Annotated in this window: 55 protein-coding genes; 12 read left to right on the forward strand and 43 right to left on the reverse strand. The window is 64.8% G+C overall.

Annotated features, from left to right (window positions below):
- Positions 1–124: 124 nt before the first annotated feature.
- The 9 genes from MLGJGCBP_RS31110 to MLGJGCBP_RS31150 form a co-directional block, all read right to left on the reverse strand.
- Positions 125–922 carry a hypothetical protein gene (locus MLGJGCBP_RS31110; RefSeq protein WP_007299925.1) on the reverse strand — a complete coding sequence of 266 codons (798 nt, stop codon included), beginning with the start codon at positions 920–922 and terminating at the stop codon, positions 125–127.
- A complete protein-coding gene (locus tag MLGJGCBP_RS31115) occupies positions 922–2,760 on the reverse strand; it encodes a hypothetical protein (protein ID WP_160100505.1) in 1,839 nt (612 codons plus the stop codon). The genes MLGJGCBP_RS31110 and MLGJGCBP_RS31115 overlap by 1 nt, the downstream gene beginning before the upstream one ends.
- A gap of 2 nt (positions 2,761–2,762) precedes the next feature.
- Positions 2,763–3,179: a hypothetical protein gene (locus MLGJGCBP_RS54395; RefSeq protein ID WP_373418959.1), complete on the reverse strand. Its 417-nt coding sequence runs from the start codon at positions 3,177–3,179 to the stop codon at positions 2,763–2,765.
- A gap of 243 nt (positions 3,180–3,422) precedes the next feature.
- Complete coding sequence (locus tag MLGJGCBP_RS31125; protein WP_007299928.1) at positions 3,423–3,767, reverse strand: hypothetical protein; 345 nt, start codon at positions 3,765–3,767, stop codon at positions 3,423–3,425.
- A 27-nt stretch (positions 3,768–3,794) separates the two neighbouring features.
- Positions 3,795–5,093 (reverse strand): AAA family ATPase, encoded by a 1,299-nt coding sequence (locus MLGJGCBP_RS31130; RefSeq protein ID WP_007299929.1) that lies wholly within the window; start codon positions 5,091–5,093, stop codon positions 3,795–3,797.
- Between the two features lie 69 nt (positions 5,094–5,162).
- A complete protein-coding gene (locus MLGJGCBP_RS31135; RefSeq protein ID WP_236581470.1) occupies positions 5,163–6,317 on the reverse strand; it encodes a hypothetical protein in 1,155 nt (384 codons plus the stop codon).
- A 33-nt stretch (positions 6,318–6,350) separates the two neighbouring features.
- A complete protein-coding gene (locus MLGJGCBP_RS31140) occupies positions 6,351–6,545 on the reverse strand; it encodes a hypothetical protein (RefSeq protein ID WP_007299931.1) in 195 nt (64 codons plus the stop codon).
- Complete coding sequence (locus MLGJGCBP_RS31145; RefSeq protein ID WP_012686792.1) at positions 6,542–7,801, reverse strand: vWA domain-containing protein; 1,260 nt, start codon at positions 7,799–7,801, stop codon at positions 6,542–6,544. Before MLGJGCBP_RS31145 ends, MLGJGCBP_RS31140 begins: the two co-directional genes overlap by 4 nt.
- The gene (locus MLGJGCBP_RS31150; RefSeq protein WP_012686791.1) at positions 7,798–8,898 is read right to left on the reverse strand and encodes an ATP-binding protein; all 1,101 of its coding nucleotides are present in this window, start codon (positions 8,896–8,898) and stop codon (positions 7,798–7,800) included. The genes MLGJGCBP_RS31145 and MLGJGCBP_RS31150 overlap by 4 nt, the downstream gene beginning before the upstream one ends.
- A 310-nt stretch (positions 8,899–9,208) precedes the next feature.
- On the opposite strand from MLGJGCBP_RS31150, the gene MLGJGCBP_RS31155 reads away from it, so the two are divergent.
- Both MLGJGCBP_RS31155 and MLGJGCBP_RS31160 read left to right on the forward strand, forming a co-directional pair.
- On the forward strand, positions 9,209–9,427 hold the full coding sequence (locus tag MLGJGCBP_RS31155; RefSeq protein ID WP_007299934.1) for a hypothetical protein: 219 nt from the start codon (positions 9,209–9,211) through the stop codon (positions 9,425–9,427).
- 32 nt (positions 9,428–9,459) lie between these two features.
- Positions 9,460–9,756, forward strand: a complete 297-nt coding sequence (locus MLGJGCBP_RS31160) for a hypothetical protein (RefSeq protein WP_007299935.1) — start codon at positions 9,460–9,462, stop codon at positions 9,754–9,756.
- Between the two features lie 546 nt (positions 9,757–10,302).
- On the opposite strand, the gene MLGJGCBP_RS50725 is transcribed toward MLGJGCBP_RS31160, so the two are convergent.
- Together MLGJGCBP_RS50725 and MLGJGCBP_RS31165 are read right to left on the reverse strand one after the other, a co-directional pair.
- Positions 10,303–10,452 carry a hypothetical protein gene (locus tag MLGJGCBP_RS50725; RefSeq protein ID WP_007299937.1) on the reverse strand — a complete coding sequence of 50 codons (150 nt, stop codon included), beginning with the start codon at positions 10,450–10,452 and terminating at the stop codon, positions 10,303–10,305.
- A 142-nt stretch (positions 10,453–10,594) separates the two neighbouring features.
- Positions 10,595–11,455 (reverse strand): DUF3800 domain-containing protein, encoded by an 861-nt coding sequence (locus MLGJGCBP_RS31165; protein ID WP_148222645.1) that lies wholly within the window; start codon positions 11,453–11,455, stop codon positions 10,595–10,597.
- Positions 11,456–11,912: 457 nt separating this feature from the next.
- Here MLGJGCBP_RS31165 and MLGJGCBP_RS52125 point away from each other — a divergent pair, with 457 nt between their 5' ends.
- The 3 genes from MLGJGCBP_RS52125 (at position 11,913) to MLGJGCBP_RS31180 (ending at position 13,234) form a co-directional block, all read left to right on the forward strand.
- Positions 11,913–12,104: a hypothetical protein gene (locus MLGJGCBP_RS52125; protein WP_231869096.1), complete on the forward strand. Its 192-nt coding sequence runs from the start codon at positions 11,913–11,915 to the stop codon at positions 12,102–12,104.
- Complete coding sequence (locus MLGJGCBP_RS31175) at positions 12,094–12,591, forward strand: hypothetical protein (protein WP_007299939.1); 498 nt, start codon at positions 12,094–12,096, stop codon at positions 12,589–12,591. The genes MLGJGCBP_RS52125 and MLGJGCBP_RS31175 overlap by 11 nt, the downstream gene beginning before the upstream one ends.
- Positions 12,592–12,709: 118 nt before the next feature.
- Positions 12,710–13,234, forward strand: coding sequence for a DUF2441 domain-containing protein (locus MLGJGCBP_RS31180; RefSeq protein WP_007299940.1), 525 nt, complete (start codon positions 12,710–12,712; stop codon positions 13,232–13,234).
- Between the two features lie 36 nt (positions 13,235–13,270).
- On the opposite strand, the gene MLGJGCBP_RS31185 is transcribed toward MLGJGCBP_RS31180, so the two are convergent.
- Both MLGJGCBP_RS31185 and MLGJGCBP_RS31190 read right to left on the reverse strand, forming a co-directional pair.
- Positions 13,271–13,531 carry a hypothetical protein gene (locus MLGJGCBP_RS31185; RefSeq protein WP_007299941.1) on the reverse strand — a complete coding sequence of 87 codons (261 nt, stop codon included), beginning with the start codon at positions 13,529–13,531 and terminating at the stop codon, positions 13,271–13,273.
- Positions 13,532–14,344: 813 nt separating this feature from the next.
- On the reverse strand, positions 14,345–14,605 hold the full coding sequence (locus tag MLGJGCBP_RS31190) for a WhiB family transcriptional regulator (protein WP_269454487.1): 261 nt from the start codon (positions 14,603–14,605) through the stop codon (positions 14,345–14,347).
- Positions 14,606–15,081: 476 nt separating this feature from the next.
- Here MLGJGCBP_RS31190 and MLGJGCBP_RS31195 point away from each other — a divergent pair, with 476 nt between their 5' ends.
- A complete protein-coding gene (locus MLGJGCBP_RS31195) occupies positions 15,082–15,705 on the forward strand; it encodes a hypothetical protein (RefSeq protein ID WP_043827263.1) in 624 nt (207 codons plus the stop codon).
- A 25-nt stretch (positions 15,706–15,730) separates the two neighbouring features.
- On the opposite strand, the gene MLGJGCBP_RS31200 is transcribed toward MLGJGCBP_RS31195, so the two are convergent.
- Genes MLGJGCBP_RS31200 through MLGJGCBP_RS31215 form a run of 4 tightly spaced genes read right to left on the reverse strand, consistent with a single transcriptional unit; the run spans position 15,731 to position 18,409 of the window.
- Positions 15,731–16,456 carry a hypothetical protein gene (locus MLGJGCBP_RS31200; RefSeq protein WP_007299944.1) on the reverse strand — a complete coding sequence of 242 codons (726 nt, stop codon included), beginning with the start codon at positions 16,454–16,456 and terminating at the stop codon, positions 15,731–15,733.
- Positions 16,453–17,322: an RAMP superfamily CRISPR-associated protein gene (locus MLGJGCBP_RS31205; protein ID WP_012686783.1), complete on the reverse strand. Its 870-nt coding sequence runs from the start codon at positions 17,320–17,322 to the stop codon at positions 16,453–16,455. Before MLGJGCBP_RS31205 ends, MLGJGCBP_RS31200 begins: the two co-directional genes overlap by 4 nt.
- Positions 17,319–17,735, reverse strand: a complete 417-nt coding sequence (locus MLGJGCBP_RS31210; protein WP_007299946.1) for a hypothetical protein — start codon at positions 17,733–17,735, stop codon at positions 17,319–17,321. Before MLGJGCBP_RS31210 ends, MLGJGCBP_RS31205 begins: the two co-directional genes overlap by 4 nt.
- Complete coding sequence (locus MLGJGCBP_RS31215) at positions 17,732–18,409, reverse strand: hypothetical protein (protein ID WP_007299947.1); 678 nt, start codon at positions 18,407–18,409, stop codon at positions 17,732–17,734. The genes MLGJGCBP_RS31210 and MLGJGCBP_RS31215 overlap by 4 nt, the downstream gene beginning before the upstream one ends.
- A gap of 127 nt (positions 18,410–18,536) precedes the next feature.
- On the opposite strand from MLGJGCBP_RS31215, the gene MLGJGCBP_RS31220 reads away from it, so the two are divergent.
- A complete protein-coding gene (locus tag MLGJGCBP_RS31220) occupies positions 18,537–19,391 on the forward strand; it encodes a phosphoadenosine phosphosulfate reductase domain-containing protein (RefSeq protein ID WP_007299948.1) in 855 nt (284 codons plus the stop codon).
- A 160-nt stretch (positions 19,392–19,551) separates the two neighbouring features.
- Here the strand turns inward: MLGJGCBP_RS31220 and MLGJGCBP_RS31225 are convergent, their stop codons facing one another.
- The 11 genes from MLGJGCBP_RS31225 to MLGJGCBP_RS31275 form a co-directional block, all read right to left on the reverse strand.
- Positions 19,552–20,304, reverse strand: a complete 753-nt coding sequence (locus MLGJGCBP_RS31225; RefSeq protein ID WP_007299949.1) for an RES domain-containing protein — start codon at positions 20,302–20,304, stop codon at positions 19,552–19,554.
- Positions 20,301–20,693 carry a hypothetical protein gene (locus MLGJGCBP_RS31230; protein ID WP_007299950.1) on the reverse strand — a complete coding sequence of 131 codons (393 nt, stop codon included), beginning with the start codon at positions 20,691–20,693 and terminating at the stop codon, positions 20,301–20,303. The genes MLGJGCBP_RS31225 and MLGJGCBP_RS31230 overlap by 4 nt, the downstream gene beginning before the upstream one ends.
- Before the next feature lie 96 nt (positions 20,694–20,789).
- Positions 20,790–21,362 carry a 3'-5' exonuclease gene (locus tag MLGJGCBP_RS31235; protein WP_007299951.1) on the reverse strand — a complete coding sequence of 191 codons (573 nt, stop codon included), beginning with the start codon at positions 21,360–21,362 and terminating at the stop codon, positions 20,790–20,792.
- A 167-nt stretch (positions 21,363–21,529) separates the two neighbouring features.
- A complete protein-coding gene (locus MLGJGCBP_RS31240; protein WP_007299952.1) occupies positions 21,530–21,946 on the reverse strand; it encodes a hypothetical protein in 417 nt (138 codons plus the stop codon).
- 128 nt (positions 21,947–22,074) lie between these two features.
- Positions 22,075–23,022 (reverse strand): C40 family peptidase, encoded by a 948-nt coding sequence (locus MLGJGCBP_RS53830; RefSeq protein WP_007299953.1) that lies wholly within the window; start codon positions 23,020–23,022, stop codon positions 22,075–22,077.
- Between the two features lie 271 nt (positions 23,023–23,293).
- On the reverse strand, positions 23,294–23,488 hold the full coding sequence (locus tag MLGJGCBP_RS31250) for a hypothetical protein (protein WP_148222644.1): 195 nt from the start codon (positions 23,486–23,488) through the stop codon (positions 23,294–23,296).
- Positions 23,489–23,544: 56 nt separating this feature from the next.
- Positions 23,545–24,432 (reverse strand): hypothetical protein, encoded by an 888-nt coding sequence (locus MLGJGCBP_RS31255; protein ID WP_007299954.1) that lies wholly within the window; start codon positions 24,430–24,432, stop codon positions 23,545–23,547.
- Complete coding sequence (locus MLGJGCBP_RS31260) at positions 24,432–25,469, reverse strand: hypothetical protein (RefSeq protein ID WP_007299955.1); 1,038 nt, start codon at positions 25,467–25,469, stop codon at positions 24,432–24,434. Before MLGJGCBP_RS31260 ends, MLGJGCBP_RS31255 begins: the two co-directional genes overlap by 1 nt.
- Positions 25,470–25,908: 439 nt before the next feature.
- Positions 25,909–26,862: an alpha/beta fold hydrolase gene (locus tag MLGJGCBP_RS31265; protein WP_007299957.1), complete on the reverse strand. Its 954-nt coding sequence runs from the start codon at positions 26,860–26,862 to the stop codon at positions 25,909–25,911.
- 971 nt (positions 26,863–27,833) lie between these two features.
- Positions 27,834–28,232 carry a hypothetical protein gene (locus tag MLGJGCBP_RS31270; RefSeq protein ID WP_148222643.1) on the reverse strand — a complete coding sequence of 133 codons (399 nt, stop codon included), beginning with the start codon at positions 28,230–28,232 and terminating at the stop codon, positions 27,834–27,836.
- 463 nt (positions 28,233–28,695) lie between these two features.
- Positions 28,696–29,559 carry a hypothetical protein gene (locus tag MLGJGCBP_RS31275; RefSeq protein ID WP_012686779.1) on the reverse strand — a complete coding sequence of 288 codons (864 nt, stop codon included), beginning with the start codon at positions 29,557–29,559 and terminating at the stop codon, positions 28,696–28,698.
- Positions 29,560–29,981: 422 nt separating this feature from the next.
- Between MLGJGCBP_RS31275 and MLGJGCBP_RS31280 the strand changes: the two genes are divergently transcribed.
- The 4 genes from MLGJGCBP_RS31280 (at position 29,982) to MLGJGCBP_RS31295 (ending at position 34,169) form a co-directional block, all read left to right on the forward strand.
- The gene (locus tag MLGJGCBP_RS31280) at positions 29,982–30,323 is read left to right on the forward strand and encodes a hypothetical protein (RefSeq protein ID WP_007299961.1); all 342 of its coding nucleotides are present in this window, start codon (positions 29,982–29,984) and stop codon (positions 30,321–30,323) included.
- Positions 30,324–30,422: 99 nt separating this feature from the next.
- Positions 30,423–31,013, forward strand: coding sequence for a hypothetical protein (locus MLGJGCBP_RS31285; protein ID WP_007299962.1), 591 nt, complete (start codon positions 30,423–30,425; stop codon positions 31,011–31,013).
- A gap of 354 nt (positions 31,014–31,367) precedes the next feature.
- The gene (locus MLGJGCBP_RS31290; RefSeq protein ID WP_007299963.1) at positions 31,368–33,461 is read left to right on the forward strand and encodes an ISAzo13-like element ISRop2 family transposase; all 2,094 of its coding nucleotides are present in this window, start codon (positions 31,368–31,370) and stop codon (positions 33,459–33,461) included.
- Between the two features lie 231 nt (positions 33,462–33,692).
- Complete coding sequence (locus tag MLGJGCBP_RS31295) at positions 33,693–34,169, forward strand: CPBP family intramembrane glutamic endopeptidase (RefSeq protein WP_007299964.1); 477 nt, start codon at positions 33,693–33,695, stop codon at positions 34,167–34,169.
- Between the two features lie 119 nt (positions 34,170–34,288).
- Here the strand turns inward: MLGJGCBP_RS31295 and MLGJGCBP_RS31300 are convergent, their stop codons facing one another.
- The 14 genes from MLGJGCBP_RS31300 to MLGJGCBP_RS31365 form a co-directional block, all read right to left on the reverse strand.
- On the reverse strand, positions 34,289–35,155 hold the full coding sequence (locus MLGJGCBP_RS31300; RefSeq protein WP_012686776.1) for a CopG family transcriptional regulator: 867 nt from the start codon (positions 35,153–35,155) through the stop codon (positions 34,289–34,291).
- Between the two features lie 217 nt (positions 35,156–35,372).
- Positions 35,373–35,762: a hypothetical protein gene (locus MLGJGCBP_RS31305; RefSeq protein WP_007299966.1), complete on the reverse strand. Its 390-nt coding sequence runs from the start codon at positions 35,760–35,762 to the stop codon at positions 35,373–35,375.
- Positions 35,763–37,016: 1,254 nt separating this feature from the next.
- Positions 37,017–37,655 carry a hypothetical protein gene (locus tag MLGJGCBP_RS31310; protein WP_007299967.1) on the reverse strand — a complete coding sequence of 213 codons (639 nt, stop codon included), beginning with the start codon at positions 37,653–37,655 and terminating at the stop codon, positions 37,017–37,019.
- A gap of 11 nt (positions 37,656–37,666) precedes the next feature.
- Positions 37,667–38,227 (reverse strand): hypothetical protein, encoded by a 561-nt coding sequence (locus MLGJGCBP_RS31315; protein WP_007299968.1) that lies wholly within the window; start codon positions 38,225–38,227, stop codon positions 37,667–37,669.
- Positions 38,224–41,415, reverse strand: coding sequence for a LysM peptidoglycan-binding domain-containing protein (locus tag MLGJGCBP_RS31320; RefSeq protein ID WP_007299969.1), 3,192 nt, complete (start codon positions 41,413–41,415; stop codon positions 38,224–38,226). Before MLGJGCBP_RS31320 ends, MLGJGCBP_RS31315 begins: the two co-directional genes overlap by 4 nt.
- The gene (locus MLGJGCBP_RS31325; RefSeq protein ID WP_007299970.1) at positions 41,412–41,873 is read right to left on the reverse strand and encodes a TadE/TadG family type IV pilus assembly protein; all 462 of its coding nucleotides are present in this window, start codon (positions 41,871–41,873) and stop codon (positions 41,412–41,414) included. The genes MLGJGCBP_RS31320 and MLGJGCBP_RS31325 overlap by 4 nt, the downstream gene beginning before the upstream one ends.
- Positions 41,870–42,322 (reverse strand): TadE/TadG family type IV pilus assembly protein, encoded by a 453-nt coding sequence (locus MLGJGCBP_RS31330; protein ID WP_007299971.1) that lies wholly within the window; start codon positions 42,320–42,322, stop codon positions 41,870–41,872. The genes MLGJGCBP_RS31325 and MLGJGCBP_RS31330 overlap by 4 nt, the downstream gene beginning before the upstream one ends.
- Positions 42,319–42,735, reverse strand: a complete 417-nt coding sequence (locus MLGJGCBP_RS31335; RefSeq protein ID WP_007299972.1) for a hypothetical protein — start codon at positions 42,733–42,735, stop codon at positions 42,319–42,321. Before MLGJGCBP_RS31335 ends, MLGJGCBP_RS31330 begins: the two co-directional genes overlap by 4 nt.
- 190 nt (positions 42,736–42,925) lie before the next feature.
- On the reverse strand, positions 42,926–43,183 hold the full coding sequence (locus tag MLGJGCBP_RS31340) for a hypothetical protein (protein WP_005560295.1): 258 nt from the start codon (positions 43,181–43,183) through the stop codon (positions 42,926–42,928).
- A gap of 126 nt (positions 43,184–43,309) precedes the next feature.
- On the reverse strand, positions 43,310–44,209 hold the full coding sequence (locus tag MLGJGCBP_RS31345) for a type II secretion system F family protein (protein WP_007299973.1): 900 nt from the start codon (positions 44,207–44,209) through the stop codon (positions 43,310–43,312).
- Entirely contained in the window at positions 44,206–45,081 is an 876-nt protein-coding gene (locus tag MLGJGCBP_RS31350) for a type II secretion system F family protein (RefSeq protein ID WP_005560293.1), read from the reverse strand. The genes MLGJGCBP_RS31345 and MLGJGCBP_RS31350 overlap by 4 nt, the downstream gene beginning before the upstream one ends.
- Complete coding sequence (locus MLGJGCBP_RS31355; protein ID WP_007299974.1) at positions 45,081–46,727, reverse strand: CpaF family protein; 1,647 nt, start codon at positions 46,725–46,727, stop codon at positions 45,081–45,083. The genes MLGJGCBP_RS31350 and MLGJGCBP_RS31355 overlap by 1 nt, the downstream gene beginning before the upstream one ends.
- Complete coding sequence (locus tag MLGJGCBP_RS31360; protein WP_236581471.1) at positions 46,724–47,503, reverse strand: hypothetical protein; 780 nt, start codon at positions 47,501–47,503, stop codon at positions 46,724–46,726. The genes MLGJGCBP_RS31355 and MLGJGCBP_RS31360 overlap by 4 nt, the downstream gene beginning before the upstream one ends.
- Positions 47,504–47,548: 45 nt before the next feature.
- Positions 47,549–48,256 carry an SAF domain-containing protein gene (locus MLGJGCBP_RS31365; protein ID WP_007299976.1) on the reverse strand — a complete coding sequence of 236 codons (708 nt, stop codon included), beginning with the start codon at positions 48,254–48,256 and terminating at the stop codon, positions 47,549–47,551.
- A gap of 805 nt (positions 48,257–49,061) precedes the next feature.
- On the opposite strand from MLGJGCBP_RS31365, the gene MLGJGCBP_RS31370 reads away from it, so the two are divergent.
- Positions 49,062–49,844, forward strand: a complete 783-nt coding sequence (locus tag MLGJGCBP_RS31370) for a helix-turn-helix transcriptional regulator (RefSeq protein ID WP_012686772.1) — start codon at positions 49,062–49,064, stop codon at positions 49,842–49,844.
- A 1-nt stretch (position 49,845) separates the two neighbouring features.
- Here MLGJGCBP_RS31370 and MLGJGCBP_RS31375 read toward each other — a convergent pair whose 3' ends face one another.
- Complete coding sequence (locus tag MLGJGCBP_RS31375) at positions 49,846–50,634, reverse strand: alpha/beta fold hydrolase (RefSeq protein ID WP_012686771.1); 789 nt, start codon at positions 50,632–50,634, stop codon at positions 49,846–49,848.
- Positions 50,635–51,226: the final 592 nt, after the last annotated feature.

A 51,226-nucleotide genomic window follows, 5' to 3' on the forward strand; every position in this document is an offset into this window, starting at 1 on the left:
TCGCCCTCACCTACCGCGCCGGATTCCTGCTCGCCGGCATCGTCGAGTGGCTCAAGTTATTGGGAGACATGCCCTAGCAGCCCGGTGGACCTTCGGCGCGGCCAGCCGAGGTAGTGGAGGACTGTTAGATCCAGTCGATGTGGACGGAGTCGATGTGGTCGAAGTGGAATCCGAACTGGTCGCTGTACTTGTCGAAACCCTTGTTCTCGGGGTAGTCGAGGGTGGCGTGCCGCTCGAGCAGTGCCACGACGCGGGCGTGATCGTCGTTGGCCAGTGCGGCGGCCAGTTCGCGGGACTCTTCACTGGTGAACGGTGTGTCGGAGTTCGCGAAATCCAGGGTGCGGACCCGGTAGTCGTATCCCTCGTCGGCGCCGTTGCGCACCATGACACCGCCCTTGACCCGGATGACGGCCTTCTTCGGTGTTCCGTCCGGTCGCAACACGCCGGCGCGTTTCATGATGTCCTGCGCCTTCACGTTGCGGAGTTTCTTGCTCGCGTCGGCACGCAACTCGTTCGTTTCACCGGACCGGTACCGGGACACGGCGGAGCGGGACCGGCCGATCTTGGCGGCCACGGCATCGACACCGCCGAGGCGTTCGATCGCGGCACGGCGCTGGGCTCGCTCGAGGACGTCCGGGTGGGGGATCCGGCCTTGCTGCGCCCACCGGCGCAACGTGCGAGCCGATGGGGGTGTGCGGCCGGCATCGATCGCCGCCTGCCGCAGGCCCTCGTTGCCGAGTTCCTTGCGCAACTGCTTGACCGAGACCTTGCTGGTCAACCCGGCGAGTCCCCCACTCTTGACCTGCTTCGACTTCTCGACACCGCTGGTGGCGGCGTTGGCAACGGTAACCTTGAGTCCGTCGAGGCCGACCGCCTCCTGCGCGGGCTTCTTGGTGCGCGGCTTCGGGAGATGCAGGGCCATCAGTCCTCCCCTTCCTCTTCGTCGCCGGCGGCGTCCTCGTTGTCGGCGAAGGCGGCCTTGATCGCGAGGTTCACCTCGTGAACGTCCTGCGCCGAAGTGAAGGCGGACAGGAGGGTGTCGGTGAGGACCACGTCCTTCTCGACCGACATCTTCCCCAGCGCCTCGCTTGCGTCGGCGATGTCCTCACCGCCGGCGAGGAGGTACACCCAGGAGTCGGTGACGGTGCGGACCGGCCAGCGGCCGTGCTCGCGGGCAATCCGCATCGCGACACGGCGGCCGCGCCACCGGCAGTGCGCGATGATCGACGCCCGCCAGAGCGGTTGGTGGTGATGTTGCATCTGCTTCGCAGTCCACATGTCCGGGTTGACCATTCGCCCGATGTAGCCCTTGTAACAGGTGCCGAGGAACCGCTTCGTCGCGTCGTCTTCGGTATCGACCGCGGCCTTGCGGGCCTCGCGCAGGATTTTGGCCCACTTGTCCAGCGCCCGGCCCTGCTGTGGGTAGACCCAGGCCTCGGTGATGTCGAGGTCGCCCCGGTCGGCGCCGATTCCTCCGTCTGCCACTGGTGAGCACAGCCCGTCGAGGCTGACCGTGGTCACCCAGGTCTGTACCGGTTGGTCCGCGAGCATGTGGGGGTGCGGCAGAGGTAGCTTCTCGGGCAGCGAAAGTGTTTGCCCGGGCGGCAGGGTGATCCGCCACAGCCCGAACGGTGCACCCTTCTCCCCCACCGCCGCAGTGGCCGCCGCGTCCCCGGTCAGGTGTGTGGGCTGCCCGTAGCCGAATTCGAGCATGCCCGCGGAGGCGAGGTAGGCGGCGCGTTGGTCAATCGAGACCAACCGGTGGGCGTTGTCGAGGTCGTCAGACTCCGGGACGCGGGTCCAGCCGACAGCAGGTTCGAGATCTCCCCGCGGCGGGCCGTCCAGGGGTGGAACCGAGCCGGGTGCGGTGACGACGATGCCTTTGCCGCTGCGGGTGCGTTCACGCTTGATCTTGTCGACGAGGGCGGCGCCGGTCCGGGCGGGCGTCGGTCCCGGGAGCACCCCGAGGTGCTTGGCGCACCAGGCCAACCGGCGACCGAGTTCACGTGCCGCCGACAGGTCGTCGTCCGGGAGATACGTTCCGGCGGTGGGTGAGCCGAGGATGCCCATGTCGCCGACGCGGTTGTGCCAACCGAAGTCCTTGTTCCAGTAGGTCCACACGTACGGTTCGATCACCACATCGACCATGGAGGTGAAGTTCCCGATCGAGCGGGACAGGTGCACCACGTGCCCCGGTTCGCCACGGAGTTCCCACCCTGCATTCAGCAGTGGGGTGAGGGTGGCGTGGAGGACGGCGGTCAGTTCTTGGGCGGCGCGGTTGCGAAGGGCTTCCATGTCGTCGACGTCGTCTTCGCTGCCGGGGTCGATGATCCACCCGAGCAGTTCGCACGCGGCCTGTCCGACGACCCAGATCTGTGCGGGGGCGCCCAACGGTGTCAGCGCGGCCCAGCGGATCAGCTTGTCCAGCTTCTCGACCGAATCGACCGAACCGGTCAGTTCCCGCCCGGACGGCGTGTAGGTCCCGTCGGCGGTCACGATCAACGCATGGCCATCGGCTTCCTCTCCTGCGGGCAATGCCTCCCATACCGGTGCGGGTGGTGTTGCCGCCGGCTCGGTCGCCGATGCATTCAGCAGATTTGCGGCAGCGGCGGTTGTCGTCGGTTCCGCCGAAGCTGGTTCCGCTGGAGCTGTTTCCTCCGGTGCAATCTCGGTGGCATCGTCGCCAGGCTCCGGGGCGGGTGCGGGAGGTGCTGGTTCGTGCAGGTCGAACAGTGCAATCTGCTCCCACGGACGGGTCACGTTTACTGCTCCACGATCCGGCCCTCGATGTCCGCCGGCGGTACGTGGTGGCGGTCGAACAACTCCTGCAGGGCCACGTCAACCACGCTGGTAACCGAGAAGTTGCGGTTCTTCACCAGCCAGTTCAGCCGCGCCTCCGTCGAGGCCAGAACCCGAGTATTGAGTTGCACTTTGGTCGGACCCCTCCGCGGTTCCAGCTTCGCTAGCGCCCCCACGGTCGGTGCCATCACGTCGGAATCTCCTCCTGCGCTGAGAACTTCATCCTGCGATCGCACTGCACGTCCGTTCCCCACCCCCGTCGGACGCTGGCGAGCGCCCTTCCGCTTTCCGGCCTGCACCATGCCTCGCTCCTCTGCTGCACTCCGGGACGGCCACTGACCAACCCGCCTACGGCCGCGTATTTCCGGGACCTTCGGCATTCATGCTAGAGAAGGACTCGCCGAATCACACGCATCTTTACTCGCGTGTCTGCACGCATTTTGACACGCAGGTCGACACGCGGAATGAAACGCAGGTGGGCCCGCAGAGTGACACGCATCAATCAGCGCGGTCGATGCGGGTGATGGCCACAGGCGAATCGGGAAGTACCGGTCCCCGGCGCACCCGGTGCCGGGGACTGCCGGCCGAACGGGTCCTTGGGACCGTCCAGCCGTCAGTTCCCTTTAATCCGCGCCGTACAACTCGGCGGTGTAGTGGACCGCTCCCCTTCGCTGTGCTTCGTCCCAGTCGACGCCCATCGCATCGGCCAGATGGTGCAGATCGCCGAGGAAGTCCCCGAAGACCGTCATGGCCTCCTCCTGATCGGTATTGCAGATTCGGGCGTAGGTGATCAGCCCGTCCCCTGCCCGCAACGCGCGGACGCCGTTGTCGTGGACCTGAGAATCGTCGTCGTACTCGTAGGTGAAGTTCGGTCGGATCCTCCCCGCGAATGCGGCTGCCAGCTGGGCTGGTGAGTCGACGTCCGCCAGTCGTTCTGCGTGGTATGCGGTCATGATTTCATCGGACATTGCGTAAATCCCTTTCCTTTTGAGTTGCTACACAGCGGGAGTGCGGTGCAGCGCGGCCAACAGGGCGGTATTGGTGGCGTGCGCGGTCGAGGGTTCGGTGTTGGCGAGTACCTCGGCGCTCGCGTCATCGATGACGACGCTCATGTGGGCGCGGTGGCGGGAGAGCATCACGCAGGCGCGGCCCGGATCGAGGCTGAACGGTTCGGCGGTGCGGTATCCGGCCAGCGGATGCAGCACCACCACAGCGGCACGCTCGAGCCCTTGCAGTGAGTTCGCGGTGCCGACCAGCACGTCCGGGTGATCGGACAGGAGGGCGCGGATCGCCGCCGCCTGCGTCACGTGGGGAACCACCACCGCGATATCGGCGGCGCTCATCGGTCGCTGGTCCTCGGCGGTGACCAGGACGGCGTCGAGCAGCTCCCGCGCCCGCTGTGCGCACGCGGTCACCAGCGCCGGATCGGACGGGCCACCGCAGACCGTGACCGGGCGGTGCGCCAACTCGGGCACGACTCCGCCAGCGTCGGTCAGGTGCTCCGGTGGTCGTCGGGAGGTAAACGGCAGGTCGGGGTAGAACAACGGCCCGATCAGGGCGGTGGTGTCCGCTCCGAAGCGCCAGGTGTGGCGCAGCCGGACCACGCCCACAGCGTCGCCGTGTGCGGCTTGCAGCGCGATCGGTCCCGGCAGGTTCGGGGCGGTATCGCTGCCGTCCCATCGCGACACGTCGCCGGTCACCACCGGATCGATCTGACCGGGATCGCCCACACAGACCACCTGCCTTGCCATGGCGCCGAGTGCGCCCAGATCGGCGTAGGTGCATTGCCACGATTCGTCGACGATCAGCACGTCGGCGCCGACCCGGTCGGGGTCCGAGAACAGCCATCGGGCGGTCGTGCCGATCAGGATCGCGCCCACGTCGCCGGGCCACCGCACCTTCTGCCCCGACACCGCTGGCGTCTCGCCGCTGTCGGGTTTCGGCGGTTTCGTTTTCCACATCAGTGCAGCGCGATCGGTGAGGGTGCCGAGGCGCCGCGCAATCTCCACTGCCTGTTCGCGGGTCTGGGCCGCGATGCCGACACGCAGATCGCCGCGGTGCGCCAATGCCGCCGCGAGCAGGGCAACCAGTCGGGTCTTGCCCGCACCGGGTGGCGACGGGACGACGACGGCGGGATCACCGGACCACACCGAGAACAGCACACGTGCGGTGATCGGATCGGACATGATCTGCGATCCCGGCCACTGCGTGAGCGACGGCGCGCTCGGCCTGGGTGCCGGTGCGCTCGAGGGTGCCGGTTTGGGGATATCGGGTCGGGGGGCGAGGATGCGCATGACGGTGCAACCTTTCACGAAAGGTGATGTGAAGCAGGAGTTTTTGGGTTGTGGTGCAGGCTGCCGGGGCTAGTCCTCTGCGCCCGCGATCAGCACGTCGAGGGGAACCTCACGCCGCGCAGCGACCGGTGTTTGGCCGGTGGAGAGCCAGGAACGGCGGGCACGGTAGAGCCGCCAGTATCGGCCCCGACCCGCGCGCATCGTCTGCGGGGACGGCGGCCCAGGCATCAAGCACACCCTTGCTCCCGGTGCGGGGGCGTGTGCGCCGACCGAGCCGAGACCGAGGACTAATTTTCCCTCTACGACCTGTGCCGAGGTGACCTCGACAAAGAACCGCTCGAAGGGCTTGTCCGCTGGGGTGCCCATCCAGCCGGTGACCTCGGATCCGACGCGTAACCGTGAATCGAGCCGATCACAGGTCACCGACAGCGATGCGTTGCGCCGACGCGACCCTTTCGGCGGCGGGGTCACCGATGCCACCCCGACCGCCACGTGCCCGGTATGGACTGCGCGTTGCCGCCAGAGCGGATCATCGAGCAGGGCGGCAGATTTCAACTCGGCGGCATCGCATCGGGTGCGCAGTCCCATGGCGGCGCTGGCAGTGTTGTCCGGACGCGACCAGTCATGCCCGGCCGTCGCTGCCGACAGCGCGCGGTCCCACGAATAGCGGTCGTCCTCGTGAATCGGCTCCAGTAGTGGTAGCAGCGGCCCGCCGCTGATCTTCGCGGCCCACTCATGCAAGCCGCTGACGCCGTCATCGCAGATGCGCAGCCACTGCCGCCACGTGGTCGCCGATCGTTCGGCCTCCGGGGTGGTGCCGAGGACGTACCGCGCCGACGACGCGGCCACCAGATTCACCACCGCCGACGTGCCGGGATGGTCTGCCCGATCCGCCCACCACGCCACCATGGCCGCCGCTCCGGCCACCTGCGGGTCCGGGTGGTGTGCGTGCGCCCGCGCCAGGGTCACCAGCGCGGGCAGGGTGCCGGTGTCGTCGGTGAGCAACGGTGCCGGGTCGCATCGCCCCACGATGGTGCCGCCGTGTGCGGCCAGCAGTCCCAGGGCATCCACGTCGCGGGCGCGTTCCTCGCGGCCCTCGAACCCGGCCACTGACACGGTGACGCTGCCGCCACGTGCCACCGCGCGCACCGCCAGCGCCGCCGTGGACGCCGCGAACGTGGTGTGCGTGAGCCGAGGCGACCGGCGACCGGGTTTCGGCGGCATAGAGTCGCTGAGCGAGGTCGAACCATTCCACGCTCATGCAGCTCCCCGCTCCTCGTCGCTTCCCTGCACCGGATTCGCGGCACAGCGCCAACCGGCGCGCAGTGCCGTCGCCGCCGCATCGGTCGCCGCACCTGCCACTACCGCCGCGACCTGGTTCGCGGTGATCCCGGTACCGGCCAACACTCGGTCGGCGTAGCGGACCAGGTCGCCGTTTCCTGCCGCGCTCATGCACGCGCTCCCGCGCCGACCGGCACGTACACCGTCGATGCCCACGACGGTGTACGTGCCGCAGCCGTGTCGCTGCCGATCACCGCGCACACCAGATGCGACCGCGACGGGCGATCCGGCCACGGCGTATCCCCGTCCGTCAGGACGATCACCACATGCGGCTGCGGACGCGCAGCATTGGCGGCGTCGATACCCACCCGCATGTCGGTGCCGCCGCCGCCGATCAGTTTCACGTCCGCGATGGACCGAACCGGCTGCGCCGTTGTGCTCGACGCGTCACAGGCCAGAATCCGCACCCGATCCCGTGACACACCGCCAGCCCGCAGCACCCCGGCAACCTCACTCATCGCCGCATCCAGATCGTCTGCCGACATCGATCCCGAGGTGTCGACCACAATCGAGACCGTGATCGACGGGCCGCGCATCGCCGGAGCGACTATGCCCGGGATCCCGCGCCGCGACGGCCGCGAATACGTGTAGTTCGTCCGCCCCGCCTGATCCGCCAAGACGCGCCGGATCGCCGCACGCAGCAACCGATCCCACGCCACGGTCGGCGGTGCCAGTACCTCACCGGCCCACCGCACCAGCCCGGCCGGGGCGCTCCCCCTGCCCTTTCCCGAAGACTCACGAACGGCCTGCGCGACGTACCGCCGCACCAGGTCTGCCTCCGCGCCGTCGAGACCTTCGGTGACCTCATTCCCTGCCGCACCCAACTCGCCGGGCACGGCAGGGCACCCCGCACCGGACCCGCACCCCGGATCACCGTCGCCGTCTGCGGGTGCGTTCGGAGATGGAGAGGCAGACGGATCGACCAGGTTCGTGTAGTAGTCCTCCGCAATGCCTCCCGATGCGCAGCCGAACGACTCCGGGGTGATCACCCCTTCGGGCAGTCCGACACCGGCCGCGAGAAGGTCATCGTTGATTTCCGCATCGGCGGCGTAGTTCCACGCCAGGTGCTGGACCGGTTTCGGCAAGGACGCGGCGCGCGCGGCATGTGCCCGCAGCAGGTGCCCTACTTCGTGCAACAGGACCGCACCCGCCACCGGGACCGGCCAGGCGTTCGCACCGACCAGCAATGCCGGATCAAGATACAACCGCCACTGCGCATCCACCGCGAACGTGCCCAGCCCCGGCGCAGCCACAGGTTGCGCCGCGAACAACGCCCGCATGAAGTACGGCATCTGTTCGGCAGAGACCAACCGGGCCAACCGAAACGGGCGCAACTCGTCCGGGTCGAGTACCCGCACCGCGCTCACGCCGCCTCACCGACCAGACCCGCAGCCACCAACATCGGGGAGAACCGTTTCGCCGCAGCCGGAACCACAGCCTTGGCGGGCCGCGCCTTCGCCAACGTCCGCGCCGCAGCGCCCGCCACATCAGGTGCACCCGCTTCCGCAGCCGCGATCAGCGGCCCCCACGCGCTGCGCCACGCCTCGACAGTGCCCCGCCCCGCAGCCCACGCCGTCACACCCGACAGAACTGCCCACACCAGGTCCGGACGAGACTGCCAGTCGAACGCCGTTTCCGGATTCTCGATCACCGCCACCGGGTCGGGCAGATCGGCATTCCTGCGCCATTCCAGGAACTCGACACCGGTCCCCTCACCGATCAGCCCGAACACCACCGCATTGATCGCCGCGTTGTCGTCGTCACGCAGATGCGGCAACACCGCCGCCAACATCGCCCATGTGCGGCGCGACGGCCACGCTCCCCCGGTCTGCGCCGCCGACGACGGGAACGCGTCCAACGCTTCCGGGTTGCGCTGGACATATCCGGTGATCGAACTACGCACCAGCGCCACGCGCTGTTCGTCCGTCGCCACCGCACGCGAGGCGGGCGGCGTAGCCCACCCCGTCGCCATACCATCCAACCACTCGTCAACAGACGGAGTGAACTCCACATGGCAGAACCGATTCGCCAATGGCGCTTCCAGTTCGTACCCACCGGCAGCGCAATCGGGAGGATTCGCACCCGCAATCACCCGCGTTCCCTTCGGCAATTGCAGATCACCGACCTTCAGGTCCAACGCGACCGCGAGCATCGCCGCCTGCACCGCAGGCGGACTCGTCGTCAACTCGTCCAGAAACAGATAGCCGCCACCCTCGGCGTGAATGCGCTTCGCCCAGTCCGGAGCCTCCAACGTCACCCCGTGCTCACGCACCACCGGCAGGCCAGCGAAGTCGGCCGGTTCACGCAACGACCCGAGGACCGTCTCGCACAGCACCCCGTCCGACGCCGCCAACCCACGAACCAGACTCGACTTACCCATACCCGGACCCGAGATCAACAACGACGGAACACCAGCCCGCCCATTCGCATCCAACACCGTCACAGCAGTCGCCAAATCAGCCACAGAAAATCCTTCAGAGTCGAGCGAGTTGGTCAGTCTCGCTACCGAATTAGACTCCTCGATTATACGGTCTGACCTGCAGAAATAGGGGTTTTGCGCTCGTCCCGCGTCCCCGGCGCACCCTGTGCCGGGGACGCGGGACGAGCGCCCACCCTGCACCGCGCGGAAAGATCGTCTGCGGGCCCCGCGGAGGGATCAAACATCGCCGGCCGCGGCACAATCCTGTTTTCCGCCACGCCCCCGGACGAGCCGTTCGATCGAGACCTGATCTAAAGAGGAGAGGTTGTCGGAGGTGAGGTCTACGCTGCCGCTCATGAATCTGATTCAGCGCACCAGTCCTGAACCGCAGGCGTTCAGTAGTCATGGTTTCAAGATCCCGCGCCCCAGCGGTGAGCACAGCGCCCGCATCTGGCAGGCTGCCGAGACGTTCGGCAAGGACAGCAATGCTGTGTCCGAGGCGACGTTCCACGCGGTCGTCGCCCTCGAAGCCGAGGTGGTTGCCCTCCGCCGCGCCACAGGTACGTCTGAGTAACTTCACCGACCTGAACCGAAAGGCACTCACCCATGCTCCCCCGGATCCAGGAGTCTCCGACTCGCATTCTGTCCGCGACGCTCACCGTGTCCGATCTGCTCGACTTCCAGAGCACCGACGAAGCACCACTGCTAGTGGAGGTCGACACCACGGACGACGACGGCCGAACGTACCGTCAGAGTCATATCGTCGCCAAACTCTCGGAGAAGCACGACACCGTGAAGGGTCACCACGAGTTCACCATCTGCTTCGCAGACCCCACGCTTGCGGCGCACACGTACGGTCCCGAAGACACGGTGACCATCCACCGCATGTTCTTCGCGCCGTGACCGGGGGAGCAACCAAACCTTTGCTGCCGATCGCTCCTGGTCCTTGTGGGCAGGATCCGAGACTCATTGTCAATAAGCCTGGCTCGTCTCCCCACGCTGCATCTTTCTGGGGATTTCGCACGCTCGACGCGCGGACCTCATGAATATAGGGGTCGGTGTCATGAAATCTGACCCCACCCCACGGGCAGGCCGCCGGATCCTCGAATATCGCGCGGAGGCGTGCGCGATATGTACTCACACACAGGAGGCCGGCGCTGACAAAAGAGGAGGGAGACCACACAAGGTGGCGACCGCCACCAGTGCCGCGATTCCACGGACCTTGGTCCAGAAGGCCGACTGGCGGGCGATGTCGACCTCTTCGGCGCGCTCAGAGCGGCGCAGCTCCCCCGCGACCACGAGGTCTGCCTCAGCCATCTCCCGCGGCTATCGCGTCGTCCCTCTCGGCGTTGCCGCTCGAGGAGTGCCAACAGCCTGGGGTCGACTGGGGCGGTTCCGAGTTGACGGATCAGTTCGCGGAGCAGGCAACGGGGGGCAGGGTTGACATCATCATTTGTCCCCTGATTGCGGATCAATTTCGTCGAACTTGAGATTCCCCTCGCGTGCCGCCTTCGCGAACCGCAGAACGATCTTCGCGAACACGTCGTCGGGCGCCGGTCCGACGGTCTTGACCCACTGGTTGATCTCTTCGTCTGTCAATCGTCGCCCCCACCTCGATCAGCAAATCCCTGGGCTGAAATTCTCCGTATTGGCACACAACCCTGTAACGTGGGCGACAGCGCTCAACCTTTCCCAATGGATTGGCTAGGCGCTAGCTGCCCCCCAGCCGAGCTGGGGGGCCTTATCTTTTCCGTATGACAACGCCAGGCGCGCCGTTGCGAGTGACACTGTTGACCACCCTGTGCGTCGCCAAACCAACGTGACGCCACATGTCCGACGGGCAGACCTCAGCCACCTTCTTGCTCGGAGGCATGTACGTTCTCCAACCTGCGTACGCCACCATGTCCGCTGTCTGGATTAACTGCGAATTATGCGATGCCCGCGACACAGGATCGTCCAGGAACAGCGTCCCCTTTGACCTGATCTGGCCAGAACCGTAAGCGCTGCCCGCGGTCAAATGCCGTCGGGCCTTGCGAAATTCTCTTCGCACCGCATGGTCCTCACCCTCGTCATGAAGGATCATAAGCGTCGACTTCTCTTTGGTGCTTGTGCGCTCCAAGCGGTTCAACAACGTTTCCCACGCCATGTGGAAACACTCCTGACCAGAGAGTTTGGTTGCCTCCTTGTCGACAACCACGGTGAATGCGCGTGCGCCGATTTCATGGAGCATCTTCAGATGGCCGCGGTAGACGAGATGCCGAATGCCCGGAGGCAACGCGAGAGCCTTCAGCGGGCCTCCGCCGCGGATGAGGTAGTTCGCCTTCAGCTCCCAGCGCTGATTTATCCCGTACGTCTTGGACAAACGCCGCCGAAAGTCGAGCATCTTGTCGAATGCTTCCGGCCACTGCGAGTCGTCGATCAAGACGCAACCGAGCGCGTAACAGTTGGTACCGCCCTTGGCGATCAATCCAGTGTCACCGGTCTCATCGATGTAGGCCATCAGCACCAGGTGATTATGCCGATCGTGACCGACAGCGATCATCACTGGGTTGCGCAGATATCCGAAGAGTGAATGGGAGGCCACGGCGGTCACCGGCGGCATGACACCCTGTCCCACGAGACTTCAAGCTCTCCGACGTCGGAAGGACCCGCCACACACCATGCCCATTTGAACTCTCTGGCTCGGCGCCGTGCTGGTCGTCGCTGGTCAGGCACCCAGATCACACATCGGGCCTCGGCAGCCCGAGCCCTCTGGCTGCTCGCCGTGCTCGCCTTCGCGGCCGCTGCCGTCGGGGCGGTGACCGTGTCGAGTTCTCGCTGCCCCTGCTGCTCACCGTGTTTGTCCCGATCGCGGCGACCATCGCCCTGAGCGTGGTCACCAGTGATCCGAAGAAATCCGTGGCCTCGAGAAGGGACGCCGAATGATCACAGCGATCTGCGCTATGGTCCTCGGTGTACTGCTCGGGGGATCGGACCTGGTTGACCGGTGGCGCACAGTCCAGTCGAAGCGGGTGCGTATCGCCTAGATCGCCACTAGTCTCGACCGCTTCCAGTGGTTGGTGCTCGAGGACCTCGCTGAGGGACGCCACCAGTTCCTGTACCGAGATCGCAGACAGGGGAACAAGCAGGTCATCGCGCTCATCGCAGCCCAAGAGCGCGCCACCAAGGTCGGTATCCCCGACGAACTGGCGGTGTACCGCCTGGCCGACCAGATCATCCGAGAACGGGACAAACAAGCCCATGCCCGCTGATCGCGGCAGCGTCCACACCGACTCCGACCAAGCGCTGCCGCACCTGGCCACCGATGACGTCTGGGCAGATTCGCACATCATCACGGCGGCCCGCACCGGAACGAATATTGAGCTGCAGATCCACACGTCCATCGCACCGTTCGGCGCCGCGGCCGAGGCGTGGTTCCCCGCGGCTACCGGGTTCACTGTCACCGTCATCGTGCACACCGTCGATGCGCAGACGGGCGAGCCCCGGTATTTGCCGCCCGCCGAGCCCGCCGAGTGGGCGCGGACGATCTTCTCCACCGTTGACGCCCCGCACGGGTACTTTCTCGGCGCCGTCGACCCAGCGACCGGCGTCCACCGGGGAAGTCAGCTCGCATATCGTCTCTACCTCGACAGCACTCGACGCACAATTCCCGTGCCCCGTCAAGTGGTCACCTGCCCGCACTACCTGCTCGCTGCCCTCGACGGCCGAGCCGAGGTCACCATCGATACCACCGCTTGACCAGCCGAGCGCCGCCCGCACGTACGTCCCTCCTGGTGGACACCATTTCGACCATGAGGAGATGGGGGCGGTCGGATGGTGAGTCGACTATCACTCACAGCTAGAGAGGTTTTCAGAAATGCCGCGCTTCTACACCGTCGACCGGAGAGGGACCCTTCACGAGGGACTGTCGCTCGGGCTCACCCGCTTCGACGACGTCGAACCGACAGCGCTGCAACAGCACCTCGACGTGCTGTTTCCCGATGGCGTTGCCGCGCACGGTGAGATTAACTTCGTCAACGCGGCCGCTCAGTTTCAAGTCACAGATCATCTGATCGAGCTGATATGGGAGAACGTGCGTCGGGCACACTTTCCGACCGCACCGTCTCGTTTTCAATCTGCCTTCGCAGTGGACACACTCGACGAGGCCCGCGCCTTCCGCACTGCCTTCGATCCGACTGAAGCAGCGAAGATCTGGCAGGTGGAGACCGATCACGACGGATTCCGGGCCAACATGGAGCTGCTCCGCGCCCCTGGCACCGCTCTGATGACGTCGTATCACTCCTATTGCTACTGGTCCCAGCAAAGCCCGGACCACGAGGTGCCCGTGACATGGGAGGTACTCCTGAGTCCACCTATCCGGGTTCTCGGCCCCGCCGAATAGGTTGTAATTGGGCGGTTCAACGAGAAGCGGAGCGGACTACCCGGTAAAGAGGTGCGCGGTCAGTCGCGACGCGAGTTCTTCCCGTGTGTCCTCGTCGCCGGGGTGCGAGTAGACAGGGCTGATCGGGCGACCGGCGTCGATCATGTCCTCGCGCGCTATCTTGACCGCCTCCGCACACTCGCGGAGGGCTTCGGCGAACTCAGCCACGAACGAGGCGTCTGTGGAGGGCGCCGCGTCCACGATGGCGTCGGAGAGGGCTTCGAGGTAGCGGACGGACTGTTCGAGGAGATCACGCATGCGATGACCGTAGCGCGGACGGAAGGGCCGTGTCACCGATGAATTAGGTTGTGCAGTAACAGCGGCGCCGCCAGCGGCACCGCTGAATCATAGCGAACTGATTCCGCATCGGGCGTGTCACGGCGTGTCGCTCGGGCCAAGGCGAGGAGTGATTGGGCGGTCGCCATCGCGGCGAACCTCCTACAACCGGCCCCGCTCGGGTCCACGGCCATGCTGGATACACCAACCCTGCCCACATTCGATTGAGCACCGACACCACCAACCGTGACGGGCAAGGACCCGAGCGACGCTGGTCAAGACCACCGAGCGTCACACGCTTCGGTGTGTCCGCCGACTACACATCGGCACGTCCGGCTCGGCTCCGCTCCCCAGAACAGGGCGACCACCAACCCCAGAACACCTACACCGCAGGCCAATGCCACGCCGAGGATGAACGCGTCACTCATCGCTTCCCCCCCATTCGCCGGTTCTCCATTACAACAGGTCCCATCAGCCTCCGGCTCCGGCTGCGTCGGCGACATCCACAAGTCCCGCTCGTCATGCGCGCGCGAGCAGCAGCGGGATGCTCAGGCTCCGCCCGCGCCCACCGCGTCTTCTGCTTCGGCAAACTCGCTGTGCCATAACAGGTCTCCTGCCAAACGTGGCGGATGAATGCCCACCCGCCGCGCAAGTCGGCGAAACTGTTGCGCCCATAGTGACAGCAGGTCGGCCGGGGCACGACCCGATCCCAAAGGTACCGGGCGAGTTGGATCGCTTTGGTGCCTCGCCGCCCTTCGGCCTGGCTGGTGTGTTCGAAGTCCATGGCCATGGCGGTCACCGGCGACGCTTCGGGTATCGCTTGCGGCGCTCGGCCGCGGTCAGCCCACCCCAGATCCCGAACCGCTCATCGTGGGCGAGTGCCTCGGCGAGGCAGGCCTCGCGAACCTCGCAGCCCGCGCACACCCGTTTCGCGGGGCGGCCGTTCTCCCCCGTTTCGGGGAAGAACGCTTCCGGATCGGTCACTCGGCAGAGCGCGAAGTCGCGCCACTCCGGAGCGTCCAACTCGATCCTGGGCCGTATGTCGGTATCGGTCATCTCGCTCATCTCCCTTTTCCCGCAGATGGTGTCTCGGTGAGGCGGACGGTAACGCCTGACCTGGACAGCTCCACACGAACTCGCACCTCCGGGACGCCCACCAGGTTCCAGCGACCAATCCGGGGCCAGTCCGATTGGGTTGTCTGTCATATCCGTGGTGACCTCTCCGGCGAAGTGCGAGTTGTTTTCACTGGGAGGAAGATCCGCGGCGTACGTGGTGAGTGACATCGCGTAATGGAACGTGCTCGACGAACCATCAACTACTCATCAGGGCAGGTGGAAACGCCGCTCCGACCTAGTTCTCGGCCGGTCACAGTCCACACCAACCCATTCCGCGACACCCGTGACCAGGACACCGGTCCCACACCGCTACTCTCGATGACGTCGTCCGCGCCACAACCGGCACGCATATGGAGGCTGACCACGACCCTGTTCACAGGGCGCCCGTCAGCCAGGGGAGAAAAGGGAAATGAACGATGATCATTCGCAGAACCACGATTGCTGCCGTGACTACCTGCACCGCACTGGGACTGACCCTGTCCGGGTGCGGCAATGGCGACGAACAGGCCACTCCCACTAGTCAGACCGCTACCTCGGCAGCGATGACCACCACTGGATCTACGACCACGACCGCAGCAACCAACCGGACCACGATCTCGTCGGATAACTCGGACACCATCGGCGGAACCGCTCAGACTATTACCGCCGCCGACGTCACCGCCCGCATCGAGGTGAAAGAGCCCCAGCTGATCGAAAAGACCTCCATGGGGGAGCCGCGGATACTGTTGTTCCCGATCGTGCTCGACGTCGACTCCGGAACCCTGAACGCGACATCGACCAACTGGAAGGTCCGCACACTCAGCGGACAGACCATCACCGGCGATAATTCCTGGGGCAACATCCCCACCGCGATGGGGAACAACGCCCTCGACGGTCACGCCGAAGGCCTCGTCCTGTTCCCCGGAATCGGGGACAAGCTGACCGACGACGTGTCGATCGCCGAGGTCGCGCTCTATCCTCCGAACGGATCGAATACCCCACTTGCTCGCTGGACGCTGCCCGAACCGGTCGCTGTGCCCGACCTCCCGCGTTCCGAATAGTCGGCGAACCGCACCACGCGGCGGCTCATCGAGGTAGGTGGAGTTGCCGCATTCGGGTCGGGTGCATGTACGGCGGCCGCAGGCCAGCCAACCCGAAGCCGGCCGATTCCGGTTCGGGTCGATCGGGCAGACAGGCCGGTGGTGTGGTGCGCCCGAGAGTGCCGTCGCTATGTAGGTGCGCCGCCGCCCACCGGTCGGCGGCGGGGCAGTGTTCGAACTCCCACCTCAGGACCCGGCCCTCACCATGGGCCCGTTTCTTGCCGATGACATCCAGGCCACCCAGGATCCTGGCGACGGCGTCGAGATCTCCGACTCCGCGCCAGGTGACCGTGCGAGTGCTGGTGATCATCAGGGGCATGTAGCGGGCCCGGTAGCGGCCCTGTCGATCCGAGATCACCGCCGGCAGCGTGTGACTGAGTTGCTCGAGCCCGCGGTGATCGGCCCGCGACGCCCAGTGCCGCACCACGGGATCACCGGCCGGGTCCTCGGGGAACGAGCACGTCGCACACCAATGCCAGTCCTCGCCTGCGAGCTCGCACCGAGCCAGTGGCAGCGCGAGGTCGGGCGGGGCGCACTCGGGTGTCAGCGCCGGCACATACTCGCCTCGGTCGAGTGCCGCGGCCTTGTGATCGGCCCACAGTTCGGCGGCGAGGATCCCGTCGAGACTGATTCCCCACGGCGTCGCGTGCGCCAGTCCCGACGACAGGTGCGCCCGGACAACGAACGGTGCCATCTCCTCGGTGCCCGTCATGTCAGCCAGCACAACGCTTCGATGACCTCATCACGCAGTGGTGCGAGCTCGACGCGCCAGTCCACTGTCTGTGGGTCCGGGCCGGCCAACACCACCCGATCCGATTCGGCACGGACGCGTCCGTGACCTATCGCGCTGCGCCCTCCGAGGAATCCGTCACGCGCGAATCTGCCCCACACATCGGTGAAGAACGAGATTTCGAGAGGGGTGGCCCGGTCCAGCCGTAAGAACGTTTCGAAACGGGTTCCCGCAGGAAGTGTTTCGACCTCGAATCGCATCAGCATCGACGAGCCGACATCCTTGCCGGCTCCGCCCCCCGCGGAGGATTCGGGGAACGTCCGGGTGTCGGTGTCGTCGAATCGGCTGTAGCTCTCCAGGGAGACCAACTCGAACTGACTCATCAACCGGCCGTCATATGCCCGGGTCATGATCGTCTCGGTCTCACGCACCCGCGGGACCACCTTGCCCACCCTCAGGCAACCGTCGATCGGTGGCTGACCTCCGCCGTTGCCGCCGAACACCCCGATCGGGGGAACCAGCTCCCGCAGTCGATGCCGCCGACGACCGGTCAGACCGTCGCCGGTGACCTTCGTCAGAGAGCCTCCGTTGCGTAGCGCGTGCGCCGCCGAGAGCGGGATCTGCCCTTCGTAGCCGATGACATCGCGGAACAGCTCCTCAGCGATCCTGCGCAACCCGCCGCGTAGAGAGTTTCCGGACACGATCGGCACCAGCACCGGCCTTCCGTCCGGCTGGATCACCGGCTCGCGCCGGAACAGTGTCGTCGTCGTTCCGGAGTCCTCCCCCTTCTGGGAGATCGAGGACAGCGCGGTCAGCTCGACATCCCAGCGCACCGTCGACCTCATCATTTCTTCGTTCCCGAAGTCCGAGCGGCGGCCACCGCTTCGGCGACGATCCGCGTGCGCAACACGTACGAGGTGGGACGCTCACGCAGCAACGTCAGCACCGGCTCGGACTCCTCACGCAGCAACGTCGCCAGCTCCAGCCGCTGGTCGGTGTTCGTCGGTTCCGATTCGAGGGACCGGGAGACCACCGACCACCACCGGTCGAGATCGCCGCCACCGATATAGGTGGCGACCCGAACACGGTTCGGCAGGTGCTGGGTCCAGTACGTTTCCCGCCGCCGGCCGATCCATCCCGAATCCCAGTCGATCCCGTAGTGCAGCAACAGCAGCAGGCGTTCAGCCGTTGCCGCCGGACCCTCGAGCGGCGGCAGCCCCGCCGGTGCGGCAGCGAGCCATCGATCGGTCGGGCTGGTCATTTCGTTCCTTTCGCACTCGCCGACACGGTGGCTCGCAGCGCAAGCTCCCACCACTGCCCGACCTGGCGGTACGGGGCGAGACGATCCCAGTCCGCGAAGACCGCCGGCCACCGCCCGGGGGCGATCGTGGCGAGCACCGGATACGGGGCCGCAGGCTCGGCGAGCATCCGGGCCCCGAACCCCAGCGCCCGCAGTCGACGCATCGCTGTCACCGCCGCGACATCACGCGACGTCCAGGGCAGGCACGTGTCCTCGACAGCAATCCCGCCCCACCGCGCGTGCGGCAGGATGTGCTTTCGGCCGGGCCGCAAGGGCACCACCACGGCGGTATCCGGATCAAGTGGCCGCGACAAGATCCGTTCGAGATCCGCCGCGGTCACTGCCCTCATCGCTGGTCGTGTGGTGACCACATGCATGCTTCTGCGCAGATCCGGGTGCCGGTAGGCCCAGGCGCAGGACGTGCACAGCCCACCTTCCACGGGCGCTTTCCAGCAGTCGTAACCCGTGAACGTTCGGGACACCACCTTGGTCACCGCCTCCACCCGAACCGGGGACGCCGCGCATCTCGCACACCGGCCCACCCTCGCCACCTCGACTACCTCGCGCGTCTTCGTCGACGCGAATGCCGCGGCGACGACGTCCTTCCGGCCGGCCACTTCGCACAGTTTCCCCACACCACACTCCTCACATGCCCAGGCGACTTCAAACGCCCCTACGACTGGAGGAAGATCTACCGGGCGGACACTGTGTGACAGAAGCTGCGAGATCTCGATACCGACCGGACACCGTGAAGGAGGACGTGTGGCGGGCAAGCCCGAACCCGACGGCCTGGACCTGAACACCCTCCGGGCACTGCGCCGGCCCCGCCGCGACCTCGCAAAACTCACCGGCCGCATCGCCGGGCACCTCGACGACCACGACGGATACCTCGCCTTCTCCGGCGGCAAGGACTCACTCGTCGCACTCCACCTCACCCTGCAGGTCGAACCGAACATCCCCGTCGTGTTCTTCGACTCCGGCCTCGAGTACCCCGAGACCTACACCTACATCACCGCACTCGCCGACACCTGGAACCTGAACCTCGCACCCCACCGAGCCGACCCACCACTGCTGACCGTCCTCGCACAATCCGGCGAATGGGACCACCACCAGCCCACCCGAGCCACGAGCCAGAAACTGCGCGACATCCTCATCGGTGCCCCCTCCCGCGCGGCGCACGCAGCCCACGGGCCAGGAGAAATCTGGGGCGTACGCGCCGACGAATCCCCGAAAGGGACCGGCCGCTGGTCGCTGTACTACAACGCACTCAGCAGCCACGTCACACGCATGTGCGACGGCTGCTGCACCAACACCACCGAGCAACGCCGACACCACGGCGGCCTCATCGACCGAGCCGACGGAACCCGTGTCTTCGGGCCCGTATGGGACTGGAACACCGACGAGATCTGGACCTACATCGCCCACCACCAGCTACCGGTGAACCCCGTCTACGGCACACTCCGCCGACTCGGCACCCCCGAAAAACACCTACGGGTCTCCCACATGCTCGACGGCGCCTTCCTCGAACACGGCCGTATCACCCGCCTACGACGTGGGTGGCCGACACTCTTCGAAGAACTCGCCCACGTCCTCCCCCGGATCCGCGAATTCGTCTGATAGCGAGGGGGTATCACGGGACCGCGACAAGAGCGAGAGAGAGAAGTTAGCGCGGTGTCGCGTCGCTTGTGGACCTCCGCCGACCCAGCCACAACCGGTGTCGCGACTGTGGTTTCCGCCCCGACGCTGCGGAGAATCTCGTGATCCCACAACGGACGACTCATGTGTCGTCCCATTCGAGTCCGAGCAGACGCATCGCCTGGACAAGGTCACCGTCGTCGGGTGCCACCGGCACCTGATCCAGTGCGGTGACGTGGGGGCTGACCACCGGGTCACCCGGTCGCTCGTAGACTGCCCACAACCGCAGCCCGTCACCGTGTCGCGAGTCGAACTCGACTCCGGTGATCGGACATCCGTCCGGACCACCAAGGGTGTTGATCCACTTGGAGATTGCCTGCGTCAACGCCCGCGGGCGGCCGTCCCGAATCGCGGCGCCGTCGAGATCATCGAGTCCGTGCCGGATCGCGGCCGACCGAAACCCGACACGCAGCGTGGCCAGCGTCTCCGGGTGCCCGGGGACCGCGAACCACCCCGTCAGCGCGCCGTGGGCGGTCATGCGAGGCTCGCACCACGACCGTGGCACCCGGCCGGGTTCGACCGTGGGGAATGCGGCGGCATCCTCGTCGTCGACGACGATCTCGTCCAGATCTGCGATCACCTGCGCGCTCGGCCGGGCGTAGGCGAGGACCTCCAGGTAGCAGGCCAATCGGCTGGCACCCACATAGAGGGTGCGCCACACCCCGTCCGGGTCGTCCCACCGGCCGGTGAACCGGCCGTCGGTGGCGTACACCCACGGTGTCCATTCCCACGGCGACGGCGCGAACCCGACCCGATAGACCTCGCATCCGTATCGGTGGGCGCACCACATCGACCCTTGCGCCGTGGCGACGAGGGCATGGTCGAGCTGGGTCATCCGACGGCGGCGAACTGCCGGGCCGCGGCGAGGACCTGCGGGCCGACATCGGCGAGTTCCCCCTCGCGCAGCAACAAGGCGGGGGCGCGGTCGTCGAGGATCGGATTCAAACCCTGAAACCAGGCCTGCGCCACCGCCGGGGTGTCGCGGGCGGTGATCAGCCGTGCCGCCCGGTACGCGATCCGCAGCCGTTCCACATCCGAGTCGCTACCGATCGTCCGTGTGCCCTCCGCCCACTGGCGCACTGCCCGGGTCTCCTTGACCCGACCCAGATAGGCGACCAGCTTCGCGCCCAGCAGCTCCCGCAACGCGGTGACCAGCTCGGGCTGGGACATACGGGCGGCCTGGTTGTACGCCTCCAGATCCGGCCGGGGATGTGCTGCGGTCATCACGAACCACCTCCAGATCCCAGGGTAAATCACAATCACGATCGCAGCAAGGACACCAGCCAAGAGAACAGACTCAGAAGCAGATGACTCGGTGGACTACAGCGGCAAGTGGGAGGTAGTGGCGGGGTCCACGGTGGTGGATGGCGCCGAGGTGCCCTCCGCGATGCCGAGCAGGACGGTGCGCGCGGCCGCGGCGTCGCTGCGGGCTCGGTGTCCGCCATCGAGCCGAATGCTCTTCTCGGTGCCCTCGGCCTGCGATCGCATCCGCATGATGCATCCCCACATCTCGGGGTCGGCCAGGTGCGCAGGGTCGAGACCATGCCGAGCACAATCATGGAGAACGCGCCCCCTGTCGAACTCACTGTGGTAGCTGAGCGTCACTCGCCCAGTGGTCACCGCAATCAGAGCCTGGTGGACCGTAGACCAGCCAGGTGCGCCAATCAGATCGGCCAGGGCAATTCCATGCACGGCATAAGCGTCCGGGTGCATCGGAACGTCGCCCGGATCGACCAGGGTATCGAGCAGTGGATTGCCCGTGGCCGCGTCCAAAACGCAGATTTCGATGATGCTGCCGTCCAAATTGGTCGATTCAACGTCCAGCACCGCTGCCCGGCCGGGGACGAGCATGCCCCGTGCCCACTGCTGCGGAGACGTTTGTGTACTGGTCATGCCACTTCCTTCTCATGATCATCGTGACGGCACCCTCTGACATGTGGTTCTCACTCCGGCACCTATGCCAGCCCGGCGAAGTTCCTGGTAGCGCTCGGGAGCCGTCTCCCGACAAGGATCGGGACGACGGCGCCCGAGAGGCTGGGGCCACCCCACCGGACAGCTTCCTAGCTGTAGGAATGCTCAGGTTCGCGCTCGCTGGAGATCTGCCCGTCGGTGCTCGGCGGCTGATCGCCTCCCTGCGGTGCAGCAGCATCTGCGACGTCGGTCGTCTCAGTCGCGTCCTTACTGGCGCCACCACGCGCGGCCTTACTGGAGGCGTTCTTCCGCTTCTTCGGGGCGGTGTAGCCCATGGCTGCGAGCTCTTTGGCCGTCCATCCGCCTTCGATCGCGTTCTCGTGGGCCGTCCTGATTGCATCTACAGCTGCCTCGCGTGCGGAATCGAGTGCGGCAAGCTCTTCCACTGCTTCCCCGATGGCTCCGACAAGCGCGACTCTGGTTTCGATTGCCTTCTGCGCCAGTGCTTCCGCATTCTTTCGCGCGGTCTCGATTGCCTTCTTGTGGGCTGCTGGCGTAATCGTCATGTGTCACTGTCTCCTTCGTCTCTGCGGTCGTGCCGCACGTCGCGACACGACTTTTGACCGGTCTGGGTCTATAGTGGCGATCGTATTGTTCCGCTTCGGGATCAAGCACAGGGCACTGTCCCCGATGGTCACAGGAAGCGGGCGGGCACCATGTCCGAGCGCACGGCGCTGATCTGGATGAGCTCCCCGGTCTGCGGTGCTTCAAGCATTCTTCCGCCACCGAGGTAGATCGCGACGTGGTTGGCCCCGTCTGCCTGCCAGTTCCCGAACAGCAGGTCACCAGGCTGGGCTCGGTCCATGCTGATCTGCTGGCCTGCCCGGAACTGTTCCTGTGAGGTTCGCGGCAAGACCTTCGTGCCGCCGGTACCGATGTAGTAGGCGAAGCGAGTGAGCCCAGAGCAGTCGTAGCCGGCGGTAGCTCCTCCGGTGCCGTCGCCCATCGACGGTCCGGTGAGAAGGCCTCCGCCCCATTGGTAGGGCAATCCGATCGCACGCATCGCCGCTTCGATGACCGCACGCGCGAACTCGAGGTTGCGGGGAAAGCGGGGATCGAAGGTCAGATCGCTGACTGCGGTCGGGGCGAGCATTCCTGTCAGGGAGGGGATGCCGGCCGCAGTGGTGGGTGCTCCGCTGACGACAGGAGACAGGAATAACGGATTCGTCTCCTGCTGCGGAGTCGATGACGGTGCCTGAGCTGCGGGTCCCGCTGGGTCGGCGACACCGCCGGCGGGCCCGGGCTCCGGACTTGGGGCGGGCAGGACCACCTCGGGAATCAGACCCTGAGCCTCGGGCGGGAGCTGTTCCCTGGCCCCCTCAGCGGCATCCCGGACTTCCGGTGGAATGGCGTTCTCGATCTCGGCTTGCCACTCGTCGGGCAACTGCTCCTGCGCCTGCTGCACGGCCCGGGCCGCGTCGTCGAGGTAGGGCTGCGGGTCCGGGACATACTGGGCGAGAGCTGGCGGTAGTTTCTGTGCGACCGACGTGACGCTGTCGGTGATCGCGGGGTCCACTCCGCCGCCCTGGGCAGCTGATGCGCCGGCCACTGCGACGCCGATGATGATCGATGCGAAATCCATGATGTCTCCTAGCCGAGGGTGTGGCGGCCAAGGGCGGAAGTATTGTCTCGATGACCGCGAGGGTGTCGTGCGATCAGGACAGTAGAGATGGACCTGTACAACTCGACCGAACTCACAACCGGGGCAACCCAGTCGGGCATCCACAATCGGCCAATAGGGCGTAGAGAATTGGACCGGATGCGGAAGATCAAATAGGGTGTGGGTACTGAGAATGCACTGGGTGAGTCGGAGGCACACCATCTTGTAGGTGGCCTCCGACTTTTCTTTCTGCTCACAGCCCCTTGCCATCTCGTCGTCCGGTATGAGCGTCTGCGCCGGAGCCCTCCTTCCCTTGCGTTGTGTCCGTGGTCGGATCCGCATCGTCGTGTGGCGCGGCTTTCACCACTCTGAATTGCGCGGGCGCAGCGAAGATATCGGGATGAAAGGTCAGGTCGGGGCGCCGGTGGCGCGGCTTGTCCGCAGTCATGACTGTGTGTTCCTTCCCGTGGGTTGAATCTGTCTCGAACCCCCCGCCTCGACTCGTCATGGCGTCTCGTGATCGACGAGTTGGACGACCAGGCGCTCCCCTGGTGGCTGTCCGGGTCGCTCGTACGGCACAAAATGAGCCCCCACCACCTGTAGCTGCATTCCTCGTGGCAGTAAGTGGTGCGAGTTGTCTACGCGGGAAGATTGCCCGTAGTACATACCCCGGTCGGTCTGGATCTCGAAGACGACATCGGTGGGCCGGGCGGTCGAGTCCAGTTCGTGCAGCGAATGGGTTGCTGCAGTGAACCGGTCGAAGGACAGGACCGTCCCCGGCGATAGCGTCGAGGGCAGATCTGACGGGTTCACGACCGCGTTGGGGATGCTCACCGAGGTGTACACGAGATGACCTCGTCCGGATGCGCGTTCGTATCGTTGGATGGCCCTGTCCACTCGTTGGACCTGCTTGCGGCGAGCATCGTCGAGCTCGACAGCGTCGCCGGCCACAGCGGAGAGGGCGTTGTTCGTCTCCCGCCAGGTCTTCGGGTCCGAAGTCAACGACGCCAGCGCCGTGTACTGAGTTTTCGGCATGGCGTCGAGGACGCGGCGCTTCGCCGCGGATCGGGTGTTCCGTTGTCGTGCCGAGAGTGTGCGACGGAGTTCGATCGCCGGTGGCAGCTGGGGGCGTAGCCGAGAGTTTCCGATTGCCGCCGGCGTGGGCCGTGGATAGGCGCGGTTGAGGTCCCGTTGCGCTCGGGTCAATCCGGGTAGGTTCTCGGTAGCGGTGTCGAGTTCTCGTGCTCCGCTGCGGAGATCGGCTCGGGTGTCGTAGGCGTGCTGCGAGATCAGGGCGCCTTCCTTGCGGGTGGCGACGTCGCTGTCGCCCCGGTCGGGATCGAACACACCGTTGCCGCGGTCTGGGCTGATCCGGTCATGGCTGCGGCCCATCAGTTGCGCCGATCGAATCCGGTGACGTCGCCGCGCAGCTGGGCCAGCGCCTTTTCCCGCGCCTGGTGTTGATCGGCCAGGTCGGTGGCCAGGTCACCGATTGCCGACGCTGCGAGGTCATCATTCGCCGAGTTGACCAGCAGTTCTCCGAGCGCCGGTGCGTGAGCGTCGATGCGACCGAGAGCCGCAGTACCGTCGATGGAGTCCTGAAGCATCAGTAGGTCTTGGTGATATGTCCACAACGCTGCGACCCGCCCGATCAGTGATTCTTTGGCCTGTTCGAACCACCGTCGCTGCTCGTGGTGGGCGGCCCGAGCCGCGTCAGCCTCGGCACTGACTCCCCTCGTGGGTTCGCCGACGCTGGCCCGGAAAGTTGCCAGCTCACCGCAGTGGCAGAGAATCATTCGGAGTTGGTCCTCGATGTCGAGCCGGATGCGGTGGATGTCGAGGTCCTCGTGACTCCATGCCGGCACTTCACGAATATCGTCGACGATCGCGGACGCAGTCATGGCCAGACGAAGTTCGAAGTAGTCGCCGCCGGCCGAGACGTAGGCATCGAGCTTGGCAATGCTGCCGCGGATCATCTGCTTGTCCGCCGCGGTCAGTCTGAGGGGATCGCGGCGGATCCACCACCACATCGCGAGGACCTCCACACCTGCAGCCGCGGAGATGAATACCGTCAGATCTGTGATCGGAGACTGAAACAGCGGATTCATGTTGAGTAGGACAGGAATCATGCCGATCAGAACAGGTGCGATCACGACGAGGGGAATCTCGACAACGACACCGCCGTTCGTCCGCCCGAACGGGACCTGCGTGCGCCAGATATTCCGTCGGGGATAGGTATTCACGTCGTGGGCGGTAAAACCCAGCTCCGCTCGCCTTGCGACGATTGTGGCCGCCCTCGGCGAGAGGAGTTGTAAGTGGATGCGGTCGAGCGCCGTCAGAAACTGGTCGCTCTCAGGGTCGATCTCGACGCGGTCGATCATGTCCAGAACAGCGCGGGCCGCGGGGTCGCCCGCTTCTGCCGGGATCATCGGCGTAGCTCGCTTCGCCCGATGGGCCGCTGCTCGCTGACCTGCCGCGATTCGGTGTCATTCTTTCCGGGATAGGTCCGTGGATCTGGCCTCCCCGAGGGGTGATGAGGGAAACCGTCGAATGCTTCGACGGCGGTGTCGAACTGCGCATGATCGCCGGCCCACCGGATGTGACCGCAGCGGCAATAGGTGACGTCTTGCCATGGGTTGTAGGTCTTCGGTTCGTGATGCAGATCGATGCACCGGTGCCGCGCCCCGACCTGCACACCACACGCTGCCACCCGGTTCAGAACATGGCGTGTGTACGACCTCGCGCCGCGGTGAACGAGCTTGTCCGTCCGGTGGTGCGCCGGACCGGATGACAGGTCAACGTCCTGGTGAATACTCACCACTTCTCCCATCAGTGGTTGTCTCGTCAGGTCTGAGGCACGCGCAGATCTCACGCCCCGACGAGGTCGGATTTGGATCTGCGGGTGGTGTCCTGTTCGCGGCGCCCTACCGCGCGGCCGAGCAGTCGATCGAGACTCTCGCTCACCACGTCAGGGCGCTCGAGTCCGACCATGTGCCGCGCTCCGCTCACCGGGATCAGTTCGGCGAGGGGAAGAGCCGCCGCGAGTCGCTGTGAGTGCCCGATCGGGGTCACCCTGTCCCGGGTTCCACAGATGATCGACGCCGGCACCTTCGCGAGCACGTCGAGCGCCGGGGAAGCGTCGTAGATCCGCAGGTCACGCAGGAAGGCGGCCACGGTGGCGATCGGCGTCGCGTGGACCATCCCGTAAGACGTGGCGGCGGCACGGACACTTGCACTCGGAGCAAGCGGGCAAGTTGCGCCGACCACCGGCGACAAGATGCGACGTGAGAGATTCCAGCTGCGCCCGACGAGCCCTGGGGCGTGAGCTGATGCCGACCGCAACAACGTCACCGCCGGTGTATTCAGAGCGCGCCCGATGCCGGCGCCGGCGACATTGTCGACGGCGGTCGAGATCAACCCGACTCCCACGACTTGCGCGGCCGCGGCCTCTTGGTGATGGGCGACGTAGGACATCACGGCCATCCCGCCCATCGAGTGCCCGACGAGGACAATCGGACCCTGTGGTGCCACCGTGCGAATCACCGCATCCAGGTCCCGTCCAAGCTGGCTGATCGTGTAACTGTCGGTGTCAGCCGCGCCGGATCCACCATGGCCGCGGTGATCGAAGAAGACCAACCGGGCACGCCCACGCCAGACCATAGCCAGGTAGGCCCGTTGCGGTGCCCAGGCGTCCATGTGGAGACAGAATCCGTGCGCGAAAATCACAGTGACCGGCGCCATCTGGGATCCGATCTCACGCACCGCAAGAGAGGTGCCGTCGGCGGTGAGGACGAGGCGTGTGCGATCCCCGGGGGCCCTCATCGCTGGCCATCCAGACCTCGAGCCAACCATCCGCATCCATACTGGTCCGCGCGGTGACGCCCGGTGAGCGACTCTGAATGAAGGTGGCGGCGGATTTTCTTCGCATCCGTCGGGTGGATACGGCGAACCTCAACATTCATCGGTACCACTCCTTAGTCCTCACGACAGCAATTGCGAGGACCATAGGTCCGGACCTTGACTGCCCCACCTCGACCGCGAGCGATCGGCAACTCCGCCACAACAGACGCTCCTCCGTCGTAGGAAGTGCCACCACTCCCAATCATCTGGAGGAAGATCCACACAACTGGGGTTGTGTGACATGTCTTTGGACAGAACCGATGGGTCTTCATCCACAGGCCGACATCGCTCAGCATGATGTCCGCGCCCGGAACACCGTTGGGGCGGCGGCCGTCCTATTTGAAGGCCAGTCTGCCGGTCAACGACACGGTGGCTCCGCGCCTATCGACGGATCACCGGCCACGCCCCATCGACCGTCCTTCCCAGAGGGATCTCGGTACACACGATGTCCTTTACTGAGTAGGCGATCGCCCCGCACCGAGGGCACTGCCCGGGCAGCTGTTGGTGTCGGATCATTGCCCAGTGCTCGTCACACAGGAGGTAGTCCACGCGAGCGTCGAAGTGGCAGCAATCCTTGACGACCACCGCCCAGCGAGCCGCACGCACGAAGCCGACGGGGTCACCGGGGAAGTACTGAGGATGCTCCGCGCAGAACTCACACGGCAGTTCCGTCTGAACGATCGACGGCATCGGGGCGGATTGGTCCGCATCGTCCATACCGAAACACCTCCCAATCTCGAAACCAGTCACCCGGCCCTCGACACCTCAGCCGAAGAACACGTTCGATCGCGCGCCGATCACGGCATCACCACCCCGCTCAGACACTCAATTTCGGATCGGTGGTCGCCGATACACGTTCCGAAACCTGCTCGCCGCCGTTTCGTACTCATCCATCACGCGCCCAAACTTGTTCCCTCCTCGTACGGAACCGAAGCGAGAATCAGCAACCTCTGATCGATGGTCGCAAGCAACTCGTCCACCCTCTCCGCTGGAACGGGGGCTGGTTTTCCCCTCAGAAGGAACCACGCCACCAAGTTAATCGTCAACCGATAGACATGCCCGAAAACTAGACGCAACCCTTTGACGGCCTCCCGCAGCCGCTCGTCGCAATCTCGTTGTGAGTCCGAACCCTCGGTAGCAGAAGCAAGTTCGAGCACCAACTCGCGAATGCCGATCAGCTGCGCAGGCAGTGTCGGATCGGTCAACCGCGTCGCCCTATGTCCACGACGCCGAGCCGCATCAAGCTCCCTCACAGCTAAAACAGAGGCGACCGAAAAAATGAAGACGGTCACTCCAGCAACCGCCGCCCACATCCCCGTCGATGAGGGCGCGATCGACTCCCCTTGCGATAGACGCAAAGTCGCGATGACGCCCAAGCTCACGACAATCGCGTAATGCCCAACGAGGAACCTGATGCAGTCGATGTTATTCGGGGAATAAGCTAGGAAGATTGGGAGCGTCAACCCAAGATAGCCGACCCAACAACCGACCCCTACCACCACCCGGTTGCCCCACCCTGAACGTCGACAACCATGAGCGCCCACAACGCCACACCGACAGCACACGCTAACGAGACACTTCCCACAGCAACAAGTCGAAGAACCTCGTCACGATAGGAAATCGGCCTTACCCGTATATCACTCACTCCCTCCCCCTTTCCTTCCCTTGTGTTTGGGAACACCCCCGGGAAACGTTCATCCGCATCGCACCTCCACTTGGCCACCACCAGGCAAAACCTAGGACTCCTTGCGGCGTTTAGATCCAGACGATCCACCACATCGGGGGGACCGCGATCGCCAGCGCGGTTCCGGAGACGAGGAAGGGGGCGAAACCGAACTCCCCCAAATCCTTCCGTCGTCCGATAAGTTTCACCCACAGCATCACCACGAGCGCGAGGACGTTCGGTAGCAACATCCCTGAGAGCACATTCATCCATCCGACCCATCCCAGGGCAGCACCCAGAATGAAACTCAAACGCACGTCGGCGAGCCCGGGGTAGCCGCGGGTGACGATCGCGAAGGCAAGGTTGAACGCGAACACCAGCATTCCGGCGAGAAGAGCGCGCCCACCTGCCGCAGGATCTTGATCCACCGCCACAGCGAATGCCCCGAACATCAGGCCCACTGCAGTGGTCAACCGGATCAACGTCAACGGAAACCGCAGCGTGAAGTGATCGATCCACCCTGCCCACACGCACAGCAGGCTCAGTGCAAGCCAGGCTGTCAAGATCGCGTCGCCGCGGGCGAGCAGCACGGCGCCAAACCACATTCCCGCGGTCGTAGCCGCAGGAACGATCCGCCGGCCGGTTGCCTCTGATGGAATATCGACCGCCTTACACAACCGGGCCATCATCGGCGCTATTGCCGCACTCAACGCCGCACCAACTGCAGCGCAGGCGCTTGCAGCCCACCACAGCGCTGTTATGCCGTATTCGGCATCAAACCACCGAACCGCGAACCACACCACCACACTCGCGACGACGACATTCCCAGCAGGCGCGTACACCGTCGCCGGCAGATGATCACTGCGTTGCCCTGCCGCATCTTCAGCACCGACGGCCGGCGATTGTGGCTCCTCGCTGAGACCACTGCCCGCCAACTCGGACGTCGGTTCGGTCATCTTGGGCACTCCTCCGCAACTGTGCGACAGACATAAGGGATAGATCGACACTAGCCGTCCACGTGGACAGTCTCAGCACCACCGAACCGATGCGGGAGCCCGCGCACTGGAAGGGCCCTTCGAGAAACCGCAGCTTGACCCGCTGGTGCGGCGGTGGTCGCGCCGGGCGTCGTTTTGTCCAGGTCATCACATATCACTGGGCTCGACATTGCGTCCTCCCTGTCGGACTGGAATAGAAGCGAGTACTCGTGAATCGACGAACCACCACGGAATTTGCTGCACTGTCCCTCATCACGGCCGCCATCCTCACCGGGTGCAGCAGCACAGAAGCCGAGACCGTATCCCCGTCAGCCGAACCAGCTGCTGCTGCCACAAGCGTCGAGTGGTCGACGAACCCTACCGTTGATCAAGGTCAGCCCGGCGTGGCCGACGCTCAGACCCGGCTATCCGAGACACAGCCGGCGACGACTACGCAGGCCACCGCATTGCCGCCCACGAGCGCTCAGTGCGGAATCGTCACGAACAACCTGAACGGTGCGACTGCACCTGTGATCATCATCGCCGGAACTCCGAGCTGCCCAGCAGCACTGAGCATCAGTGATCGCTACCTCAACGACCGCACGGTCGCCGCACAAGGACAAGGGCGATTCGCTGTCATCGACGCTTGGAACTGCAGCTGGCCCTACCTTCCGGACCGATCACACGCCGACTCCTATCTGCACTGCGTCGACCCGACCGGGAATGCCGTCAAGATCGGCGACTGACACAGAACACCGCGGCACACCGAACCTCGTGCAACCCACGCGCGACGCGCCGGCATCAGCGCTCGCACGAACGACACCAGACGAAGGCACTATTGACTCATGGGGGCACCAGTGAAGAAAACCACGCGCAACTCACGTCGGCCGCATTGTGGCCGCTCCACATCGCCGGTCCGCAGCTATACGGAATACACCAAGCGCCTCGCCGCTGGAGCGAAAACCGTCGTCATCGACGCCGACCCGGAGAACTGGCTGGACCTTGGTCACATCCCCAGCCAAGTCGAGGTCAAAATTATCGGACAAACCTGCGCGGGAATCGCCGGCGGCTCCATCGCAGCCGCCGGCCGGTGCTTCGTCCAAGCGTCCAACCACGCCAGGGTCACTGCCTACGAACATGCTCACATCGAAGCGTTCGACGACAGCACCGTCGATGCCCGCGGTAAGAGCCATATCGTCGGCACCGACAACGCCAGGATCCGCGCAGAAGACAGCGCCATCGTCTTCGCGCACAGTCATTGCCACGTCCAAGCCAACGGTCAAGCTCTGGTCGCCGCCACCGACACCACCACAGTCCGCATCGATGGCGAGGCCCACGTCCGAGTGAGCGGTGGCGTACGCATCATCGGGCCCGGTCGACCCGCGAATGTCGAAACCCATCCGATCAGCCGTCTCGCACGCCACCTGAATTTCTGAGCGAGACGATCCCCGCTGTCCGGATGTGCCGCGGGGCAGAACTGTCGAGCTGGGCAGCTCATCTACGCCCCACGCTGCACTCATCAACCGGTGATCGCATGACTGCGGTCCAACTCGCAGCAGACGTATCACCGCACAAACGCATTCACTGGAAAGGTAGCTCTCGTTGTCCAACGACAAGCCCCGAACATCAACGGGTGACCTGCTCGTAGCAAGTACAAATCCACGACGGCCCGCCACACTCGAGACCGGCTTCCCGAGATTGTGCTTGGCAGTCTTGCTGTGGGTATTGTGACTGTAAGGTAATAACATGGTGTTTTGCGGTTTGAGTCGGGTCGGTGCGGTAGGGCGGTTGTGAGCGAGGTCGACGGGCGGCTGCGGGAGCGGTTCGAGGTCTTGTTGCCGCATCTGAACGAGCGGCAGCGGCGTTTGGCGTTGGCGGCGGAGGCCCGGTCGCTGGGGCATGGCGGGGTGCGGGCGGTGGCCCGGGCGGTCGGTGTCAGCGAGACCACGGTTCGCAGGGGCGTGTTCGAGTTGGAGGCCGGCGAGCAGCCGGCGCCGACGGGTCGGGTCCGCCGTCCGGGTGGGGGCCGCAAGGGTGCGGACGCGCTGAATCCGCAGCTGGTGCCTGCGTTGTTGGCGCTGGTCGAGCCGGATGAGCGTGGGGATCCGGAGTCTCCGTTGCGGTGGACGACCAAGTCGCTGCGACACCTGGCCGAGGAGCTGACCCGGCAGGGCCATCCGGTGTCCGCGCCGACGGTGGGACGATTGTTGCGGGACAACGGATTCAGTTTGCAGGCCAACGCCAAGACGTTGGAAGGCGAGCAGCACCCGGACCGGGACGTGCAGTTCCGCTACATCAACGAGCAGGTCAAGGCGCACCAGGACGCGGGCGAGCCGGTGATCAGCGTCGATTCGAAGAAGAAGGAACAACTCGGCCAGCTGCCCACCCCGGGGCGCGAGTGGCGCCCGCAGGGCGATCCGGTGCGGGTGGTCGATCACAGTTTCTTCACCGGACCGAATGCGGACCGGGCCATCCCGTACGGCGTCTACGACTTGACCACCGACGCAGGTTGGGTCAATGTCGGCGTCGACCACGACACCGCCGCGTTCGCGGTCGCCTCCATCCGCCGCTGGTGGCAGGCCCGCGGCGCCGCCGACTACCCGCACGCGCGCCGGCTGCTGATCACCGCCGACGCCGGTGGCTCCAACAGCTACCGGTACCGGTTGTGGAAGGCCGAATTGGCTGCGCTGGCAACCGAGACCGGGTTGGCGATCACGGTCTGCCATTTCCCGCCCGGCACCTCGAAGTGGAACAAGATCGAGCACCGGTTGTTCTCCCAGATCACCATGAACTGGCGAGGGCGGCCGCTGACCAGCCATGAGGTCGTGGTCAAGACCATCGCCTCCACCCGCACCCGCACCGGGTTGCGCGTGGACGCCGAGCTGGACACCGGCGACTACCCGATCGGGATCTCGGTTGGTCGAGACGAGTTGCGCGCGTTGCCCATCCGACCGCACGCCCAGTGCGGAACGTGGAACTACACCATCGAACCCACTCACGCCGACGCCGCTCCGGTTCCCGGCCGGGACCGGGAAGGCGAGCGCGTCGCGGCTGTCGCGATGCTCGCCGACTCGCGTCTGACCGGCATGACGGGCGACGAGCTGGACGAACTCACCGCACGGCTGGCACCGGCCCAGGCCGCGCGCGCCGAGCAACGCCGCTGGCACCAACGCGGCGGCCGGCGCCGCAATGCCCCGGGTGCCGGCGGGCGACGGCTGCTGTCGGACGCCGCGGCCCTGCTGATCACCGTCGTGTATCTGCGGCAGGTCTGCCCTCAGCGGGTGCTGTCGGATCTGCTCGGGGTGAATCCGAACTCCATCGGCGAAATCATCGCCGAAACGCGGATGCTGCTCGACGAACACGGCCATCACGTCACCCCGACCATCGGGCTGCGCTTCAGCACCGCTGCAGACCTCGCGGGATTTCTCCGTGACGGCACGGCACCCGACCCGACACCGAATCGGCCGCTCCCCGAGGCACTGTCGCATCCGGCTCTGACCGGCATGAGTCGCCGGCAACTGGGCGACCTCGTCGAACGCCTCGCCGTCCGGCAAGCCGCCATGGTCGAGCGACGCCGCTACGCCCAACGCGGCGGCGAACGCATGCCAGGGGGCCGCGGCGGAATCTTCCTCCAGAAGATCACCGATGCCGAACGCGTCCTGGCCACCGTTCTGCATATACGCCAGCTCTGCAACCGCGCCGTCCTGGCCGAACTGTTCCAGGTCAGCCCCCGCACCATCGGCAATGCCCTGCTCGACGTGCGGCCACTGCTCGAACAGGACGGCTACACCCCGGCACCGGCAACCATCCGCTACCGCACCGCCGCCGCCCTCCTCGCCGCCATACCACCACGAGAGGGCGACACACCCGAATCGGCACATTAATTCCTTACAGTCACATTCCTCATCTTTTTTGCGGGCGTACCGACCATATCCGCTCAAGAAGGGAACGCGGTCGGACTCGGCCTTCTTGTTCTTGCCATCATCTGGGGCGTGTTCCTGCTCTGCATGCTTGCTCTGTTGGGTTCCTCCCATGGCGTCCGTGCCACGGTCGCCCGGGCCCGCTGGGCAGCACGCAGCATCGGCTGCGCACTTCCACAGCCTCGGACTATCGTGATGCTCCTTGCTGTCACAATCGTCACCCTGGCAGTGACGGCACTGCTGAGAGGCCCGATTTCCGACCTCGTGGTCGCGACAGCAGGAACGGACCAATCACCTGCGCAACGTGCCGCGGACGCTGATAGGTCCACCTGGTCAACGTCGGGTTGGGCCGGCCACATCCCTGGTCTGACGCTGATGTCCGGGGTCGTCACTGAAGAACTCATGTTCCGAGGACCACTTGTCGCTGCGGTCGTCTTTGCCCGCAGATACTTTCGCAGCGGCTGGCCAAAATGGGCAGCTCGCATCCTGATCGCCATTCTTTGGATTTTCCTTGGCTATGAATTCGGCATCGGACACGACACCTTCTCCGCCTTGAACGCAGCACTCATGGTGGTCGCCGGCCTTCTCTGGGGAGCCCTCGCCATCTGGACAAAGTCGCTGCTCCCCTCAATCGCGAGCCATGCGCTCTACAACCTCTTCGCAGACTGGTGACCACCACCCTCGTGTGGGCACGAAAGCCGGCCACCGAACGCAGCATTCTTGCGAGGGTTTCCAATCATGGGAGCACCGCAGGTGACTTAGCGTCGGGAACAGAAGGTTGTCCGCGGTGATCAGTCGGGCTGCGTGTGGCGTCGCGCCTGGCGGCGAGCGTGCCTGGCCATGAGGTGCTTCCGGTTCTTCTCGCTGCGGAAGACCTCGTTGTTCACTGCTTGTTCGATCTTTCCGGGTTCCTCGAGCACCCGTCTCGCGGCAAGGCGCATCAGCTCAGCGCGATCGGACCCGACCCGTGCAGCCAACCCGTCGAGCTTGTCGCGCAGAGGCTCGTCGAAGTGCACATTCGCCCTGGCGTAGATTTCGGGCCTGAGATCGCGCAGCGGCGCGATGGTTTCCAGGTCTCCGGCGAGGTCACCGGGCTCCTCGAGCAGGCGTCGTAGTGCGACCCGGAGCAAGGACGTGTTGAGCTTGTCCCCGTATCGGCCGGCGAGTCGCCAGATCTGCTGCTTGCTGGACGGGTTGACCATCACGTCGACCCAGTCGGACAAACCTGTCCGCTCGGCCTCGCGGAGCATCGGATGCTTGTAGCGGCCAGGCGCTTGCAGGAATCGGTGCAGCGCGATCCTCATCAGCGCGCTGACCGTAGTGTCATACGCGGCGGCCAGCGCCGCGAACTCCTGGGCTGTGTCCGGCTCCAGCTTAATCTTGAGCATGACCAGCGGGATTGCCCGCAGCGCTTCCGAAAGCCGTCGCTGTTCGGCGAGGCCAGTGCCGACAGCTTTGGGCTGGGTGACCAGTCGTCGGCAGGCAACACGAATCAACGCCCCGAATCGACGGGGGCCGATCCCCTCGGCCATGTCCTCGAGCTTGCGCTTGGGCTCTGGATCGAAGCGCAGTGCAATGGGATCGCCCACGGGGATCCGCCCTGGCCTCGTCTCCGTCACCCTCGATCCGTCCTCACTGCAATGAATGTGCCCCGGCATCGGTTGACGCCGGGGCAGAGGGGGGTTCTGGGAACAAAATTGGGGGGATGATCACCAGAACACCAATAACTCTAGCGGTTCGTCGATCGCTCGACGCATGCCCCCCACCATAAAGACTGGTGGCGGGCGTCTTCGATACTCATCAGCGCGGGTGGCTACGTACTCCCCAAGTTGAACGCCTGTGGAAGTGCCGTGGGGCAGCCTGCCGTCTGACTACCTACTTGATCCCCGCCGCGTCGAGAATAGATTGCGGGCTGCCGCAGACATCCGAGTTGTCGACTGCGCTGCCCTCTCCGTCGTGTCCGGCATAATCCAGCACGCCTTGGATCTGCGATGTAGACAGGCCTGCCTGATGTTGCCGAAGAACGAAATCGGAGTACGGCAGGCAGATCGCCTGTCGTACAACTCGTGGGTCGTCTACATCTGCCAGGTTCGAGATCGTTCGATCAACGCCCTCCGCCGCGGTGAAGACCATTGTCCCAATGAGAAAGCCGCCGAGCACGATCAACAAGGCGATCGCGACGGCCGCGACGGCCGTGACCTTCTGCGCAAGGGTGCTCACCGGCTTGGTTGCGGAAGTGGTCGTAACCGCCTGCTCTACGGTCATGCTGTTCTCCGTTCTGTTGGTTTCCGCAGGAGACAACAACTCGTCTCCTCGTTAGCGAGCCAGAACGTAGCAGTGGGCTTCTCCATCACACCCTCACTCAATTTGGCAATCAAACTCCAGCAGCAGCACCACTTCCTGATCTGAGCTACTTCACGGCTCATTGCACAGCTCGCGACGTCGACACCGCAGCGACGCGAGGGCATCGATCCGGGGACTCAGTCCTGCGCGTCCAGCGCCACTGAGTTTCTGACCGGACCGACGCCGCACCAACATCGAACGGAGTCCACGTCGAATCAATTGGGCGTAACCAGCACCTGTAGCTCACCGATTCGCTGTTGGTAGTTGGAGGTCAACGGAACAGGCACGACTCCACCTGCTCCGCCACCTGGCCATACTGCTGTCCAGTTCACAATCCAGGCCGCCGTCGCCGATACGTTGTTCACGCCGCCGGGCTGCGTGATCGATGTCTTCTCGATGTGGTGACCGCATGTCGGGGATGGCAATCCACTCGGTGGGGTCAGCGGACTGGCGTCGATCAGGTCGTTGTACGGGGTGAACGGTAGAAGCGCGCCCGGGCAGATTGTCGGGAGGGACCCGTCCCCCCAGTTGATCGTGACACTCGAGTTGACAGCTGTGGCGGTCACCACGACGCCTCCCGGACCAGGGACGACCCGTGTCACGGGACCGACGGTGCTCTCCCGGATCTGATCCGGGCAAACCCACGCCCACGCGTTCTTTCCGACCAAACCGGTTCTCCCACCAGGGAAGTTGGCAGGTTCGGGGGTCCAGCACATCGGCGGCTCCTCAAGCTGCATCCCGGTCACGGCTGTTCCCACCACATTCATGACCTGCGCCATGCTCACCGGGGTGGCCGGCATACCCACATCCGGACTCAGCGGAACGCAGTCCGTGAATCGGCCGCACGCCTTCAACTGCTCCCGAACCGGAGGTCCCGTAGGAGCGGCCACGACGTCACCACCACCGCTGTATCCAGACCCACCGCCGCCCGTCCCCGCTGCACTCGCCCCTGAGGAGCCGCCGGAGCCAGGCGACGCCGAAGGTACCTGGACGTAGCTGCCTTGAACGACAATGTTCGCACCCAGATTTCCGGAACCGGGAGCGACGTCTATTCCTCCAGAACCGAAGCCGGGTTGTCCAAGCGCTGAGTGTGGCGACGCAACCAGGCTCCCCAGAACGAGCGCGCCGATCACGGCCGCATGAAAACGACGACGATTTGGCATGTGTTCTCCTTGGTTATGGTGCATCACACGGCGCGTATCGGGCAGCTGCATCGCTGGTGACTCGCCAGCCGTTTGCATCGGGCCAATCCGCATTCCGGACGGTCAACTGGGCGAGCACAAACTGCGGCCGGTTGACGTCGTAGGCGGGACTACCGTCTGACTTCGTCCAGGTCATACCGGAGATGTCGGTGCAGGCGCGCACGTGGACCCAGGCGGGCCCGGAGATAGCCTTGCCGTCGTCGCCTACAGGTATGCCGGCGTCGGTGATCTTCGCATCGACAACCTTGACGTCGCCCGCTCCGACCACGTTCTGCGATCGACGCAGGGTGATATCTCCCCGCCAGCTATCCAGCACGGGACCACCGGCAACGGTGTCGAGCTGCTCAATCGGCGCAGCGGCATCGCCATCAAGCTTGCCCACGACAGCGTAAAAGTCATTGACCTTCGCAAGCGCCTGTTCCCGTGCCAACTCGTCAGGAGTCTTGTTCGACGTGTCCGCCCCGTCGGGACCCTCGAACGCCGGGTCACCGGTGACAGTGAGCTCTACCGCCGGATCCGCCGCGTCGGTGTCGGAGCAGGCGGTCACGCCGACCAATAGGGCCGTCGCAGCCAAGGCAGCGACGGCGGTTCGGCGGATGGTGGTGTGTGCCATAGTCGTATCTCCTAGAAAAGTCCGGCATTGCAGGGCGTACCGGGCAGTGTGTAGTCGGCTGTGACTCTCCATCCTGCTGGGTCGGGCCAAGCGGCGTTCGTCAGGATCGGCTTCCCGAGCTCGAGAACGTCGGTAGCGCGGGCGAGGCAGACGTCCATCTCGATGGTCGCGGTGCCGGGCGTAGGGATGCCGTTTTCGTCGATCGGGATGTTGTGGCGGGTGATGGTGTTCTTGAGAACCTTGACCTCGCCTGCGTCCGCCTCGATGCGATGCGCGGTGATGTCCCGCTTCGTCGATTGAAGGAAGTTGCCGGCCGCGACATTGTCGAGATCTGCGGGGTTGGCGGCGGGATCGGCACTCAGACGCGCGAGCACCGTGTAGTACTCGTTGACCTTCACCAGTGCGGCTTCACCGGCCTGTTGCTCGGGGGACTTTCCGGAGCCGGGCGGCCCGGTGAACGTGGGTCCGGCGTTGGTTTCGAGGATGACCGGTTCTGGGGTCAGGATGCTGCAGCTGGCTGTCAGGCACATCGCAGCAGTGAGTGTCGCCAGTGCGGCGATGCGGCGCGTCATGATGCTGCTCCGATCCGGTAGTGGCTCCCGTAGGTGGAGTCGAGCTGACTCAAGAGCATCTTGGTTTCGTGTTCGGGCTCTTCTTCAAGGGCGTCGAGCTCGGTGATCATGCGATCGATCAACCTTTGGGTGATCTCGGTGTCACCCGAAAAGTGGGTGGCGATGATCGCCGCACGCCAGCACCCTTCGTGGACTATGTCGACCTCGAGGCCCGTCTCCGCGGCGGCGTGTGCAGCCGCGAGGTCCTGGGGAACTTGTTGGCCGCGGATGTAGCGGGTGGCGAGCTCCTCGGCGACGTCGGTAACGGCGGAGATCATGTCCTGCTTGGTGTGGTCGGCCCACCCGTAGGCGGTGGGGTCATCGCTACTGAAAGGTTGACCGGTGACCAGAGCTAGTGCTGCGGATAGCCGGGCGATGTCGACGTCAGCGGGATGGGAATTGACGAGTTCCTCCCAGTAGTCCCAGTCGGTCGTGACGGCGTCGTGGAGCCGTTGCGGGGTCCGACCGGTTCGATCTCCGGACTTGATGAGGGCGGGTTCACCGGTCTCGGTGTCACCGAGCCACTTACGCAGGCGAGAGAGCGCTTCGTTGCGGCGCCGGCGGAGCCGGGCCTTCGCTTCTTTCTCCTGCTCGGCTGTGCCGGTTCTGGCGGCTTCGACGTCATGGGGCCAGATTTTGCTGTCGATGTCCGCGGCGAGGACTCCGCCATCAGTGGTGATGAGAAGCGCGGCGATTTCGGTCAGGCTCTTCTCTCGGCCTTCGGCCGGCCCTGGTGACGGGGGTGTGACGGCGGGTACGCCGAGCAGCCTGATCCAGATGTGATCCGCCTCCGGCAGCTCGCCTTCTGCGGTGACCTCATCCGAATCGGACGGCTCTGGTCGGTCGACGGCATGGTCGAGGTCCTCGTTCCCGACCACGCTGAAGGTTGCGGGATCGGAGCTGGTGATGAACTCGTCGGTCGAGATGTCGTTGTCGAGACGGGCTGCTTCCCATCGAATGTCAAGGTTATCGCCCTTGTGGGCAACGCGAGGTTCGCGTGAGGTGGTGGTCAGTAGGTCTAGGACAGACGCGTAGCTCTCCTCATCGAGGGTGGTCACTGTGATGCCGGCCGACGCGATTCCTGGACGAGCAAGGACGGCCGAGCCGTTGTCGTCGACCTCGAGGGTCCATTTGGCGTTGGTATGTGCGCTCTCGGTGGTCACTGCGGCGAACGCGATTCGGGGTGCGTGCCGTGCGATGCCGGCGAGTAGCCCGGCCTGTGCCTCGGTCACCGGATCGGCGATCAGAACGATCTCGGGTGCGGTCAGCTCGCTGGTGGTGTACGACGTGCGTGCCTGCGCGATTGACTCGAAGTCGTTGTCCGCGAGGATTTCGGAGTCGAGTTTGACGTGATTGGCGAGTGTCGTCAGTACCGTGTCGGCGTCCTCGGAGTGGGTGATGCGGCCGTTGTCGATTGCCTCCGGCAGGTCGGCGCAGTATCCGACGAGGTTGAGGTGGAGGCTGTCGGCGATGGGCGAGACTGCGAGCTCGACGGCGAGCGCACGCAGCACCCCGGCTGTTGCAGTCGGGGTGCCGCTGATGGCGAGGTGGCCGATCTGTTCGAGGTTGAGCAAGAGGTCGCGACCGTCGTCGCTGGTTCCGACTGCCGTCAGCGCCGGGTACGGACTGATCTCGGCCTCGGGAACGCCGCGCGGAAACGCTCTCGGATCTACTGACCAGGTGGTGTCGTCGATCTGTGTCCAAGGCGCGGGGAGTGAGACCTGTTCGACGAGTCCGAGGTCGATGTCGTTGTCACCGACGAAGACCGCCAGCAGGCCCGGCAGAGCGATACCCGTGGACCTGCAGTGGTGCGCGAGGTGCCGCAATGCGATGTCGACATGGGTGGTGGTGAGCGGATCAGCGGCGGCCGTGAGTGCTTGCTCCGCCTGGATCGCGGTTTCGGCGGGAAGGGCGATGCGCTCGCCGCGGCGGCGGCGATGTTGTTGCTTGCGGCGACGAAGAGCGAGGTGCCCGGTGAGTCCAGCTGCAGCAACCGCTGAGATTCCGAGACCGATGAACACGACGTCGGATGAGCCGTCCTCGGTATCGGTCTCTGCCGGCGCGTCATTGGTGACGAGGTCGGCAGGCATTTGAGGCTCGACGGGGTCGAGTTGCCAGTTGGGGGCGACATCCACAGGCGCGGGCGCCGGAGCGGGAGCCGGAGCGGGAGCCGGAGCGGGAGCCGGAACAGCTTCCGGAGCGGGAGCGGGAGCCGGAACAGCTTCCGGAGCCGGAGCGGGAGCCGGAGCCGGAGCCGGAACAGCATCAGCCGGCGGCACCAAGGCCGGCGCCGGCGTAGCGTCAGCCGCCGCGGAGGCGGCGGTGGGCATGATCAATTGCTGGCCGACCGTGATCAGCTCGCCAGCCGGGGTGCCGTCGGGAGTCGTGATCTCCTTGAAACGCAAAGGATCGCCGAGCTCTCGCTCGGCGATATCCCACAGGGTGTCGCCCTGCTTGACCGTATAGGCGCCGCGTACCACCTCGAGCTGGGATGCGGGCAGCTGCAGGGTCAACCCTTCGGCCAGAAACCCTGGCTCGGGGACAGCAGTCCGGTTGAGGTCCAGGATCTCGGCGTAGCGGCGGCCCTCTCCGAGATGCTGCTGGGCTAATCCCCACAGGGTGTCTCCCCGCACGGTCGTCACTGTCGGCCCCGCCGGTTGTACCGCCACCCGGGTAGCCCGCGGATCCACCTGCGTCTGCGGTAACGCGCTCGGATCTTCCTGCTGCGAGTGCGGCGCGTACGGAGACGTGCTTCCCACGTCCGCAGGCTGGGTCAGGACGGGTGCGGCGGTGGCGGTTCCGGCGGTCAGGAGCAAGAGGGCGCCGCTGACGAGGAACGTCGCCGTCCGCTGTTGTGAGCGAAGAAGGCGCAGCTTCGGCGTTTTGACGCCACGCAGTGTCGCCGCGAGTTCGAGCAGAATCGGTACGGTGAAGGTGGCCCAAGCAGCCCAGCCAACAAGGGGAAGAAGGGCGATGAGAAGACTGCCGTCATCTGGACTCGCGAGCAAACCTTCGAAATCCGACCACGGTATGTCGAGCGGATTGCCGCGCAGCGCCCAGAGCGCGGCCGGGATCCCGGCGACAAGCATCACCAGGATCAGGAGGTAGCCGAGTCCGGCAAGGCGTGACCGCGCGGCGTTTGCGCTCACAGAATGTACACCTCCCCGGCGTTGGTGCGGTTGAGATTCACAGCGGCCGTACCGATGAGCAGTTTCGTTCTGGGGTATGGCAGAAGTTTCGAGTTGTAGACGATGCGGGTCGTGATCAGGAGGGTGCGCGGGCCGGTGGGGATCACGTCACCGTCGACGCCGGCCTCGAACAGGTATCTCTTGGCGGCTGCGGTCGCGCGGACCGGGTCGACGACCGTGCCGATGCCGCGGGCGCTCACCGATCCGATGATCTGCTGACCGGCTGCTCGGGCAGCATCCTCGGCGACGTTGTCGGCTCGCTGGTCGGCGGTGAGCATGCCGCCACCGTCGACGATCAGTCCCCAGACGAAGAAGATCAGGACAGGGGCGAAGACCACCGTCATCAGGGTGACGGCACCCTTGTCGCGGTGCTCCGCCGGCAGTCGGGAGGCGAGTCGCTTACGCAGGGCGTTGGTCATCGGGTGCGCTCCCGGTAGGTATCGATCGGCGAGATTGCGGTAGCGGTGACGGTGCGGGCACCATTGACTCCGGGCCATCCAAGTGCGTCGAAGGAGACCTGGCAGGTCACTGTGACCTCGACCGTGGCGGGGACACCAGGTCTGGTGCGGAATCCGCTGGTATCGGCGTTGACGTTCATGGTGGCGCACTTGAGGCCTTGTCCGTCCATGCTGCCGGCCGCTGCTTGGTACGCCAGCGGGGTGGCCGTGGCGATGGTGCGGGCGAGTGAGGCTGCACGGGCACCCTCGGTGGCGGCGTGTTCAACCTTCTGGTGCGCCTGTCGGTTGACGCCGTACGCATACATCCAGCCCAGGAGCAAGATCAGGATGACGGTTGCGAGGCACAGCTCGATCGTGACGTCGCCCCGGTCATCTCGGCGGGCGCGGGATATCCATCGGGTGCCTCTCATCCGATTCCTCCCGGGTTGGTGACGCGTTCAGTCGGTTTGGTGTGGTTGACGACGATGGGGAATTCGAGACCCGGGACGAGGGAAGGGGCTTTTCCGGTGATGTTGACGGTTGTTTCGCGGATGTTCTTGCTGACGAGGACAACCGGGATCTGCAGGTCACCGGTTCCTGCCTGGGCGATGCAGGCATAAGCGGCAGCTGTTCCGAGCGCTTGGTTGCCGTACTGGGATCTCGTGTTCTTCAGTGCCTTTTCGGCGCAGCTGTTGGCGACGTCACGGCCGTGGAAGAACAGAGCGGTTTGCAGCAGGACCGAAAAGATCAGAAGGAATGCGACCATCGCGATGACCGTCACGAGCGTCGCCGGGCCTCGGTCATCGCGGCGCCATCGGTCGATCAACTGTTCCAGTGTGACCATGGTCTGCTTTCCGATAGTTGTTGGACGGCTGGCTTTTCAGGACGGAATAGGGATATACGGCCACGGCCAGGAATCGATTCCGAGCTGCACAAGCACCGCAGCGACTGCCACCATCGCAGCGGCCTGGAAGACCCTCACGAGGTATGTCACGTACTCACCGTCTCTCCAATCGATGCAGCGCTGTCTGATTTCAGTCGGGGATTGCGTTTGCGCGGGACATGATCTTGCGGACGACGATCGCACCGGCTGCGGCGGCGGCGCCGACAACCAGGACGGCGAGGAAGACGTACTCGAGGGTGGAGGGTCCGCGGTCTGAGTCTTTGCCGCCGGCGCGGTGGAGGAGGGTGCCTGCCAGTGCGGCGACGAACATCATCGTGAGGGTGATGTAGGAGGTCACGGCCTCGCGGGCGGTGCGCCGGGTGGCGGTAGCGACGGTGGTGATGCTCATGGTGGGCTCCTTGTGTTTGGTCGATGTGTAGCAGGTGAGCTGGACTGGATGATCGTGACCGGCCAGGCTCGGTGGTCTGGGCGTCTCGCTCCTTTCGCGGCGCTGGCTGCGCGCCATCGAATCGGACTAGCCGGTGATGATGGTCAGTGCCGGGATGAGCAGCAGCATGATGAACAAGCCGGCAAGTCCGGCCAGCGGCATAGCCAGCTTTTCGGTGGCCTCCGCTGCCGCACCCTGTTCTGCGCTGGCCTGAGCGGATCGCAGGCCCGCGGCCTTTGCCCGCAGTGATGCGTAGACGGATGCGCCTTTGTCTCCGGTCATGTTCATGATGTCGGCCAGGTCGCCCAGCTCGGTCAGGCCGAGCTCATGGGAGACGCGTGTCAGGGCATTCCACGGGGCTTCGCCGGAGCGCCCGGCTTCGTACAGTTCCTCGTCGAGGCGCAGGAACACCCATGAATCTCCCACCTGCGCAGCGCGCTCGAGGCTCTGGGTGGTGCCGATGCCACCGCGTCGGCACAGCGCGACGAGATCGATGTAGGAGCTCAGCGCCTGCGCGAATTCCGCTCGTGCCGCGGTTGCCCGGCGTCGGATCTCGATGTCGGGGATGAGGAAGAGCAGGAAGGCGGTCGCAATCGACAGGATGGCCGGGATGGACCATCCCAGGCCGACCCCGAATGCAGTCAGAACGAGGTTGAGGAAGGGGAAGATGAGCAGTCCGAGCAGTGCTGCGACGAGCTTCTCCCCGAGTACGTGGGCGGGATCTCGGTGCAGCAGGGCGAGATCGGCGTTGGGGAGCGTGAAGAATTTGCTGTCCTGCAGGTAGGGGTGGACCCGGATGCCGAGTTTGTTCGCCATCCCGTCGATCAGGGAGGTTCCGGCTGTCGACGTGCGCTCCGGGGCCGGTCCGGACAGGCGCGACATGGCATCGCTGAGTGCGGGTTGTGCGCGCATGAAGTAGAGGGCGACCAGGTAGATGCCGATTGTTCCGACGCTCGTGTAGAGGATGACCGTCATCTGAATGCTCATCGCTGCGCTCCTACGAGGTCGGTGCGGTTGACGCGATCATTGGTGCCGATAAAGCGGGGGTAGGTCGGCGGTTTGGTGGCCTGCTTCATCCAGTACAGGTCGGCCGCGAACAGGGTCAGCAGGATCAGTAGCACGATCTGCATTCCGCCCGACTTGTACGGTTCCATGAAGTTGGTGAACAGGAACGCTGCCGCGAGTGTTGTGATCGCGATGATGGTGACCCATTTCGCCTGTGTACGGCTGGATTTGCGGTCGGCCTCGGTGCGGCGTCGGCGCGCGACCATGTCACCGACGTCTTCGGCGAGGCCTTCGAGCACGGCTGCAAGTCCAACGCCCCGCAGTTGCATGCTCAGTAGCAAGGCGCCGCAGATCTTGTCGCCGACACTGTCGTTGAGGTCCGAAGCGAAACGTGTGATCGCATCCACCGGAGGGACGTTGTTGCGCAGGCGGCTGATGAACGCGGTGATCTCCTCACGTAGCGCCTCCGGGATCGGAGTGGAGATGATGGTGTGCTCGATTCCCGAACCAGCCTTCATGCTGCTGGACAGGTTGCGGGCCCACTCATCCATGGCCGCCAGCCGACTGATCTGCTGTTCTGCTTCGGGACGGCCGAGCAGGTACGGCAAGCCGACCAGCAGCGCCGGGACCAGAAAGAGGGTGAAGAGCCAACCCGAGAGGGACGACACGACGATGCCGGCGGCGAAGCCGACGACGAGCAGGATCTGGGTGCTACGCGGGATCTTCGACGAGCTGCGGCGCCGGCGCTGACGCGTGGGCGCGGTGGGATCGCGGCGGTCTTTCCATCCCATGACGATGCAGGCGACCCCGGCGCACAGCAGCAGTACCAGGAAGATGCCGATTTGCTGATACATCACGCCACCTCTTCATCGTCGTAGAGGTCGCGTTCTTCGTCGAAGTGGCGGAGGCTGTCGCTGGGGAGGTGGATTCGCTTGAATCCGCCGGCGAGCAGCTTGCGGAGCAGAGGTTGTGGAATGGATCCGAATTCTCCTGTGCCGTCCGAGTATCCCCGGTAGATCGTGGAGAAGGACGGCTTCTTGTCGTCGCCGGGCTCGACGTAGACGACTTCGTCGACGTAGCGGACCGAGGTGCGCGACCCTTCGCCATCGACGCGGACCTTCGTGCCGAGTTGGACGATCAGGTCGATGTGCTCTGCGAGCTGGCGTTCGACGTAGTCGACCGTCGCGTTCATCGGGGGTTCGGTCGCCAGGTTCACCAGACGGTCGACGACACCGCGAGCGGTGTACGCGTGGGTCGTGGATAGCCCTCCTCTGGCCGTCTGCAGTGCCTTGAGAAGAGCGAGGATCTCGTGACCGGCGACCTCACCGACGATCATGTAGTCGAGCTGCTGTCGCACGAACTCGTACAGGATGTCCGAGAGGGTGTAGCTGCCGGCGAGCTCGCCGTCTGCACCGCGTTCTCCGCCGCCGAGGATTGTCTCGGCGTCGACCACGAAATCCTCGCGGCCTGGCAGTTCGTCGATGAAGAGTTCTCGTTCGGTTTCCGCGATTCCGATTCGCGTCTGCAGAGGAAGCGCATTGGCCAGTGCACGCGTGAAGGTCGTTTTTCCGAAGCCCATTCCGCCGCCGGTGACCACCGAGGCACCGCCGCGGACCGCGCACGAGAGGATGGTCGCGAGCTCGATCGGCATCATCCGATGTTCGATGGCGAGCTGATCGAGGGCGATGTTCTTGAGGCGGTGGATGCGGATTGCCACCGAGGGTCGTTTGACCGAGTAGCCCATGACCGACAGTCGGTGGCCTCCGCGCATTGTCAGACGCAGTGACGGATTGAGCCGGGAGAATGGCCGGCCGCCGTTGTCGGCGCGTGAGGCCAGCAGTCCCATCCACTCGAGGAGTTCCTCGGGGGTGTCGACCACTGGGTCGCGGTGTTCATAGTGTCCGTCGGGGAACTTGACGTAGACGGCCGCGCCGTTGAGGAAGATGTCGGTGACGTGCGGCTCTTCGACGAGTTCCTGCAGCGGGCCCAGGTTGAACTGCGCGTCGAAGATGGCCTTGATCAGGGCTTCTTCTTCGACGATTGTGAAGGCTTCGCCGCCGGAGTTGATGGTCTTCTGGACGTGGTTCTTGACCAGGCCGGTGATCGTCTCACGGCCGAACTCGCGTTCTTCCTCCTCGGTGAACGGGGCGAAGTATTTGCCGGCGTTCTTCGGGTCGTGGCGCTCGCGGTCACGCGCTGACCGGTAGTCACGCAACAGTTCCGCAGCTTCTTTCTGCAGAGCGCGGACCAGGGCGCGATCGACCTTGACCTTCGCGGCCGGCGGCACGGACCGTCGCGCAGTGCCGCTGTGCCCTTTGGTGCTGGCCGGTGGCAGTTCGTGTAGGCGAAGCGATCGCAACGGATCGGTGTCGGGGAGCGTGATTTCCGATATGGAACTGCGGCCCCCACCTGCGAGGTCGGCGTCCGGGATCGGGGCTGAGAAGAAGGGAAGTTCCGTGATCTTGTTCTGCGGAGGCTGAGTCGCGTCGTCGGAGTTCATCGACGTTCTCCTGTCAGTGTCGGCAGCGCCGCATTGAGCGTGGGACCGGGCTTCCAGTCCGCCTGATGGCTCACCGCGAATTTGGTGATCTTCGGCCAGGTACTGCGGTGGAGGGTGTGCAGGTAGATCGAGCGGCGACGGCGCCATTTGCTGATGGACAACCCGTCCGAGAAGACCTTGGCGTCATCGGAGTCGGGCAGGACTGCGATGACGTCAAGTCCGGTGACTTTCGTGACTTCTTCTGCGTTGTAGGGGGACTCACCGATCAGGATCAGCCCCAGACTTGCCCGTGATTGCACCGCGGAGAGCTGCTGTCGCAGGGCGTTCTGCGAGGCGCGTAACGCTGCGATTGCCGTTCGCTCAGTGCGGGTGACGATTGCGATCGTTGTCGCGTTGACGATCAGTTCGACTGGAGCGCCGCGTTGCCCGATCCGGCCGGCGTCGACGATCACGTTGGTGTCGTCGACGCTCAATCCGGCCAGGTGGACACCCAACGGTCCCCACACGGGCCGCATCGCATCTGCCTGGGCGGAGTGGACCAGCCCCGGGAGCAATGACACCGACGATTCCGGGATCTGGATGAGTTGCTCGGCCAGAGCAGCCTTGAGGCGCCCGTGACGATTCGCGTCGACGAGATTGATCAAGGAACGATCGTGATAGTGGTTTCCGAGCATGTATCCGGCCAGGACCGGCGAGGACCCGATGGCATCCGCTTCTACGAGCAGAGTCCGGTCGGTCGGTGAGTTCAGGGCCAGGGCGAGCGCCGTGGTGCTCACACCGGGTGAGCGTGAGGCGGATGTTAGTGCGAGAAACATCGCCGATCACCGCACTCGGTTGTCGAGGACGATCGCGACACGCTTGGTTGCGCCGCGGGCGGCGACCCAGTTGGCCTCTGCCTCGGGCACGAGCAGGTTGAGCGTTGTCTCGCCGGCTTCGGGGATCTCTTTGGTGGAGTACACCTGCGCCTTCGTGTTGATCGGGCCCTGTACGGGCGGGTCGTCCTGGTCGCGTGGTGTGTCCACGACACGGACCATGTCGCCGGGGACGATCGGCTCGGAGGGGAGGTGGCTGTAGCTCACCGTGATGCCGACCATCGTGAGGCCTTCCCCGGGGACAACCTGATCGGTGATCGCGGACGGGAGCAGGACGGTGCCGGCCGGCAACCGGGTGCTGGCACTCATTCCTACGACGCGGCCGCGTTCGCTGGCGGGCAGCGCACCGAGATCGGCATCGACGTTGACCGATTTGGCGGCCAAGTCCTTGGACTCGATGGTCTCGCCTTGCTGCACTTCGTTCGTCAGGACGAGCACATCGGTGGTTGCGCGCATCGCGTTGACCGCGGTGAGCATGCCGATCACTGCCACCACGACGAGTGCGACACCGATTGCCAGGTAGATGGGGCGTCGTCGGACGCGCGCGCGGGTATTCAGATCGGGTGGGTCGTCCTGATCTGCTTCGTTGTGAGCCGGGGGCAGGTCATCCCCGGACGAGCGGAGCTTGTCGATTTTCTTGGTCAGCAGGGATGCCATGTGGTGGTCCTTCACAGTGGACGTGTGGACGTATCGGAGACTTTCGTATGGCGAACAGTAGAGAGGTACCTGGACACGTTCGCTGCGACCACGTCACCTGCAAAGCTCCAACGGACTGGTGACGCCATCCGGTGCGACTGGTCCGGTGCGTGTGAGGGCGCCGCTGGGCGCGTGAACCAGCTGCGTTGCGTGGCGGATTTCGGTGGGGCGGCGACCGTGTTGCTCGCCATGGCAGTTGTGCACGCCGCTACGTTTTCGCCGGTATGTGCATGAAAACCTGTGTGTCCGGCGATATCCCGACCTCGGGTGCCGGAGACGACGGTTCCGACTATCCGGCGTTGGGCAAACTGCGCGGCATGCCGTTGTCCGACTACTTCTATTGCCCTATATAGGCAGTCGGGTTTGAAATGGTCATAGTAAACATGCCTGCGGACCGTTTTAGGCGTCTCTGCTTGGCTCGACCATCGCCTCAGCACGCCTAGCGATCCGTGCCGTGCCACGTCGAGCACGAGTAGCCGAACGCCGAGCACCGTCCCCGTCGATCGCACACGTGAACCCCATTGTGCTGCACGTGGCATAAACGCTTTCCCCTCCGCAACCCGCCTGGGCCCTCCCCCTCGGCGCGACTGTCGACCCGCACTCGTCTGCCTGCCACGCAGCTGTGAGTCTTCTGGGAAAACATTCCATCAGGTCGGGAACTGCGTTGTCCAGCAGGGGGGTAACACTCAAGAGTGTTACCTACAAGGCTTGACATTCCCCGGGAGTAGGGTAGTGCCGCTGTATTCGCTATCGGAAAGGCCAACCAATGGACTCGATCAGTCCGCCGAGTCTCGGTGATTTCATTCGTGCTCGGCGCACCCGGGCAACGCCGAAGCACCCGGATGGTATGACTCGGGCCCAACTGGGCGAAGAGAACTATTTGAGTGTCAGCTACATCGCGCGGCTGGAAGGAAACGTTAAGGACGCGAGTCCTTCTCCACCGGTTCTCGACGCCACCGCCAACGCACTGTGTCTCGATGATGCAGAACGTCGGCACCTTTTCAATCTGGCACGGCGGACCCAGACCGAGCGTGAGGACATCACGACACCGTGGACGATCGCCGACTATCGGACACTGATTACACCGGACATGGAGACCGCCATCGCGGCGCTGAACCCGCACCTGGTGGCGTACCTCGACGAACGCTGGAATGTCATCGACTGTAACTCGGCGTACGACAAGGCGTTCCCTGGACTGGTCGACGAGGGAAACGTGTTGCGCTGGTTCTTCTCGACTCCGGCATCAATGACGGTCATGGTGGAGTGGGAGGCGGAAGCCGCCTTGACCGTCAGCTGGTTCCGAGCGTTGATGGGTCGCTACTACAACCCCGACTGGGCGGTGGAAACCCTCGAAGAGTTGAGCGAGTTCCCTCTCTTCCGCGAACTGTGGTTACGCGAAGAAGTCCGGTTTGGCCGGCACCAGCCGTTCATGCACCTCCGCGACGCCGAGACTGGTGAGCACTATAGCGTGCACGTGCAGGTCCACGCGGAGATGCGGGGCAAGTATCCGCTGCAGATGTACCTCGGAGTGCGCCTCCCCGCCTCCTGAACTAGCGGAGCGCCTTGACGAACGCAGTGATCGCCGCGTTGACCGGCTCTGGGTGTGTCCAGTTTGCGGCATGGCCAGCAACCGGGATCGTGACAACTGGCGCAGCACCGGGAAGACCTGCTTTGAGCTCGTCGGCCTTCTCTGCGGGCGCTGACAGGTCATTTTCCCCACGGATGATCAATGCCGGAACGTCAATGTCGGAGAGTCGGTCCACGATGTCGTCGCGTTCGATAAGGCACTCTGCGGCTGGTCGGACAGCCATGCGATCTCCGCTGTTCCATTTGCTGATCCACGACGTCCAATCCGCAGGTTCTCCACCGATCAGTTGGGGGGCAAGTGCGCTGGTGAGCGGTTCGAATGGCTCTGTGCTGCACCACTGATCGAACAGGACGCGGTATCCGGACTTCTGCTCAGGAGTACAGGCTGAGGCTTCCGTGTCGAGCAAGATCAGAGCCCTCGTACGCCCCGGTGCGAGAAGTGCTGTGCGCAGCGCGGTATAGCCGCCCTGGGACATGCCCCCGATGATTGCCTTCTCGACGCCGAGGTCGTCGAGGACGGCGAGGGCGTCGCGTGCGAGGTCCCAGTATGTGAACGGCATACCCGCATCGGTGGTCTTTCCGTGGCGGCGCGCATCCCAACTCACAACCCGGAGGTCCGGAGATAGATCGCGAACCTGGGGCGTGAACATGGATGAGTCCATGAAGAACCCGTGCCCGAGTAAAAGTACGGGCCCCTCTCCCCCACTGTCGGTGTAAAAAATGTCGGCGTCGGGCGTTGTCACTGTCGGCACGTAGCCGATCCTAGGGTGAGGTGACTATCCCCGGGTCGGATGCGTCGATCACACCGGGCCGCTCAGGACGAATGAGCGAGGCTGAGGGGTTCGTCCCTGACGTGCACGTGAACCCGTACAAGGTCGCTGACGAGGACTGACCACAGACCAACTGACAGGGCGTCAAAGTCACCGGACACCGGACGGAACCATGCACTGACCACGACGCTCACCTTTCCGAGCAGAGCCGGTTAGCAGCGCCACGACGTGGGCGGGCATCACTTCCAAGCGAGGTGGTGCCCGCTCGACGGGTCAAAACTGATTCCACCACTGGGCGAACATGTTCCATTGAACGGTGCGTGTCCAATAGTCACCGACGTCAAAGAACCCTGGAAGATCGAACACGATGCCGATCATGATTTCTCCTAGAACTGATTGAACCAGAGGGCGAAGTTGTTCCACGCTTCCACGTAAGGAATAGCCCCATCATGTAGAACAAGTCAGGAAAGTTGCCGGTCATAGCGGGTTCCACACGTTGAATCGCCCCGGGTCTGTCGGAGGCTCTCAAACCTGTGAAGGATGGAGAGCATGGCAGCACCACGGAAGTACAGCG

The organism is Rhodococcus sp. T7 (genome assembly GCF_009872365.1).
Lineage (GTDB): Bacteria > Actinomycetota > Actinomycetes > Mycobacteriales > Mycobacteriaceae > Rhodococcus_F.

Bases quoted from the DNA above. Each gene is read 5' to 3' on its own strand.
- MLGJGCBP_RS31355 (WP_007299974.1), bottom strand. From the start codon at position 46,727: ATGAACTCCGACGACGCGACTCAGCCTCCGCAGAACAAGATCACGGAA.
- MLGJGCBP_RS31305 (WP_007299966.1), bottom strand. From the start codon at position 35,762: ATGACCGTAGAGCAGGCGGTTACGACCACTTCCGCAACCAAGCCGGTG.
- MLGJGCBP_RS31235 (WP_007299951.1), bottom strand. From the start codon at position 21,362: ATGACCAGTACACAAACGTCTCCGCAGCAGTGGGCACGGGGCATGCTC.
- MLGJGCBP_RS31130 (WP_007299929.1), bottom strand. From the start codon at position 5,093: ATGCGCATCCTCGCCCCCCGACCCGATATCCCCAAACCGGCACCCTCG.
- MLGJGCBP_RS31195 (WP_043827263.1), top strand. From the start codon at position 15,082: ATGATCATTCGCAGAACCACGATTGCTGCCGTGACTACCTGCACCGCA.
- MLGJGCBP_RS31205 (WP_012686783.1), bottom strand. From the start codon at position 17,322: ATGATGAGGTCGACGGTGCGCTGGGATGTCGAGCTGACCGCGCTGTCC.
- MLGJGCBP_RS31230 (WP_007299950.1), bottom strand. From the start codon at position 20,693: ATGACCGCAGCACATCCCCGGCCGGATCTGGAGGCGTACAACCAGGCC.
- MLGJGCBP_RS31330 (WP_007299971.1), bottom strand. From the start codon at position 42,322: ATGAGAGGCACCCGATGGATATCCCGCGCCCGCCGAGATGACCGGGGC.
- MLGJGCBP_RS31180 (WP_007299940.1), top strand. From the start codon at position 12,710: ATGCCGCGCTTCTACACCGTCGACCGGAGAGGGACCCTTCACGAGGGA.
- MLGJGCBP_RS31185 (WP_007299941.1), bottom strand. From the start codon at position 13,531: ATGCGTGATCTCCTCGAACAGTCCGTCCGCTACCTCGAAGCCCTCTCC.
- MLGJGCBP_RS31250 (WP_148222644.1), bottom strand. From the start codon at position 23,488: ATGACTGCGGACAAGCCGCGCCACCGGCGCCCCGACCTGACCTTTCAT.
- MLGJGCBP_RS31335 (WP_007299972.1), bottom strand. From the start codon at position 42,735: ATGGTCACACTGGAACAGTTGATCGACCGATGGCGCCGCGATGACCGA.
- MLGJGCBP_RS31315 (WP_007299968.1), bottom strand. From the start codon at position 38,227: ATGACGCGCCGCATCGCCGCACTGGCGACACTCACTGCTGCGATGTGC.
- MLGJGCBP_RS31240 (WP_007299952.1), bottom strand. From the start codon at position 21,946: ATGACGATTACGCCAGCAGCCCACAAGAAGGCAATCGAGACCGCGCGA.
- MLGJGCBP_RS31175 (WP_007299939.1), top strand. From the start codon at position 12,094: ATGCCCGCTGATCGCGGCAGCGTCCACACCGACTCCGACCAAGCGCTG.
- MLGJGCBP_RS31285 (WP_007299962.1), top strand. From the start codon at position 30,423: ATGGGGGCACCAGTGAAGAAAACCACGCGCAACTCACGTCGGCCGCAT.
- MLGJGCBP_RS31275 (WP_012686779.1), bottom strand. From the start codon at position 29,559: ATGACCGAACCGACGTCCGAGTTGGCGGGCAGTGGTCTCAGCGAGGAG.
- MLGJGCBP_RS31225 (WP_007299949.1), bottom strand. From the start codon at position 20,304: ATGACCCAGCTCGACCATGCCCTCGTCGCCACGGCGCAAGGGTCGATG.
- MLGJGCBP_RS31350 (WP_005560293.1), bottom strand. From the start codon at position 45,081: ATGTATCAGCAAATCGGCATCTTCCTGGTACTGCTGCTGTGCGCCGGG.
- MLGJGCBP_RS31295 (WP_007299964.1), top strand. From the start codon at position 33,693: ATGCTCCTTGCTGTCACAATCGTCACCCTGGCAGTGACGGCACTGCTG.
- MLGJGCBP_RS31140 (WP_007299931.1), bottom strand. From the start codon at position 6,545: ATGAGCGCGGCAGGAAACGGCGACCTGGTCCGCTACGCCGACCGAGTG.
- MLGJGCBP_RS31365 (WP_007299976.1), bottom strand. From the start codon at position 48,256: ATGGCATCCCTGCTGACCAAGAAAATCGACAAGCTCCGCTCGTCCGGG.
- MLGJGCBP_RS54395 (WP_373418959.1), bottom strand. From the start codon at position 3,179: ATGCCGAAGGTCCCGGAAATACGCGGCCGTAGGCGGGTTGGTCAGTGG.
- MLGJGCBP_RS31325 (WP_007299970.1), bottom strand. From the start codon at position 41,873: ATGACCAACGCCCTGCGTAAGCGACTCGCCTCCCGACTGCCGGCGGAG.
- MLGJGCBP_RS31265 (WP_007299957.1), bottom strand. From the start codon at position 26,862: ATGAGGGCCCCCGGGGATCGCACACGCCTCGTCCTCACCGCCGACGGC.
- MLGJGCBP_RS31260 (WP_007299955.1), bottom strand. From the start codon at position 25,469: ATGATCCCGGCAGAAGCGGGCGACCCCGCGGCCCGCGCTGTTCTGGAC.
- MLGJGCBP_RS31200 (WP_007299944.1), bottom strand. From the start codon at position 16,456: ATGACGGGCACCGAGGAGATGGCACCGTTCGTTGTCCGGGCGCACCTG.
- MLGJGCBP_RS31160 (WP_007299935.1), top strand. From the start codon at position 9,460: ATGCTCCCCCGGATCCAGGAGTCTCCGACTCGCATTCTGTCCGCGACG.
- MLGJGCBP_RS31255 (WP_007299954.1), bottom strand. From the start codon at position 24,432: ATGGGCCGCAGCCATGACCGGATCAGCCCAGACCGCGGCAACGGTGTG.
- MLGJGCBP_RS31110 (WP_007299925.1), bottom strand. From the start codon at position 922: ATGGCCCTGCATCTCCCGAAGCCGCGCACCAAGAAGCCCGCGCAGGAG.
- MLGJGCBP_RS31135 (WP_236581470.1), bottom strand. From the start codon at position 6,317: ATGCCGCCGAAACCCGGTCGCCGGTCGCCTCGGCTCACGCACACCACG.
- MLGJGCBP_RS31125 (WP_007299928.1), bottom strand. From the start codon at position 3,767: ATGTCCGATGAAATCATGACCGCATACCACGCAGAACGACTGGCGGAC.
- MLGJGCBP_RS31310 (WP_007299967.1), bottom strand. From the start codon at position 37,655: ATGGCACACACCACCATCCGCCGAACCGCCGTCGCTGCCTTGGCTGCG.
- MLGJGCBP_RS31190 (WP_269454487.1), bottom strand. From the start codon at position 14,605: ATGACCGATACCGACATACGGCCCAGGATCGAGTTGGACGCTCCGGAG.
- MLGJGCBP_RS31155 (WP_007299934.1), top strand. From the start codon at position 9,209: ATGAATCTGATTCAGCGCACCAGTCCTGAACCGCAGGCGTTCAGTAGT.
- MLGJGCBP_RS31370 (WP_012686772.1), top strand. From the start codon at position 49,062: ATGGACTCGATCAGTCCGCCGAGTCTCGGTGATTTCATTCGTGCTCGG.
- MLGJGCBP_RS31340 (WP_005560295.1), bottom strand. From the start codon at position 43,183: ATGAGCATCACCACCGTCGCTACCGCCACCCGGCGCACCGCCCGCGAG.
- MLGJGCBP_RS53830 (WP_007299953.1), bottom strand. From the start codon at position 23,022: ATGGATTTCGCATCGATCATCATCGGCGTCGCAGTGGCCGGCGCATCA.
- MLGJGCBP_RS31165 (WP_148222645.1), bottom strand. From the start codon at position 11,455: ATGCCGCCGGTGACCGCCGTGGCCTCCCATTCACTCTTCGGATATCTG.
- MLGJGCBP_RS31345 (WP_007299973.1), bottom strand. From the start codon at position 44,209: ATGAGCATTCAGATGACGGTCATCCTCTACACGAGCGTCGGAACAATC.
- MLGJGCBP_RS31210 (WP_007299946.1), bottom strand. From the start codon at position 17,735: ATGACCAGCCCGACCGATCGATGGCTCGCTGCCGCACCGGCGGGGCTG.
- MLGJGCBP_RS31300 (WP_012686776.1), bottom strand. From the start codon at position 35,155: ATGCCGGGGCACATTCATTGCAGTGAGGACGGATCGAGGGTGACGGAG.